The sequence below is a fragment of the [Clostridium] aminophilum DSM 10710 genome (assembly GCF_000711825.1).
Taxonomy (GTDB): Bacteria; Bacillota; Clostridia; order Lachnospirales; family Lachnospiraceae; genus Clostridium_R; species Clostridium_R aminophilum.
The window spans coordinates 115344-173014 of sequence record NZ_JONJ01000002.1 but is presented as its reverse complement, the minus strand read 5'-3'; the positions used below and the strand labels follow the sequence as shown (position 1 = coordinate 173014).

General features: G+C 50.2%; 56 protein-coding genes and 1 pseudogene (2 of these 57 cut by a window edge). 5 read left to right on the top strand and 52 right to left on the bottom strand.

Annotated elements, in window-relative coordinates:
• Positions 1 to 1720, bottom strand: partial view of a nucleotidyl transferase family protein gene (locus BR86_RS0102775; RefSeq protein WP_031471481.1) — the start only. It extends 3191 nt beyond the left edge of the window; only the first 1720 of its 4911 coding nucleotides appear in the window; its start codon is at positions 1718 to 1720; its stop codon lies beyond the left edge, outside the window.
• A gap of 555 nt (positions 1721 to 2275) precedes the next feature.
• Between BR86_RS0102775 and BR86_RS0102765 the strand changes: the two genes are divergently transcribed.
• From BR86_RS0102765 to BR86_RS16260, 3 genes are all read left to right on the top strand, one after another.
• A complete protein-coding gene (locus BR86_RS0102765) occupies positions 2276 to 3364 on the top strand; it encodes a PTS sugar transporter subunit IIC (protein WP_051684541.1) in 1089 nt (362 codons plus the stop codon).
• Positions 3365 to 3902: 538 nt separating this feature from the next.
• Complete coding sequence (locus tag BR86_RS15020; RefSeq protein WP_051684540.1) at positions 3903 to 5213, top strand: HD-GYP domain-containing protein; 1311 nt, start codon at positions 3903 to 3905, stop codon at positions 5211 to 5213.
• A 216-nt stretch (positions 5214 to 5429) separates the two neighbouring features.
• Positions 5430 to 6194 carry a CAP domain-containing protein gene (locus BR86_RS16260; protein WP_051684539.1) on the top strand — a complete coding sequence of 255 codons (765 nt, stop codon included), beginning with the start codon at positions 5430 to 5432 and terminating at the stop codon, positions 6192 to 6194.
• A gap of 305 nt (positions 6195 to 6499) precedes the next feature.
• On the opposite strand, the gene BR86_RS0102750 is transcribed toward BR86_RS16260, so the two are convergent.
• From BR86_RS0102750 to BR86_RS16255, 15 genes are all read right to left on the bottom strand, one after another.
• On the bottom strand, positions 6500 to 7189 hold the full coding sequence (locus tag BR86_RS0102750) for a hypothetical protein (protein WP_143099298.1): 690 nt from the start codon (positions 7187 to 7189) through the stop codon (positions 6500 to 6502).
• A gap of 38 nt (positions 7190 to 7227) precedes the next feature.
• Positions 7228 to 7890, bottom strand: a complete 663-nt coding sequence (locus tag BR86_RS15015; protein ID WP_051684538.1) for a hypothetical protein — start codon at positions 7888 to 7890, stop codon at positions 7228 to 7230.
• A gap of 55 nt (positions 7891 to 7945) precedes the next feature.
• Positions 7946 to 8596 carry a TFIIB-type zinc ribbon-containing protein gene (locus tag BR86_RS0102740; RefSeq protein WP_031471475.1) on the bottom strand — a complete coding sequence of 217 codons (651 nt, stop codon included), beginning with the start codon at positions 8594 to 8596 and terminating at the stop codon, positions 7946 to 7948.
• Between the two features lies 1 nt (position 8597).
• Complete coding sequence (locus tag BR86_RS14485) at positions 8598 to 8918, bottom strand: helix-turn-helix domain-containing protein (protein WP_081843973.1); 321 nt, start codon at positions 8916 to 8918, stop codon at positions 8598 to 8600.
• A gap of 306 nt (positions 8919 to 9224) precedes the next feature.
• Entirely contained in the window at positions 9225 to 9683 is a 459-nt protein-coding gene (locus BR86_RS0102730) for a hypothetical protein (protein ID WP_031471473.1), read from the bottom strand.
• Entirely contained in the window at positions 9680 to 10666 is a 987-nt protein-coding gene (locus tag BR86_RS15010) for a serine/threonine protein kinase (protein ID WP_161767263.1), read from the bottom strand. Before BR86_RS15010 ends, BR86_RS0102730 begins: the two co-directional genes overlap by 4 nt.
• A gap of 131 nt (positions 10667 to 10797) precedes the next feature.
• Positions 10798 to 11295 (bottom strand): CinA family protein, encoded by a 498-nt coding sequence (locus BR86_RS0102720; RefSeq protein WP_031471471.1) that lies wholly within the window; start codon positions 11293 to 11295, stop codon positions 10798 to 10800.
• A 162-nt stretch (positions 11296 to 11457) separates the two neighbouring features.
• Positions 11458 to 12321: a nitrilase-related carbon-nitrogen hydrolase gene (locus BR86_RS0102715; RefSeq protein ID WP_031471470.1), complete on the bottom strand. Its 864-nt coding sequence runs from the start codon at positions 12319 to 12321 to the stop codon at positions 11458 to 11460.
• 149 nt (positions 12322 to 12470) lie between these two features.
• On the bottom strand, positions 12471 to 13592 hold the full coding sequence (gene aguA, locus BR86_RS0102710; protein WP_031471469.1) for an agmatine deiminase: 1122 nt from the start codon (positions 13590 to 13592) through the stop codon (positions 12471 to 12473).
• Positions 13593 to 13823: 231 nt separating this feature from the next.
• Positions 13824 to 14987: a carboxynorspermidine decarboxylase gene (nspC, locus tag BR86_RS0102705; RefSeq protein ID WP_031471468.1), complete on the bottom strand. Its 1164-nt coding sequence runs from the start codon at positions 14985 to 14987 to the stop codon at positions 13824 to 13826.
• 132 nt (positions 14988 to 15119) lie between these two features.
• On the bottom strand, positions 15120 to 16382 hold the full coding sequence (locus BR86_RS0102700; protein WP_031471467.1) for a saccharopine dehydrogenase family protein: 1263 nt from the start codon (positions 16380 to 16382) through the stop codon (positions 15120 to 15122).
• Entirely contained in the window at positions 16379 to 17239 is an 861-nt protein-coding gene (gene speE, locus BR86_RS0102695) for a polyamine aminopropyltransferase (RefSeq protein WP_031471466.1), read from the bottom strand. Before speE ends, BR86_RS0102700 begins: the two co-directional genes overlap by 4 nt.
• 30 nt (positions 17240 to 17269) lie before the next feature.
• On the bottom strand, positions 17270 to 18718 hold the full coding sequence (locus BR86_RS0102690; protein ID WP_031471465.1) for an aminotransferase class I/II-fold pyridoxal phosphate-dependent enzyme: 1449 nt from the start codon (positions 18716 to 18718) through the stop codon (positions 17270 to 17272).
• A gap of 385 nt (positions 18719 to 19103) precedes the next feature.
• The gene (locus tag BR86_RS0102685) at positions 19104 to 20666 is read right to left on the bottom strand and encodes an ABC-F family ATP-binding cassette domain-containing protein (protein ID WP_031471464.1); all 1563 of its coding nucleotides are present in this window, start codon (positions 20664 to 20666) and stop codon (positions 19104 to 19106) included.
• A 306-nt stretch (positions 20667 to 20972) separates the two neighbouring features.
• Complete coding sequence (locus tag BR86_RS16255) at positions 20973 to 21392, bottom strand: LysM peptidoglycan-binding domain-containing protein (RefSeq protein ID WP_242841550.1); 420 nt, start codon at positions 21390 to 21392, stop codon at positions 20973 to 20975.
• Positions 21393 to 21745: 353 nt separating this feature from the next.
• Between BR86_RS16255 and lexA the strand changes: the two genes are divergently transcribed.
• Both lexA and purF read left to right on the top strand, forming a co-directional pair.
• Positions 21746 to 22363: a transcriptional repressor LexA gene (lexA, locus tag BR86_RS0102670; protein ID WP_031471462.1), complete on the top strand. Its 618-nt coding sequence runs from the start codon at positions 21746 to 21748 to the stop codon at positions 22361 to 22363.
• Positions 22364 to 22543: 180 nt separating this feature from the next.
• Entirely contained in the window at positions 22544 to 23971 is a 1428-nt protein-coding gene (purF, locus tag BR86_RS0102665; protein ID WP_031471461.1) for an amidophosphoribosyltransferase, read from the top strand.
• Here purF and rsfS read toward each other — a convergent pair whose 3' ends face one another.
• The 36 genes and pseudogenes from rsfS to nifJ form a co-directional block, all read right to left on the bottom strand.
• A complete protein-coding gene (gene rsfS, locus BR86_RS0102660) occupies positions 23972 to 24331 on the bottom strand; it encodes a ribosome silencing factor (RefSeq protein WP_330372079.1) in 360 nt (119 codons plus the stop codon).
• Complete coding sequence (gene yqeK, locus BR86_RS0102655; RefSeq protein ID WP_031471459.1) at positions 24324 to 24914, bottom strand: bis(5'-nucleosyl)-tetraphosphatase (symmetrical) YqeK; 591 nt, start codon at positions 24912 to 24914, stop codon at positions 24324 to 24326. The genes rsfS and yqeK overlap by 8 nt, the downstream gene beginning before the upstream one ends.
• A 175-nt stretch (positions 24915 to 25089) precedes the next feature.
• On the bottom strand, positions 25090 to 25728 hold the full coding sequence (nadD, locus tag BR86_RS0102650; protein WP_031471458.1) for a nicotinate-nucleotide adenylyltransferase: 639 nt from the start codon (positions 25726 to 25728) through the stop codon (positions 25090 to 25092).
• A 5-nt stretch (positions 25729 to 25733) separates the two neighbouring features.
• On the bottom strand, positions 25734 to 26030 hold the full coding sequence (yhbY, locus tag BR86_RS0102645; protein WP_031471457.1) for a ribosome assembly RNA-binding protein YhbY: 297 nt from the start codon (positions 26028 to 26030) through the stop codon (positions 25734 to 25736).
• Positions 26031 to 26045: 15 nt separating this feature from the next.
• A complete protein-coding gene (obgE, locus tag BR86_RS0102640; RefSeq protein ID WP_031471456.1) occupies positions 26046 to 27335 on the bottom strand; it encodes a GTPase ObgE in 1290 nt (429 codons plus the stop codon).
• Between the two features lie 146 nt (positions 27336 to 27481).
• Positions 27482 to 27772, bottom strand: coding sequence for a 50S ribosomal protein L27 (gene rpmA / locus BR86_RS0102635; RefSeq protein WP_031471455.1), 291 nt, complete (start codon positions 27770 to 27772; stop codon positions 27482 to 27484).
• Positions 27773 to 27775: 3 nt separating this feature from the next.
• A complete protein-coding gene (locus BR86_RS0102630; protein ID WP_031471454.1) occupies positions 27776 to 28099 on the bottom strand; it encodes a ribosomal-processing cysteine protease Prp in 324 nt (107 codons plus the stop codon).
• A gap of 6 nt (positions 28100 to 28105) precedes the next feature.
• A complete protein-coding gene (gene rplU, locus BR86_RS0102625; RefSeq protein WP_031471453.1) occupies positions 28106 to 28417 on the bottom strand; it encodes a 50S ribosomal protein L21 in 312 nt (103 codons plus the stop codon).
• A 302-nt stretch (positions 28418 to 28719) separates the two neighbouring features.
• Positions 28720 to 29898 carry a ribonuclease E/G gene (locus tag BR86_RS0102620; RefSeq protein WP_031471452.1) on the bottom strand — a complete coding sequence of 393 codons (1179 nt, stop codon included), beginning with the start codon at positions 29896 to 29898 and terminating at the stop codon, positions 28720 to 28722.
• A complete protein-coding gene (locus BR86_RS0102615; RefSeq protein WP_334291601.1) occupies positions 29895 to 30698 on the bottom strand; it encodes a TIGR03936 family radical SAM-associated protein in 804 nt (267 codons plus the stop codon). The genes BR86_RS0102620 and BR86_RS0102615 overlap by 4 nt, the downstream gene beginning before the upstream one ends.
• Positions 30673 to 32541 (bottom strand): TIGR03960 family B12-binding radical SAM protein, encoded by a 1869-nt coding sequence (locus BR86_RS0102610; RefSeq protein WP_031471450.1) that lies wholly within the window; start codon positions 32539 to 32541, stop codon positions 30673 to 30675. The genes BR86_RS0102615 and BR86_RS0102610 overlap by 26 nt, the downstream gene beginning before the upstream one ends.
• A gap of 103 nt (positions 32542 to 32644) precedes the next feature.
• Positions 32645 to 33193 carry a Holliday junction resolvase RecU gene (locus tag BR86_RS0102605; RefSeq protein WP_031471449.1) on the bottom strand — a complete coding sequence of 183 codons (549 nt, stop codon included), beginning with the start codon at positions 33191 to 33193 and terminating at the stop codon, positions 32645 to 32647.
• 4 nt (positions 33194 to 33197) lie between these two features.
• Complete coding sequence (locus tag BR86_RS14475) at positions 33198 to 34298, bottom strand: RluA family pseudouridine synthase (protein ID WP_038287620.1); 1101 nt, start codon at positions 34296 to 34298, stop codon at positions 33198 to 33200.
• A 27-nt stretch (positions 34299 to 34325) separates the two neighbouring features.
• Positions 34326 to 34895, bottom strand: coding sequence for a hypothetical protein (locus BR86_RS0102595; protein WP_031471448.1), 570 nt, complete (start codon positions 34893 to 34895; stop codon positions 34326 to 34328).
• A 13-nt stretch (positions 34896 to 34908) separates the two neighbouring features.
• Positions 34909 to 35706, bottom strand: coding sequence for an SDR family NAD(P)-dependent oxidoreductase (locus BR86_RS0102590; RefSeq protein ID WP_051684535.1), 798 nt, complete (start codon positions 35704 to 35706; stop codon positions 34909 to 34911).
• A gap of 460 nt (positions 35707 to 36166) precedes the next feature.
• Positions 36167 to 36760: an SPFH domain-containing protein gene (locus BR86_RS0102585; protein ID WP_031471446.1), complete on the bottom strand. Its 594-nt coding sequence runs from the start codon at positions 36758 to 36760 to the stop codon at positions 36167 to 36169.
• A gap of 18 nt (positions 36761 to 36778) precedes the next feature.
• Complete coding sequence (gene coaD / locus BR86_RS0102580; RefSeq protein ID WP_031471445.1) at positions 36779 to 37285, bottom strand: pantetheine-phosphate adenylyltransferase; 507 nt, start codon at positions 37283 to 37285, stop codon at positions 36779 to 36781.
• 97 nt (positions 37286 to 37382) lie between these two features.
• Positions 37383 to 37970: pseudogene (gene rsmD / locus BR86_RS0102575) on the bottom strand (16S rRNA (guanine(966)-N(2))-methyltransferase RsmD); the annotation flags it as partial.
• Between the two features lie 201 nt (positions 37971 to 38171).
• On the bottom strand, positions 38172 to 38540 hold the full coding sequence (locus BR86_RS0102565) for a YraN family protein (protein ID WP_031471603.1): 369 nt from the start codon (positions 38538 to 38540) through the stop codon (positions 38172 to 38174).
• 14 nt (positions 38541 to 38554) lie between these two features.
• Positions 38555 to 39202 (bottom strand): ribonuclease HII, encoded by a 648-nt coding sequence (locus BR86_RS0102560; protein WP_031471443.1) that lies wholly within the window; start codon positions 39200 to 39202, stop codon positions 38555 to 38557.
• A 2-nt stretch (positions 39203 to 39204) separates the two neighbouring features.
• Entirely contained in the window at positions 39205 to 40059 is an 855-nt protein-coding gene (gene ylqF, locus BR86_RS0102555; protein ID WP_031471442.1) for a ribosome biogenesis GTPase YlqF, read from the bottom strand.
• A gap of 278 nt (positions 40060 to 40337) precedes the next feature.
• Positions 40338 to 40682, bottom strand: a complete 345-nt coding sequence (rplS, locus tag BR86_RS0102550) for a 50S ribosomal protein L19 (protein WP_031471441.1) — start codon at positions 40680 to 40682, stop codon at positions 40338 to 40340.
• A 228-nt stretch (positions 40683 to 40910) separates the two neighbouring features.
• Positions 40911 to 41720 carry a tRNA (guanosine(37)-N1)-methyltransferase TrmD gene (trmD, locus tag BR86_RS0102545; protein WP_031471440.1) on the bottom strand — a complete coding sequence of 270 codons (810 nt, stop codon included), beginning with the start codon at positions 41718 to 41720 and terminating at the stop codon, positions 40911 to 40913.
• Between the two features lie 130 nt (positions 41721 to 41850).
• Positions 41851 to 42363 (bottom strand): ribosome maturation factor RimM, encoded by a 513-nt coding sequence (rimM, locus tag BR86_RS0102535; protein WP_031471439.1) that lies wholly within the window; start codon positions 42361 to 42363, stop codon positions 41851 to 41853.
• Between the two features lie 174 nt (positions 42364 to 42537).
• Positions 42538 to 42768, bottom strand: coding sequence for a KH domain-containing protein (locus tag BR86_RS0102530; RefSeq protein ID WP_031471438.1), 231 nt, complete (start codon positions 42766 to 42768; stop codon positions 42538 to 42540).
• 32 nt (positions 42769 to 42800) lie between these two features.
• The gene (gene rpsP, locus BR86_RS0102525; RefSeq protein ID WP_031471437.1) at positions 42801 to 43043 is read right to left on the bottom strand and encodes a 30S ribosomal protein S16; all 243 of its coding nucleotides are present in this window, start codon (positions 43041 to 43043) and stop codon (positions 42801 to 42803) included.
• A gap of 78 nt (positions 43044 to 43121) precedes the next feature.
• A complete protein-coding gene (gene ffh / locus BR86_RS0102520) occupies positions 43122 to 44507 on the bottom strand; it encodes a signal recognition particle protein (protein WP_031471436.1) in 1386 nt (461 codons plus the stop codon).
• A gap of 15 nt (positions 44508 to 44522) precedes the next feature.
• Positions 44523 to 44867 (bottom strand): YlxM family DNA-binding protein, encoded by a 345-nt coding sequence (gene ylxM, locus BR86_RS0102515; RefSeq protein ID WP_031471435.1) that lies wholly within the window; start codon positions 44865 to 44867, stop codon positions 44523 to 44525.
• A 373-nt stretch (positions 44868 to 45240) separates the two neighbouring features.
• Positions 45241 to 46143 (bottom strand): MetQ/NlpA family ABC transporter substrate-binding protein, encoded by a 903-nt coding sequence (locus tag BR86_RS0102510; protein WP_031471434.1) that lies wholly within the window; start codon positions 46141 to 46143, stop codon positions 45241 to 45243.
• 31 nt (positions 46144 to 46174) lie between these two features.
• Positions 46175 to 46834 (bottom strand): methionine ABC transporter permease, encoded by a 660-nt coding sequence (locus BR86_RS0102505; RefSeq protein ID WP_031471433.1) that lies wholly within the window; start codon positions 46832 to 46834, stop codon positions 46175 to 46177.
• A 1-nt stretch (position 46835) separates the two neighbouring features.
• Entirely contained in the window at positions 46836 to 47873 is a 1038-nt protein-coding gene (locus tag BR86_RS0102500) for a methionine ABC transporter ATP-binding protein (protein ID WP_031471432.1), read from the bottom strand.
• A gap of 469 nt (positions 47874 to 48342) precedes the next feature.
• Positions 48343 to 49122 (bottom strand): GTP-sensing pleiotropic transcriptional regulator CodY, encoded by a 780-nt coding sequence (codY, locus tag BR86_RS0102495; protein WP_031471431.1) that lies wholly within the window; start codon positions 49120 to 49122, stop codon positions 48343 to 48345.
• Positions 49123 to 49338: 216 nt separating this feature from the next.
• A complete protein-coding gene (topA, locus tag BR86_RS0102490; RefSeq protein WP_031471430.1) occupies positions 49339 to 51423 on the bottom strand; it encodes a type I DNA topoisomerase in 2085 nt (694 codons plus the stop codon).
• Positions 51424 to 51431: 8 nt separating this feature from the next.
• Positions 51432 to 52547: a DNA-processing protein DprA gene (dprA, locus tag BR86_RS0102485; protein WP_038287612.1), complete on the bottom strand. Its 1116-nt coding sequence runs from the start codon at positions 52545 to 52547 to the stop codon at positions 51432 to 51434.
• A 17-nt stretch (positions 52548 to 52564) separates the two neighbouring features.
• Positions 52565 to 54103: a YifB family Mg chelatase-like AAA ATPase gene (locus BR86_RS0102480; protein ID WP_031471428.1), complete on the bottom strand. Its 1539-nt coding sequence runs from the start codon at positions 54101 to 54103 to the stop codon at positions 52565 to 52567.
• A 467-nt stretch (positions 54104 to 54570) separates the two neighbouring features.
• Positions 54571 to 57671: the 3' portion of a pyruvate:ferredoxin (flavodoxin) oxidoreductase gene (gene nifJ / locus BR86_RS0102475; RefSeq protein ID WP_031471427.1), read on the bottom strand. Its footprint extends 442 nt past the window's final position; 3101 of the gene's 3543 nt are visible here — the last part of the coding sequence; its start codon lies off the right edge, out of view; the stop codon is at positions 54571 to 54573.

Below are 57671 nucleotides of genomic sequence, written 5' to 3'. Positions count from 1 at the left end.
CATTCAGAATGACAAACTGTGCCGCCGGCTTCCACCTCCCCGGATCCTTAAACAGTTCCAGAAACGTTCCGAGAAGGATCTCACGGTCCTCTTCCACCGCATTCTGCAGAATACCGATCAGAACATTCTTCAGGTTATACCGGATACGGTACTTCTGAACATGTGTCAGTTTCAGATCCGGCTCAAGAATTTTCAGGAAATATTCCCGGCTGAGGGCAACCGCCTGCATGGTATTGAGATCCGCCATTCCGCTTGGGAAACGCTTCCGGTATCCGAAGTTGAACTGCGCCAGAATCTTTCCGATAAGCGTCGCAGCCTCCGCGCGGATTTCTCCTTCCTGGTGCATGAGCAGCTCATACAGGAACGCCAGCGTCTGCTTCTTCTGCTCATCATTGGTATACGCGGTATACTGATTAAAAATACTCAGATAAACGCGGAGGTTTTTCCATTTCTTAATACTTCTTGCCGACTCCAGAAAGATTCCGAACTGCCGTTCCGCACTCATCCGGTGCATCACGATAATATTATGTTCCACGCCCATGAATACAAGTGACCGGATCGTATCCTGCACATTGCGGAGGGTGATCTCAGGCATCCGTTCCGGAAGCGGCGTTTCCCCGTCCAAATCCGTGTCTACGCCAAGATACTGCATATATTCGCCGAAATCGTGCAGTCTGGAGTAAACAAAACGGTATCGCTCCAGTTTCTCCGGCGTCATATTCTGAAGCTTTGCCAAAATGACGTCGAATGCTTCTTTGAGCGTCGAAATGTGGGTTACCGTTTCATTGCCCTCCCGATGCTGCTTGACACGGAAATCCGCATAAATCAGGAGAAGCGCTTCCACCGAAAGTGCCTCCGGCTCCAGGTCCCAGGTCGAGTGGTTGGCCGCAATGTGACCGATATAAGGCATACGGAATTTGTTAAACCATACATTCGTATAGTAATAATGCATATACGGAACGGCTTCGCCCGGCTTACAGCCGAATTTTCCCAGATCATGTCCTGCTGCCGCACCGCTGACAAGCGTCAGATCAACCGGCACACCGGCTGCCTTGAGCCCCCTCGCACAGTGCATCGCCACAAAATGAACGCCGGCAATATGCTCAAGCGTTTTGAAGGAAGTCGCCTCCATGTTGATTCGCATCATTTCATAGATAAACTGGTCATGCCATTCCTTTCGGAAGGTACGATACTCCTCATAGGACTCACACACTTTGGCCTCGTCTTCCGTGAGGAAATCAAAATCGACAAAATGATCATACGGAAGCGTTTCCCGCTCCGCGTCGAGAAAGAACTGCAGAACGGTCAGGTAAAACAGCACGGCGGAATGATATACCGAATTCTGCTCTGAAAATTCGTTATCTGGATACACAATATGGCAGGCATACTGATAGATAAAGGAAAGCCAGCCTTCCTTCGGTGTAAGCTCGGTCCCCCGAACCTCCGTCCGGGAATCTTCCTTTCCGGTGTTCTCGCCCTTCTGACGAATGAACGAATCCTCCACCAATTCATTCATAATCGGCAGACACATATTCAAAACTTCCGCACACGTAAAGCGCCGCTTTACCGGCCATACATCGGAAATAAAGTTTTCAAGATAGTTTCCGCTGATCAGGGAGCGAACCTTTTTGGCGGTAAGCCCCGCACGATTGAGAAATTTTCTTCCGGTAAGTATCGAGGCCAGTTCACTGACTGCCTGCTTAATCTGTCTTGAACTCATGATGTCCCGTCCCTTTCTGCAGCCTGCCCGGTTCCGCAGCAACGTCCCGGAACCGTTTCCGGATCATTGTTCCGCCCTCAGTACGCCGCCGAAGAACTGTCTTGTCACCTGTTATACATTTGTTAAACAAATAGTTGAAAATCAAATGGCTCTCTGATATACTGACCCCGTTGGTCTAACGGGTCAAAATCATTGACCGTACGATATCGGAATACTTTCTGTCATGGTTTCATGATAGCACAAATTGCTCATAAATCTTACTGAATTTTATCCGGTTATGTCACATTTCAGTATCCGGCAGCAGAATCGTCCCACAGAATACGGATGACTTCACGCCGAACAACATGGTCTGGATCGATGATTCAATCGATGACGGGTACGCTTTTTGCTGCTGAATCATCGTTGCAAAGCCGGCATGAGACAACGATCATGTCCGAACATCATGGCTGAACTACCATGACCGGATCATCATGACTGAACGATCATAGCCAGGTCAGTATGACAGAATTATCATGACAGACCACATTCATGATCATCAAAGTGAGGGAAAGCAGTATGAATACGCAGAACACAGGAAACGAGACGTCCTCTTTTGGACGTTTTCTTGAAAGAAAGAACATTAAATTCAGCCCGCAGCGGTATGGAATCGATGCGCTCTCTGCCATGGCGCAGGGTCTTTTCGCGTCACTCCTGATCGGAACCATCATCTCGACACTCGGAAAACAGCTCGGAATCCCGATTCTGGCGGAGATCGGCGGGTACGCATCACAGGCGACCGGACCGGCAATGGCCGTATCCATCGGATATGCACTTCAGGCACCGCCGCTTGTCCTCTTTACGCTTGCCGGAGTCGGAATCGCAGCCAATTCTCTTGGCGGTGCCGGCGGCCCGCTTGCGGTTCTTCTGATCACCATTGTCGCAGCCGAATTCGGAAAGGCCGTTTCCAAAGAGACCCCGATTGACATCATTGTGACTCCTGCCGTCACAATTTTAGTCGGTGCCGTTCTCTCCATCTTTTTTGCTCCGGCCATCGGCTTTGCAGCTTCCAGCGTCGGCAATGCCATTATGTGGGCAACCGAACTTCAGCCCTTCTTTATGGGAATTCTCGTGTCGGTGATCGTCGGAATCGCCCTCACACTTCCGATTTCTTCCGCAGCAATCTGTGCGGCGCTCAGCCTGACCGGTCTCGCCGGCGGTGCTGCGGTTGCCGGCTGCTGTGCGCAGATGATCGGTTTCGCGGTAATGAGTTTTAAAGAAAACCGCTGGGGTGGTCTTTTCGCCCAGGGACTTGGAACCTCCATGCTTCAGATGGGGAATATTGTCCGCAATCCGCGGATCTGGCTTCCGCCGATCCTTGCAAGTGCCATCACCGGTCCGATTGCGACCTGCATCTTTGATTTTCGAATGAACGGCGCTGCAGTTTCTTCCGGAATGGGGACCTGCGGTCTGGTTGGACAGATCGGTGTCTATACCGGTTGGCTCACCGACATCGCAGCGGGAACCAAGACGGCCATCACCTCCTTCGACTGGCTCGGAATGATGCTGATCTGCTTCATCCTTCCCGCAATCCTCTCTTATGTCTTCTGTGGAATGATGCGTAAGATTGGATGGATCCGGGAAGGCGATCTGAAGCTGGACCTCTGAGAAAACGCAAATTATCCCCGTCTTCCCTCAGATCCCACGGTAAATGGTACGATTTTTTCCAAAAATCCTCCGGTAAATGTCATGATTTTTCCCAAAATCCTCCGGCAATGCCACGGTTTTTCAAAGGAAATGGCGCAGTCATAATCCATCGGATTTTTGACTGCGCCATTTCCTGTTTCTGTTATTCGTCAACCAATTCTTTCTGACCAAATTCATTTTTTTCATACGGTTATTATTTTCTTGTTTTTCCCGCTCTGTACTTCATTTCGTCTTTTTATCCGGGTATGCCATCCGGTCCTGTCTTTCTCTTTTGCCTTTTTATCCGGCAATGTTCTTATCTTTTTTCTTCCGCTTCCTTCAATTCTGTCATATCCTCTCCAATGACGTATAATCTCGCTTTTTTATTCAATTAATTGCAAAAGATCATTTTTCATTTTTTCATTTTCAATGTATAATTAATACAGTATATCTCACTGTTCCAACGAAAAATCATTCATTAAAGTAGAAACAGCGCCATTATACCGAAGGAGTACTCATTATGCATCCACCGATAGTAGATCATCTGATCTCAACGATATTCATATCCATCTGGTTCGCTGTGGCGAATTCACATGTTATCTATAAATATCATCCCGAACATGAACGCCTCAGCTGGAAATCCCTGGCATTGCTGTTCGTTTCTCCCTCCATCCTGACCCTGATTTCCTATCAGGTCGGGTTCGGCACCTTCCATCAAATCACCGGCTGGACAGCGGAAGAACACTTGATTTCCATCCTCTCACAGATTTCCATCACGCTGGAAATCCTTGCACTGAGCCTTCCGATTTTTCTGTACCGAAAAGTAATCAAAAGTTCCAATTACTGGCTGGCCCTTGTGCTCTGTCTGGAGTTTTCCTGTGCCGACTCCATGTCCACGATCCTTTCGGTTGATCTGCCCACGAAACTCCTCGCATTCACGATACTTCAGCTCATCGTGTATGTTGATTACAAGGGCTGTTTCTCCTACATTATGGCATCCGATAACGCCATCAACCGGAAGGTAATCGCCGGTTACATGGTTGCACTCAAAGTCGTCCTCTCGGAAATGCTGTCTGCCAGTATGATTTTTACGGTAAGACAGTCTCAGTTCACTTTCCGGATGCTCTGGATTGATTTTATCGCCCTGATCGTCGCAGCATTTTTCTCCGCCTTTTTCAAAATGGGCATCAGCAGTGCGCGGGAATCGGATATCAAACTGGATTATATGAATAAATTCCTCCATGCGCAGGAGAACATTATCCAGACCTTCGCGGAGATCATGGAAGCCAAGTCCGGTGAAACCGGCAAACACGTGCGCCGTGTTGCCGAGTATTCTCAGCTCCTTGCAAAAAAACTCGGGCAGGATACGGAAAATGCCGCTTACATTCGCGTTGCATCCATGATGCACGATGTAGGAAAACTGATGATCCCTCTGGAGATTTTGGAAAAACAAGGTTCTCTGGATGAAAAAGAGTTTGAAATTATGAAGACACACACGACATACGGCGATCAGCTGCTCTCCCATTCGGACGGAACGGTCATGAATATTGCGAGAGATATCGCATATGAGCATCATGAGAAGTGGGACGGCTCCGGATATCCCCGCGGTCTTCACGGAGATCAGATCTCCCTTACTGCACAGATCGTCGCCGTGGCCGACGTGTATGACGCCCTGACCAGTAAACGCGCCTACAAAGACGCCTGGCCCCCGGAGACAGCGAAAGCAGAGATCATGAATCAGACGGGAAAGCACTTTTCTCCGGCTGTTGTCGATGCGTTCTGTTCATGCTTTAACGACATCGAAATTGTCCGAAAAGCATATCCCGATTAAGCCGGGATGGATTTGAGATATAATCTTTCAGAACGAATACTTTCAGCAAAAATATCAAGTATGGAGTCACCAATGCACAAAAGAACCCTTCGCAAAAAAATGACACGGATTGCCGTTTTCGGCCTGTTGCTTTCTTCCCTCACCCCATTGACTGCATTTGCACACAGCACCGGCCCGGTTCACGACAAGGCGCCTTCGTCCCGGGAAGCAGGAAAAATGCAGACTGGCTGGGTTCAGGACGGCAGCGTCTGGTATTACACCGGCACAGACGGCGCCATGATGACCGGCTGGCAGAAGATTGACGGAACGTGGTACTATCTCGCTTCCTCCGGCGCCATGATGACCGGTTGGCAGAAACTTGACGGAACATGGTACTATCTCGCCCCCTCCGGCGCCATGATGACCGGTTGGCAGAAACTTGGCAATGAATGGTATTTTCTCTATGACAGCGGCGCGATGGCAGCCGACACGCTCCTTCCGGACGGCTGTTATGTCGATGGTTCCGGCAAATGGCTTCCTTCCGCTGCTTCTTCCGCTTATGACAAACAGGCAGCTGGAGCTGCATCCGATCAATCCGCAGGCTCCACCGTTTCGGTCGGAAATCAGCTTGCAGATCAGGTATTTCAGCTCGTCAACCAGGAACGGGCAAAGGAAGGACTCCGATCTCTGAAACGAGACGACACTCTGGATGCGGTTGCCGGTGTCCGTGCGCAGGAAATCCCGATCTTTATGGATCAAACCCATAACCGCCCGGACGGCAGTTCTTTCAGTACCGCCTTTGAAGAGAACGGATACGATAACTATCGTATCATCGCCGAAAACCTTGCCAGCGGCTTTTCAACGGCGGACAGCGTCATGAGCGGTTGGATGGGGTCCTCCGGCCACCGGAAAAACATCCTGAATTCAAAAATCACCGAAATTGGCATTAGCGTCAATTATGCAGACGGGGTATATTACTGGGTTCAGGAATTCGGCGGATGATGGTACATAGGAGGGCCGTTTGTAAATAGCACGATTTTTTCTGCATCATAAAAATACTAATCGTGATATATCAGATCCAGCCTTCCGTTAGCACGAATGCTGATTTCCCTGATGGTAGAAAAAACTATGAGCCGATGAGACCCTTCGTCCTCACCGGCTCATTTTGTTCAGCAACCAAGCCTCAATGCTCAAGGAATAACCTGATTATGTCCTTTTCCCCCAACTTTTATTCGAACTCTACCTCAAGTCTTCATCATTCTCATTCCTCCGAAATCAAATATTCACTGATAAAAACGTTTTCTTTCTCAATGATAGAAAATCAGATTGAATTTGACAGGTGTATAATCATATCCATCGTCACCGATTTTGTATTTTACCTGAAAAGTTGCATTTGCAATCTGATCAAATTCCTCATCCGGATAATCGGTGCGGCAGTATTTCTCCGAGGAAGAATTCGGGAAAGAAGTTACCGAAAAAATATTCTTACGCATCTGATTGTTGATAGACAGTAAATCGCCGTACATATGAAGTGTATCTGATGTTTTATTGACTACGTCAAAACATAACCCCATTTTCTTTGTTCCATTCAGACCGCTTGCAGCGGAACTGATGCTCTGATAGAAAATATCCACATTGGAATCCGTGTATACCAACGTATGCTTTCCTTCCGGATGACTCTTTACCGATGCTGGAACCACGATATTTCCGGGCTGATAGGTTAATGACTGAATCTTTGATGCTACCTCATCCGAAAAAGGCTTCCATCCCTGACACTGACCATACCGAAGATAATGCTGATAATTGATTGTCGGATCAGTCCCGATGGATGCGATCAGTTCAGGGTACATCTGTTGAAAGAAATCAGGATCAAAATATCCGCCATCACTCATCTTCTCCAGAGACTGCGGAACATTTTCATCTGCAATTGCGGAAAACGAACAAAAAACCGAAACAATCATTGCACACAACCAAACAATAATATTTTTAGCAGTCAATCTTATTCCTCCTTCTCAATCTAATCATTCATTCAGTTTCAAAACCTCTTCTTTGCCTCTTTTTCATAGACGGCATATAACTTCATGGCCCAGTCTTCATATACTTTATATTTTCCTCCGTTTTTCAGCCAAACATCCGCCATCTTCTCTGTTCCTTCAACCTGGATCTCCGCTAAATCCTCAATGCTCCCATCGCATTCCTGAAGTTTTTTCTTGTATTTCTTATAGATCGATTCGTATTTAGATTCCGCTTTCTCTTCTGCGTTCTTCTCTTTTTCTTCCGTCCTTTTTTTCGTTGACTTATAACTCTTCTTTTTTAAGGTAGCATTTGATTGATACGAACTCTTTTGACTGGTTGAATTCAGTCTCCTGTACTCGGAAGCATTTCCCGGATTGATCTGTCCGTTCCCCGCCGGACCGGACACTGCATTTTGTCCAATCACCACAGATTCCACCCATGCCCCGTCTGATCCGACCCAAAACCCGTCCGGCGTCGATGTATCATGGAGCATATATCCGCTTCCGTCAAAGTAATACCATTTTCCGCCGATCAGCTCCCAGTTATTGGTCGTATATGTGCCATTCGGATGAGAATACCACCAGCCCACATTGTTTTGTTCCCAACCGGCCGATGCGGTCATCGGAAGAGCCATCGATAACACCACACTCGGAATCAGCAGTTTCTGAAACATTTTTTTCATAACCTTCCTCCTCACTTTTCACGATCTTCCTTATTTCTATCGTGAATTGTCACTTTCATTTGCAATGATATGTAATCATTACTTTCGCGTCCTTAGAGAAAATGTCTCCTTCATCAAAATCATCTTCCCCATTGATCATGACCTCTTCGATCTGTCCATTCTTCATCTGATTAAACATATTCAGATCATGAAGCGGAACCTCCGTCACATTTACAAAGCCCGCTGTCCGAAACAGCATCGAAATCGTATTGTAATTCTTATCCTGCCATCTCGACATTTTATCGGAAATCTGAACTTGATGGTCGTTCGAGAGAATTCTTCTTTTCTTTTTCTGACTAAATGGTATCGTATATGCTGCAATCATCATAGCAATCAGAATCCCGAACATACCGGCGGTTTCATTGAAAATTGCTATGAATGCCCCTCCAAGAAGGAACGCAAATGCAATTCCAAACGCGACATATCTTGTTTTCCTTTCCCGCTCTTTATCCTTCTCTTCAATTTCCAGTTCACGCAGCCTAAGAAGCTGTTCGCTCTCCACTTCCTTAATCCGTGCTTCATCGATGCTGCGATAAACGTGTTCCCGATCATTTTGAATCAAAATTTTGGTTCCGCAATAATTACAGTATGTGATTCCGCGCCCATGTTCAACAGACAGATCGGCACCGCAACTCGGACACTTTACAGAAATAAATTCCACTGCCATCTTACCTCTCTCCTTCCCCATCCGGACTGATTACTATATATCCGTGCGCCTCCAGCACAGCGATCACCTCCGGCGTAATATTTACACTCAAATCAAACGATTTTGGGGGTTCCTTCTTAATCACACGGTGGAGATCATCCACAGAAACATTCATCACTTCTGCAATTTTCTTCAGATTATCCCGATCCGGCAGGCCGCCATCGGTCTCCCACTTTGCAACCGCGGATTTGGATACATTGACTTTGTCCGCCAATTCTTCCTGTGTGAGTCGCATTTTTTTCCTTCTTGCTGAAATAAACCTTCCCAAGCTTTGTTCCTTCATACTTCTTCCCCTCACCATGTTGATTACGGCTGAACGTTGTAATGAAATCATCATCCGATACCGTACACACACGTTCTTCATTGCAGAATTGTCACACGACCATTCAAAACGCCTGTCTTGATCGCATGTGGTAAGTAAATTTATCAAAATAATTCTGCAATTTTCTATATTTAGATTAGTCTGTCTGTCGACAGTTATCAAATTACTTCTTGTTTACTCTACGTAAACATGTCATTACTTCATTTATAGATTACCTTTTTCAACAAAAAAGATTCCCACCGAATCGGTGAGAATCTCTTAAAATTATTATTCCATATCACAGGAAATCTTTTTTTGGTTACGATCCGTCAATACCTCATCAATCGCCGCAAAATCAAAAATGCGGTTGCTGATTGCGACAATGATGCAGGCATCCCGCACATCTTTCGAGTACAATTCACGAAAACCATATAATTTTAAAGCCCGGTTCGTCTCCTTCAAGTCAAATTTGCCGGCAAGACAGAAACGCAGAATCAGATCCCGGTTTTCGGTATGTTTTTCCATTCTCAGAATCTGTCCGCCATAGGATTCCGAAACACCGGACGCAATGTATATGTCTTTCAAGGAAATCTTTCTCTCATCGAAAACGTCTTTCATAAAATAATAAAATGCTTTCTTCTCATCAAACATATCTCTTTGATGAATTGTCAGATAGTTCTCCAATTGTTCCGGTCTCACATTCTCCAAAAGCCGGTTTAATTCATCCGTGGATTTATATTTCTTCAAGTCGCTTCCCCTATTGCTCCCATTTCATCCAATGACTCAAGTGCATCAATTACTTCCCTTGCCGTATATCGCTGGTCCGCATCCAATCGGATGCACCGCTCGATCACATCCCATATTTTCCCGGAAGCTTTCTTTTCTTTTGGAAATGTGCCCGTAAGCATCACATTTAACAACATGCCCACTGCATAGATATCCGATTTTACGCAGGAGCCGGTCATTCCGTATCCAACCTGTTCCGGTGCAGCGTAGTTCTCGGTTCCAAGATAACGCGTATCCTCTGACTGATCCGGTTTATACCATTTTGCCACATTCATATCCAAAAGATAAGTTTCCGCATCGACTGAAATAATGATGTTTGAAGGTTTCACATCGCGATGCACAATTGGAGTAGGCAGATGATGCAGTGAATCCAAAACCTCACAAATTCTCTTTGCGATATATACAGCGTGTTTTGGAAGTATCAGCTTATCCTTCAGAAGTTCTTCCAAAGTCAAACCATGAATATACTCCTCAATAACGATTAATCCATTATCTCCTTCATATAGTTCCACAATCCGCGGCATATGTGCTACCGGATGCTCTTTCAGGTACTGATACACGCTTTTATCATAAATCCGAAGGAACTTCTTAACATAGATGATACCCTGCTCCCTGTTATATACAAGAGAAATGTCATCTCTTCCGGCAATAGGTTCCTCATCGGTATAAACCGACAGCATCAAAACTTCTTCATCGGTCATTCCCTTATATGGATTGTTTTTTTCTGCCCAAAACTCTTCCTCCGTAGTGTATATCTCTCCCGGATCGAGCCTGTTTTCATATCCACAGAATTCGCATTTCCACCGGCCGTATTTTTCATCAAAACCCGGCTGATCATTCATGGGTTCACCGCATTGATCGCAGCACCAGACAATATTTGATTCAGTGTCAATTTCCGGATTGATCAACATCTGTCCGCATCCCCTGCAAACCCAGTACTTCATGCTGGGATCGAATCCCTTCTGAAGCAAAAGCGAGGCAAAACAGCGTGTGCAATAATCAAAGGATCCCTCTTCTTTTTCCGAAGAAAAAGCAGACGGATCCACATATTTTATCTTTTGAGTCGACGCAGAATTCATTTTTTTATCTTTCGTATCAGTTCATCCGCAATGATATCCGCCATATACAGCTTATACGCCAGTCTTGTCGGCTGCGGCGGAACCTTGCAATCATAGCCTTCCGTCTGCTCTCCTGTTGCAATCGCAAAATACACTTTCCCCGGAACACTGTCCGGGTTGTTCGGATCCGTGTTCCCGAAGCTTCCCGTCACGCCGATCCCGATATCGGTTCCATAGAAGTCGCGGCATACCCTGGCCATTTCCGACGCGGTCTCCTTTGAATAGACACCATATCGGTCAATGACCTCCGCTGGAACACCCTGACGGATTTTCGCCTCATTGCTGTATGTGACAAATGCGCCCTTCATAATCGCGGAGGCCCCTTCCGTGTCCGTAAGCAGAGACGCAATCTGCCCGGAAGTACAGCTTTCCATTGTTGTGATCGTAATTTGTTTTTCAATCAGCTCACGGACAAGAATGTCATATTTTTTTCGAACCTTATCATAATCGAGCATTTGATCCTCTTCTTTTCCTGCCGTTTCCGCTGGGGTCTGCCTGGCTGCGGTCCCGCAACCGACAGCACAAATACATCCTGCCGCAAACACAGCAAACATGCATTTCCTATTCACCGAAAAAAACATCCTCTCTGCCTCTTGATTTTCGCGTCTTGCTCCGTATTATCCGTCATATTCCGGCCGGCGGTCGCGGAATACGCCCCAGGACATACGAAAGTCTTCCAACTCATCCAGATCATAGGAGGCGGTCAAAACTTCTTCCTTATCCCGGCTGCCGTCCCGAACGATCGCACCGGTCTGATCCGTAATAAAGGATGAACCGTAGAATTGGAGAGAAGAATCCTGCATATTGTTCTCCGGACACGGAGTTACACGCTCCAGTCCGATGCGGTTTGCTGCCGCCACCGGCATCAGATTGCTGCCGGAATGTCCCTGCATACATCTTCTCCAGTGCGGCATGCTGTCCGTTTCGAGAACCGGCTCCGAACCGATTGCCGTCGGATACAGTAGCACTTCTGCGCCAAGGAGCGCCATCTTCCTTGCCGGCTCCGGGAACCACTGATCCCAGCAGATTCCGACACCGATGGTGCCGAACTCTGTCTTCCAGACTCTGTAACCGGTGTCGCCCGGCGTAAAATAGAACTTCTCCTGATAGAAATGGTCATCCGGAATATGCGTTTTCCGGTAGACACCCATAATTTCACCGTCGGTCCCGATCATTGCAATGCTGTTGTAGAGCACCGTTCCGTCCTTTTCGTAGAAACTGATCGGCATCGCCACATGGAGGTCTTTGCATACTTTTTGAAAATGCCTCACAGCGGCATTATCCTGAACAGGAGACGCAAACGCATAATATTCGTATCGTCTTTCCTGGCAGAAATACGGGCGTTCAAAGAGTTCCGGCAGCAGGATGACCTGCGCGCCGGAAGAAACCGCCTTTCTGGTCATCTGATCCGCTTTTTCAATGTTTTCCTCCGGAGAAGCGGTCATCGACATCTGAACCGTTCCGATTGTTATATTTCTCATCTTCGTTTCTCCCACCGTTTTCACAGATCTGCACGGCTTCCGGCATAGCCGCCGCCAGCCAAAATCCGCCGCATCCATCTTATTCGAACTTCGCAGTATCCGTCTCATGTACGCCGTAATTTATATGGGATACATGAGACGGTCCGGAATCAGGCGCCCTGTCCGGGAGTTCCCGGAATCTGCTGGGTGATGCAGTGAATATTGCCGCCTCCGACGATAATTGCTCTCGCCGGAACCGGAATCACTTCCCGTCCCGGAAAAAGCTGCTTCAAAAGTTCACATGCGCTGACGTCATTCTCATCCCCAAACTGCGGAACAAGAACACAGCCGTTTCCTACATAAAAATTTACATAGCTTGCCGCAAGACGTTCTCCAACTTCCCGCTCGTCTTCTCCCGGTTCCGCCTGAAGTCCTCTCAGGTCTTCTTCGCCGATACGAACCGGCTCTTTGGGAATGTAAAGCTTATGGACGCGGATTTTTCTTCCCTTCGCATCCGTTTCTCTTTGCAGTACATCCAGATCTCTTTTGCTCAGTTCGTACTGCGGATCTTCCGTATCGTCGGTCCAGGCAAGGACAGCCTCACCAGGCGAGGTGAATGCAAAAATGTTATCCACATGCCCATCCGTCTCGTCATGATAGATTCCGCACGGAAGCCAGATGACCTTTTCCGCATTCAGCATCTTCTTCAGACGGTCCTCAATCTGCTCCCGGGTCATTTCCGGATTTCTCCCCGGACTGAGGAGACATTCTTCCGTCACAACGACCGTTCCCTCGCCGTCAGTGTGAATGGAGCCCCCCTCCAGAACAAAGTCCTGAGCGTCATAGCAGTCGATATTCAGCGCTTCGCAGATCGAACGGGCCGCTGCATTATCCTTCTCCCATGAAGGATAAAGTCCATTGTATTCGCCGCCCCACGCATTGAACTGCCAATCGATTCCACGAACCGTTCCTTTGTCGTTCACAACACAGGTCGGCCCGACATCCCGCGCCCAGCTGTCGTCGGTAGGAATCGTCAGTACATGAATCGGATAGCAAACCGGATCCAGAAAATTCTCTGCCTGTTCACGATGCGACGTATCCGCCAGAACCCATACTTCCTCGAAACGGGAGAGCTCATGTGCAATCTCCGCAAAGACCTTCTGCGCGTCCTTTCCGTCATACGGCCAGGACCCCGGACGAATCGGCCAGATCAGAACGGTGCCGCGATGATTCTCGTATTCCGCCGGCATACGGAATCCTTCTTCCGCCGGCATCATTTTTTTGATAAACATATCTGTGTTTTCCTTTTTACCATTTCAGGCATTGATTCCGGCGGATCATGCATCCGGCGAAACTCATCGCCCATCCGCAGAATACTTCAAACGTTTGCTGTTACTGCAAACGTTTGAAATAAACCGGTCCATATACCTGTCAAAACGCCATCCAGCACTTTTCACGGGATTCAAAGAGATTATCACGAAAAGAGACTTCCGTTCAGTCTGCTGACAATGAAGAAAGCTTTCTCAGGAAAGCCGGTTCTTAAAATCCTCATATCCGAAGCTTCGGATAAGACGGCAATCTCCATGTTCATCCATCGCCCAGATGGACGGAAGGCCAATGCCGTTAAACGTATTGTTTTTCACCATCGAGTAAATCGCCATGTCTTCGAAATAGAGCCGTTCTCCCTCCTGAACTTCATGATCGAAGGAGTAATCTCCGATGATATCGCCGGAAAGGCACGTACAGGAAGACAGGCGGTAGGTATACTCTTTTTCGCCTGGCTGACCGGAATCCCGCAGCGGCGGCCGGTACGGCATCTCAATCACATCCGGCATATGGCAGGCGGCGGATGCATCCAAAATCAGCGTCGTGATCCCGTTTTCCACCTGATCCATCACCTCGGTAACAAGATATCCTGCATTCAGCGCAATCGCTTCTCCCGGTTCGAGATAAACTTCGACACGGTATGTTTCTTTCATATGACGAACCAGCCGGATCAGACGCTCCCGGTCATAATCCGGCCGCGTAATGTGATGACCGCCGCCCATATTGAGCCAGCGGATCTGCGGCTGTGAAAGAATATCACCGAACTTGTCTTCGACCGCCTGAAGCGTTGTCTCCAGATCATCGGAATTCTGCTCACACAACGTGTGAAAATGAATTCCTTCCACATACTTCCAGACTTTCGGCTTACGTCGAATCGCCGCTTTCAGACGTTCCGACGTCACTCCAAACCGGGATCCCGGCGCACACGGATCATAAATTGCATGGTCCGTCTGCGTGGAACACTCCGGATTGATCCGGAGACCGATGCCGGTGTGTCCTGCCGGATGAAGAGATGCTATAGTCTCTCCGTATTTCTCAAGCTGCGAATAGGAATTTACCACAATATGATCGCAGATTTCCGCAATCTCCCGGATTTCGTCCGGCCGGTATGCGCAGGAAAAGATATGGTTTTCTTTTCCCATCTCCTCATGCCCGAGCTTCGCCTCGTGAAGACTGCTGGCGGTCGCACCGGCAAGATACCGGGCGATCAGCGGATACTCGCAGAAACCGGAAAACGCCTTCTGGGCAAGCAGAATTTTACAGCCGGCCTGATCGGCGGTATCCCGCAGAATCTCGAGATTCTCCTTCATTTTCTTCTCGTCGATTACATAGGCCGGTGTCGGAATCTTACTAATTTCCATTCTTCTGCCTCCTCAAATGTTCATACTGAACCGTTTCATTCTATAAAACTGATAAGACGGTCCGCGGAATATGCAGCAGGACGGCTTTGTAGCCGTAAACCTGTGCATGTGTCTGTAATATTGTTCTCCGGATCAGTCTACCAGAGTCGGATTCTCGACAACCTTCCACGGAAGCCCCCATTTGTTCAGTGCCTCCATGTACGGATCCGGATCAAACTCATCGGTAGTAAAGACGCCCGGTTTTTTCCACTGACCGTTTGCCACCAGCATGGTTCCGATCATCGCCGGAACACCGGTGGTATAGGAGATCGCCTGAGAGCCGACTTCGCGGTAGCACTCCTGATGATCACATACATTGTAGATATAAATGCTGCGCTCTTTTCCATCCTTCTTTCCGGTAAAAATGCAGCCGATGTTGGTCTTTCCCTTTGTACGCGGGCCGAGAGACGCCGGATCCGGAAGAAGTGCCTTCAGGAACTGAATCGGGACAATCTCGGTGCCGTTAAAGTTCACCGGTTCGGTGGAAAGCATACCCACATCTTCGAGGCAGCGCATATGATCCAGATAACTCTGACCAAAGGTCATGAAGAAACGGATGCGTTTTACCTCCGGCATATTCCTTCCAAGTGCCTCAATCTCCTCATGGTGAAGAAGATACATATCTTTCTTTCCGACACCTTCGAAATCATACTCGCGGTGAATGCTCATTGCCGGGATCTCAATCCACTTTCCGTTTTCCATATAGGAACCCGGTGCGGATACTTCGCGAAGATTGATTTCCGGATTGAAGTTGGTAGCAAAAGCGTATCCGTGATCGCCGCCGTTGCAGTCCAGAATATCAATGGTATCAATCGTATCAAAATAGTGCTTCTTTGCGTATGCCGCAAACACAGAAGTTACACCCGGATCAAAACCAGTTCCGAGAAGCGCGGTGAGTCCTGCCTTTTTAAAGCGCTCCTCATATGCCCACTGCCAGGAATAGTCAAAATATGCGGAGAAACCCTTTTCCTTGCATCTCTTCTCATAGATCGGACGCCAGGTCGGATCTTCCGTATCTTCCGGCTCATAATTGGCGGTATCAATGTAGTGAACACCGGTCTCCAGGCAGGCATCCATAATGGTCAGATCCTGGTACGGAAGCGCAACATTGAGAACAGCCTCCGGCTGATAGGAACGGATAAGTTTTACCAGTTCCTCTGTGTTGTCCGCATCCACCTTCGCCGTCGTAACTTTCGTTCTGGAACCGCTCTTTTCAATCTTTTCTTTTAATTCGTCACACTTGGATAATGTCCGGCTTGCAATCATCAGTTCCGTGAATACCTCATCGTTCTGACACGCTTTCTGAATTGCCACCTGCGCTACTCCGCCGCATCCGATCACTAAAATTCTGCTCATCCTCTATGTTCCTCCTCTGACAAAATGTCCTCTACGTATTTGGGAAGCATAAATGCTCCCTGATGAAGATTTGTTGTATAATACCAGGTTTTTAACCCGCGTGAATTCCAACGCTTCGGATCGAAATCGCGAAGCGGATGATATTTTTTCGATGCAAAACCGAACATCCAGTATCCGGCCGGGCATGTCGGAATGCTCGCCTGATAGACTCTGCTGATCGGAAAACTCCGGAATGCTTTCCGGTGCATCGCACGAAATGCCGCCTCGTCCTCGTCATAGAACGGGCTTCCATGCTGATAGACCATCACGCCGTCGGCGTGGAGTGCACGGCTGCAGTTTCCGTAAAATTCCCTGGTAAACAGACCTTCGGTGTGGCCGAACGGATCCGTCGAGTCATTGATGATCAGATCGTACTTATCCGCGCACCGGCGAAGATAGCGGAGACCGTCCATGTTGATGATATTCACACGGCTGTCGTCAAAACCCTTGGCGGTTTCCGGAAAGAATTCTCTGGAAACCGAGATGAACATTTCATCCGGTTCCACCACATCGATGGATTCAATCTCCGGGTACTGTGTCAGTACCTTTGCGACACCGCCATCGCCGCCGCCGATGATCAGCACATTCTTTACATTCGGATGGACCGCCATCGGTACATGGACAACCATCTCATTATAGATAAACTCGTCTGCTTCCGAGAAAACGATATCTCCGTCCAAAACAATCATTTTTCCGTACTCATCGGACTGAAATACATCAATCCGCTGATAATCACTCTGACCGGAAAACAGCTGTTTTTCAACCCGGACCGTTGTCTTGACATTCTCGGTGTCAAGCTGTGAAAACCAGAATTCCATTTGTCCCTCTTCCTCCTGTCTGATCCGGTCTTATCGAATCACGTTGAGTCTCCGGCAGTCCGGATCCATGGTTCCCTGCAGAGAACAGCCCCGTTCTCTGGAGAACTCAATATATTCCACGATCTCCGGAGTGATCCGCTCACCCGGTGTCAGAATCGGAATGCCCGGCGGATAGCACATGACAATCTCGGCGCAGATCCGGCCGATGGATTCCTGAAGCGGCAGCTGAACCTTATCCGCATAAAACGCTTCTTTCGGATTCACAACGAGCTCCGGACTGATGAAATCACCACAATAAAGATCCGAAGAGTCTTTTCCGTAACGCTCCTTGATATCTTCCATTGCACCGACAAGACGTTCGATATCCTGAAGCCGGTCGCCGATGGAAATATATGCAAGAATGTTTCCGATATCGCCGAATTCGATCTGGATATCATATTCGTCGCGGAGCAGGTCGTAGACCTCAATACCGGTCAGACCGATTCCCTGCGTGTAGACCGAGAGCTTTGTCACATCGAAATCATGGACATCCTTCCCGTTTACAAGCTCCCGTCCGTAGGCGTAATATCCGCCGATCTCATTAATCTCGGAACGGGCATATTCTGCCATGCCAAATACTTTGCCGAAGGACTCACGGCCGTGCAGTGCAAGATTTCTTCGGGAGATATCCAGCGAAACCATGAGAAGATACGATGCGCTCGTCGTCTGTGTCAGATTGATAATCTGGCGCACATACTCGGGATCAATGTCCGACCCGGTCAGAAGTACGGAACTCTGAGTCAGACTTCCGCCGGATTTATGCATGGATACCGCTGCCATATCGGCACCGGCCGCCATGCCGGAGATCGGAAGATTCTCTCCAAAATACAGATGTGTGCCGTGAGCCTCATCCGCCAGTACCTTTATCCCCCTTGCATGGGCAAGTTCAACGATTCCCTTCAGGTCGGATGTGATTCCGTAATAGGTCGGATTATTGACCAGAATCGCCTTGGCATTCGGATGACTATCCATCGCTTTTCGAACTTCGTCAAGCTCCATTCCGGTCGCAATGCCAATCTTCGGATTGACCTGAACCGGAACGTAAACCGGAATGCCTCCGCACAACACCAGCGCATTGATCACACTCTTATGTACGTTTCTTGGAAGGAGGACTTCCTCGCCTTCCCGGATGTTGGTAAAGATCATTGCCTGAACGGCACTGGTCGTTCCGCCAACCATCAGGAATGCGTGATTTGCACCAAACGCATCCGCGAGAAGATCTTCCGCTTCCCGGATAACAGAGATCGGATGGCCAAGATTGTCCAGCATTTTCATCGAATTGACATCGATTCCAACGCATTTTTCTCCCAAAAACTCGAGAAGTTCGGGATTCCCGCGGCCCCTCTTATGTCCCGGTACATCAAACGGAACAACTCTTCTTTTTCTGAGTTCTGTCATGGCATCGAGAATCGGTGCCGAGCGCTGAGCGATAAGATCCATTTCCTTTTTCCCCACAAATGCAAAGCGGACGAGTCCACTTTAAATAACATAAAAAGAGCAGACCGAAACTCGCGGTCTGCTCGTGCTTTCTTCTGTAATAGTAAACAGATATCGCATTCTGAGTGTCCTGCATGCGATGGTGCCGACTGCTCTTATTGACCGTTCTATAGGATTCCTATCCTTATAAAATTTGAGTCCTCCTGAAACGCTTATCCCGTCCAGGGTTGGCCGGAATTTGTCATCAGCCAACAACTTAATCAATAAAAACTTCGACGTGGGCAATCCCACATCATTGTTTACTGCTACAAGAGAAATACTATCATTTCTGTGCTGTATCGTCAACCGAATAGTGTCCGTTATCCGGCAGCCCATTATCCTTCTGCCATCAGACAAGCTTCGTGGTCCATTCCGAACAGTCGATCACTCTGGTCGCCAGTCCCTCATAGAATTCCGGTTCATGGCAAACCATCAGGATACTTCCGTTATACTCTTTCAGTGCTCTTTTCAGTTCGTCTTTCGCATCAACATCCAGATGATTGGTCGGCTCATCCAGAACAAGAATATTGGAAGGACGGTTCATCAGCTTACACAGGCGAACCTTTGCCTGCTCACCGCCGGAAAGAACTTTAACCCGACTCTCGATATGTTTGGTCGTCAGACCGCACTTTGCAAGAGCTGCGCGAATCTCGGCCTGATTCCAGGACGGAAATTCATTCCAAATCTCCTCCAGACAGGTCGTCTCAATATCCTGAGACATCTCCTGTTCAAAATAGCCGATCTCCATATAGGGATCCTTCTCAATCTCCCCGTTCAGCGGACGGATCAGCCCGAGAAGACTCTTCAGAAGCGTCGTCTTACCGATACCGTTCGCACCGGTGAGAACCAGTTTCTCCTTGCGCTCCATTGTAAAATCAATCGGCTTTGAGAGAGGTGATTCATAGCCGATCACAAGCCCCCTGGTCTCAAAGAGAATCCTTCCCGGCGTACGGGATGTCTGGAAATGGAACTCCGGCTTCGGTTTCTCCGCTGCAAGTTCAATCAGCTCCATCTTGTCCAGCTTTTTCTGGCGGGACATGGCCATATTCCGGGTCGCAACTCTCGCCTTGTTCCTTGCCACAAAGTCTTTCAGATCAGCGATTTCCTGCTGCTGACGGTTGTAGGCCGCCTCCATCTGCGCCTGCTGGACAGCGAAAACCTCCTTAAAATGATCGTAATCTCCCACATAGCGGTTCAGTTCGCAGTTGTTCATGTGATAAATGATATTGACGACACTGTTCAGGAACGGAATATCATGGGATATCAGGATAAAAGCGTTCTCATAATCCTGAAGATATCTCTGAAGCCAGGCAATATGTTCCTGATCCAGATAGTTGGTCGGCTCGTCCAAAAGGAGAATATCCGGTTTCTCCAAAAGAAGCTTGGCAAGAAGAACTTTCGTTCTCTGTCCTCCGGAGAGTTCCGTAACATCCCGGTCCAGACCGAGATCGAGAAGACCGAGGGCTCTTGCAACTTCCTCTATCTTGACATCGATCATATAAAAATCGTGTGCCGAGAGAAGATCCTGAAGAAGCCCGGCCTCCTCCATCATCGCGTTCATCTCATTCTCGGAAACTTCCGGATCCGCCATCTTCTCATAAAGTCCGTTCATCTCCCGCTCCATATCGAACAGAGAATCAAAAGCCTTGCGGAGAATATCCCGGACCGTGTTCCCCTGCTCGAGAACGGCATGCTGATCCAGATAACCGGCTTTCACGTGCTTGGACCACTCGACCTTTCCTTCCTCGGGCTGCATTTTTCCGGTCACAACACTCATGAAGGTCGATTTTCCCTCTCCGTTTGCGCCAACAAGTCCGATATGTTCCCCTTTTAACAGGCGGAAGGAGACATCATTAAAAATCTGCCGGTCTCCGAACCCATGCGTCAGATGTTCCACATTTAATATGCTCATTCATTCTTCTCCCTGCTTACAATCTATGCGGTAAACAGCCGTATCCAAACCGGATGTCTCACCGCTTAGCCTGCCGGACCGCACATATCCCAAAAATCATCGATAAAAATGTCATCCCGTCCGGCGGCAATCACTCAGTTCCGCAACGGTCCATTCAAAACGGCCGCCATGGCATTATACAGGATAGAACGAGAACCGCGCAACCAAAACCGAAAACAAAGACAACAGGTCGGCTGTCCGAATCACGGATAAGAAGATTTGTTATGATGAGAAGAATCGCTGTGAACGGAAAAACTCACTTGTGAGTTACTTGTAATAGAACACCGTGAGAAAATGTCCACGGTGAACCGTCGTCCCCTCCATCTGGTTCATCCTGCGAATCTCATCGATATAGTCATGATGACTGATGTTCGTGTTGACATTATACTTTCGGGCAAGAGACCACAGAGTATCACCGTCCTGCAGCTGAACACTGGTATAATACTTCTTCAGGTCCGAAGTATTATGATATGCTTCTGTCTCAAGCCGTCCGATCCCGATCACAAAGGATGCGACTGCAGTCAGAATCATCAGGGCAAAAAACTGGACACGGCGTCTCTTTTGTCTGCGGATTCTGCTCGTCTTACGGATACGGATGTTCCTCCGGATATAGTGGCGGAACTTTGAATCTTTTACCTCTTCTCTATCCAAATCCCTGTCTGTCGTAAGAAGAACCGATGCTTCCATAACCTGCCCCCTGTTCTGCCGCTCTTCCATCCGGCTGCAAATCATTCCAAACAACTCTCTCGAACATTTGTTCCTCATGGCATCATTATAGTTTTCGAACAGATGTTTGTCAATAGATTTTTCGAACATTCGTTCCCGGTTTATTCATCCAGCCATTCCGGGAGCTCTGTCTGCGATCTGTCTGTGTTTTTTCCGACAGCATTTCCGACCGGTACCTTTCACCGGAGCAGGCGGAAAAATTACCGAACAGCCGTTTGTAAAATATGAGAAACTGTGATAGGATAGAAACGAACAAAATTTCGATCACAGGATCTGAAACGATCGGTTCCTATGCCGAAAGTGAGGTATTACATATGAGCAGAGGAAAAGCTCTTCTGAAACAGGAAGAAATATTGGAATATATCAAAGATAATCTTCTCAGCAAAGGTTATCCGCCGACAGTCCGTGAGATCGGTGAACGAGTCGGTCTCCGATCCACTTCTTCCGTTCACTCGCATCTTGAGCAGCTCGAGAAGCAGGGCCGTATCCGACGGGACCCGTCAAAACCGCGCGCAATTGAGATTGTCGATGATGATTTCAATCTGACCCGCCGTGAGGTTGTCAATGTGCCGATCGTCGGAACGGTGGCAGCCGGAGCTCCGATCCTGGCAGAGGAGAACATCGAGAATTATTTTCCGATTCCGGCCGAGTTCCTGCCGAACGAGAAAACCTTCATGCTGACCGTGAAAGGCGAAAGCATGATCGACGCCGGAATCTACAACGGCGACCGTGTGATTGTCGAACAGACCGGCACCGCCTCCAACGGCGAGATTGTCGTCGCACTGATTGACGACGGCGCAACCGTAAAACGTTTTTATAAAGAAAACGGTCATATCCGTCTCCAGCCGGAGAATTCAACCATGGATCCCATCATTGTCAAGGATGTCAGGATCCTCGGCAAAGTCATCGGACTCTTCCGGATGATGAAGTAATTCTCTGCTTGACCGCTTTCGTATCGATGTTTATACTTGAATACGAAAAAAGGGCAGCGTGGTCCGATCTCGGTCGGATTATTCTGCCCTTTTCTGTATTATTTTTTATGTCACAGAATTGTTTTCATACATGCTTTGTGACGTGAAACCCGTTGTTTTCTTTTTAAAGGAGATCCTATTATGTCATTTTCATTCACGGGCGTACACGAAGAATGCGGAGTATTCGGCATCTATGACCCGACCGGGCGTTCCGTAGCCTCTGACATCTATTACGGACTGTCTGCACTCCAGCACCGCGGTCAGGAATCGTGCGGAATCGCAGTCACGGACACCTCGGGGCCTGCCGGCAATGTCAGCTACGACCGAGGTCTCGGCTTAGTCAATGAAGTATTCCATGAGGCCAGCCTGAATGCGCTGGAAGGCAATCTCGGAATCGGACACGTCCGCTATTCCACCACCGGTTCTTCCGTCCTTGCAAACACCCAGCCGCTCGTAATGAAATATCTGAAGGGGACGCTGTGCCTTGCACACAACGGCAATCTGATCAATGCCGCCGAACTCCGTCACGAGCTGGAGCTCGGTGGAACTCTGTTCCGAACCACAATCGACTCGGAAGTCATTGCCTGTCTGGTGGCCAAAAACCGCGTTACCTCATCTTCCGCAGAAGAGGCCGTCAAGAAAGCCTGTGCTTCCATCCGCGGTGCTTATGCCCTCACCGTAACCAGTTCACGGAAACTGATCGGAGTCCGCGATCCTTATGGTTTAAAACCGCTCTGTCTCGGAAAAAAGGGAGACAGTTGGATCCTCACTTCCGAGAGCTGTGCGATCACTTCCGTCGGCGGTGAATTTATCCGGGATATCGAGCCGGGTGAGATCGTCATCATTTCGCATGACGGGATCCGCTCGGACTATCTGGAAGAGAAACCGGCCCGGCGTGCCCACTGTATCTTTGAATACATCTATTTTGCACGCCTTGACAGCACCATTGACGGAATCAGCGTTTATGATGCGAGACTTCGCGGCGGACGCTTCCTTGCCAGAGAATATCCGGTGGACGCGGATCTGATCGCCGGCGTTCCGGATTCGGGACTGATCTCTGCCTACGGCTATGCGCAGGAATCCGGAATTCCGTTCGGTTTTATTTTTCACAAGAACAGCTATGTGGGAAGAACCTTTATCAAGCCCACTCAGAAAGAGCGTGAGAATGCCGTCAAGATCAAACTCAGTGTCATTCCGGCAGCCGTCCGGGGCAAGAGAATCGTCCTGGTCGATGACTCCATTGTGCGCGGAACCACCATCAAGAATCTGATCCGGGATCTAAAAAAAGCCGGTGCTCTGGAGGTTCACGTCAGAATCTCCTCACCGCCTTTTCTTCACCCGTGTTTCTTCGGAACCGATGTACCGGGAACCTCGTCCCTGATCGCGCATGAACACTCCGTAGAGGATATCCGCCGCGAGATCGGTGCAGACAGTCTTGGTTATATGACGGTCGATGCACTTTCCGAAATCTCGGGCGGACTGCCGATTTGCAGAGCCTGCTTCACAGGGTCTTATCCGATGACGGTTCCGGATCACGATATCAGTATGGATCTGGAACAAACAAACTGATCAGAGGGATTTTACATCCTCAATTATTTTTCCATCCATCCACATTCTCTCCAGATCGTAGAATTCACGTTCTTCGGTCTGGAAAATGTGGACGATAATATCCCCGTAATCTTCGAGGATCCATGTTCCCTGTCCATAGCCCTCTGTCTTATGAGCGCCTTTTCCCGCCTTCGCGAGTTTCTCTTCCAGATTGTCCGCAAGTGCATGAACCTGACTGGCCGATGCGCCGTCGCAGATGATAAAATAATCCGCGATCACGGAGATCTCATGAATATCAATGATGCGAATATCATTTGCCTTTTTGTCTTCCAGTGCATCCACCGCGATTTTTACATATTCCTTCGTTGTCATTTCAGCCATGCAGTGCGTTCTCCTTTTCTTTTCTGCAGTATTCAAATGATGCCAGTGAGTTTGAATCGATGAAACTTCCGGTGCTTCTCAGATAATCGAGAATGCTCTCCTGAATCTCATAAAACGCTTCATCCAGGTCCGTAAATGCCATCACCCGGAATTCTTCCATCCGTGGCAGCATTTTTCGTCCCGGCTCAATGTAATCGGCAATATAGACGATCTTGTCAAGAAGCGACATGCCGGGCTTTCCGGTCGTGTGATTGGCAATCGCGGAGAGGACTTCCGGATCCTGAATCCCGTATTCATGCTCCGCCTTCCATGCCCCGAGTTTGGCATGGATGACCGCCGGTGCGGCGAGTTCATCCGCAGTCAGTTCAATCCCGAGTCTTCGGCATTCCGCGACGATCGCAACATTATCATAGCATTTCGCGCAATCATGGAGAAGTCCCGCCGTCTCCGCCTTTTTCAGATCCGCGCCCCAGCGCATCGCGAGCGCACTGGCGGTATAGCAGACGCCAAGTGTATGCTCAAACCGCGAGGGCTTCAGAATCTTTTTTAATTGTTCCCGAATTTCTATATTCCGATCATTCATCTTATTCTGTCCTGATTTTACATTGCGATCCGCCCGGTTACGAAAGTCCTGCTTCTTTCTTCCGGCCGGTCTGCCGGTTACGGAAGATCCGATTCTTTCCTCTGCCCGATCCGCCCGGTTACGGAAAAAAATCGATTCTTTCTTCCACATGAATTGCCGGCGATTCCTCTTCATCTCACATACCGTGTTCTCCCGCGCGGTACAACCGGTGCCGTTCGATGTATTCCCGGGTCTTCTCCGGAACCATTCCGGTGATGTCCAGCCCTTCTTCCACCCGTTTGCGGATCTCAGCCGAAGACACATCAATCTCGCGGCAGTGAAGGACGGAAATCCTCGCGCCGTATTTTTCCTCGAGATACCGGATATGCGGCGTCAGTTCATCCGTCTCCGGTCCGTGTGTCTCATCATCTTCGCGCTGGGCGGCCAAAAACGGAATATGGTTCAGAATATACTCGGGATGGTACCAGGTTTCAATATGCCGGACCGAATCCTCCCCGACGATAAAGTAGAATTCATCCGTGGGATAGTCTTCCGCGAGAAGCCGGAGTGTATCCGCCGTGTATGTATATTCTGCATCCCGGCGCAGCTCATAGTCGGAACACCGGAAATACGGCCGATCGGCGATGGCTGCGCGAATCATGGCAGTCCTGTCCTCCTCATCCGTAATCCGATGATCTGTTTTGTGCGGCGGAATCTTCGACGGCATGAACCAGATCTGATCCAGACCGTACTCGCGGTAGGCCTGTTCCGCCAGAACCAGATGACCGATGTGAATCGGATCAAAGGTTCCCCCCATTATGCCGATTTTTGCCATGTGATTTACTCCGGAAGTACGATTTTTCTCTTCTTCTCGTCTTTCGCCGGTTTATAGAGCACAATCTTTCTTCCGATTACCTGAACCACTTCGGAACGGGTGCGCTCGGACAGCATCCGGGCGAGAACATTACCGTCGTCCGCACAATTCTTCAGAATATTGATCTTAATGAGCTCTCTCTTTTCCAGAATCTCCGCGATGGCCTCGGTAAACTCCGGGGTCAGGCTGGATTTGCCGATCTGGAATGACGGCTCAATGTTCATTGCAAGTCCCTTCAGATAGGATCTCTGTTTGCTTGTCATGGAAAAACCTCCGCTTTACTCTCTGTAATAATCAAATGCATGTCCGTACATACGAACCGTGTCACCTTCATTGATGCCCATTTCTTCCAGTTTATCCAGAATTCCGGCCTTCTTGAGGAATTTCTGGAAGAACTGGAAGCCCTTCTCCGACTCGAGGTTGGTATATCCGAGCATCTTCTCAATCTTCGGACCTTCGACAACAAAATTGCCCTTGTCGTCAATCACAACCGTATACGGAAGATCCTCCACCTGAGGCACGTATTCATACTCGGATTCATAGAACATGGCTTCCTTCGGAACGGTCTTCAGAACATCATTGACGTACCACAGCAGTTCTTTCACACCCTCACCGGATACCGCCGAGATCGGATACACTTTGAAGCCCTCCGGCTCAAATGTCTCACGGATGCGGCGGATCGGGTCTTCTTCCCCTTCTTCCGCCACAATCGAATCCACCTTGTTGGCAGCGATAATCTGCGGTTTTCTGGAGACATCCACGCTGTATTTTTCCAGTTCATGCTGAATTGCCCGGATATCTTCGATCGGATCTCTTCCCTCCGTCGATGCGGCATCCACCACGTGAATCAGTACACGGGTTCTCTCGATATGGCGAAGGAAGTCGAGGCCGAGGCCGGCGCCTTCCGCCGCGCCCTCGATGATCCCCGGAATATCGGCCATCACAAAACCTTCTCCCTGCGCAAGATCCACCACACCGAGATGCGGCTGAAGCGTCGTAAAGTGGTAGTTGGCAATTTCCGGTCTTGCATTGGAGCATCGGGAAAGAAGCGTGGATTTTCCGACATTCGGGAAGCCCACCAGACCGACATCCGCGATCATCTTCAGTTCCAGAACAACATAGAGCTCCTGCGCCGGTTTTCCCGGCTGCGCGTACTGCGGCACCTGCATGGTCGGAGTTGCAAAATGATGGTTCCCGAGGCCACCCTTTCCGCCCTTGAGAACAACCACTCTCTGATTTTCTCCGGACATATCGACAATTACCTGACCGGACTCCGCGTCTCTTACTACCGTTCCCTCCGGCACTTTCAGGATAATGTCATCGCCGTCGGCACCGTGACGTTTCCGCTTTTCACCTGCGCCGCCGTCGCCTGCCTTGTATTTCCGGACATGGCGGAAATCATTCAGCGTATTTAAACCCTTATCGACCTCAAAGATAACGTCGCCGCCCTTTCCTCCGTCACCGCCATCCGGGCCTCCTGCAGCCACGAATTTCTCACGGCGAAAGCTGACATGGCCGTCGCCGCCTTTTCCGGATCTGATATATATTTTTGCATTGTCAGCAAACATGTCTTCTCCTCCGTATGTTTCGATTAGTACAACCTTTTTGTTTCATTTTGCGCGCAATGGCTTTTTTCTGTTATAGAAAATTTCATGTAATTTCCCATAACAGAAAAAAGCCCCGTACGCGCGAGACGTACGGGACTTCGGTTTGATTACTCGTTGATTGCTCTCGGGTAAACAGAAACCTGCTTCTTGTCTCTGCCTTTACGCTCGAACTTAACAACACCGTCAACCTTAGCGAATAATGTATCGTCCTTTCCAAGACCTACATTAACTCCCGGATGGATATGTGTTCCACGCTGTCTGTACAGGATGTTGCCTGCCAGAACGAACTGTCCGTCTGCTCTCTTGGCGCCAAGTCTCTTGGACTCGGAATCACGGCCGTTCTTTGTAGAGCCGACACCCTTTTTATGAGCGAACAGCTGAAGGTTCATGTTGAACATTGTTTACACCTCCCTGTCAATTATCCTGATATACTCATCTCCGTACTGCTTTTCAATGCTCTCGAGACCGAGAACAAAGGAACGCGCAAGGAGAGCTGACTCCTTACTGATCTCACCGGTGAAAGAAAAATGGAACACTCCGGAATCCTGATCCGCTGTGAACGAATCCTCTGTGAACTTTTCCACCGAATTGGCAAAGTTCAGAGCGAGAACCGACACGGCAGCGCATACGATATCTCGGCCGTATTCGTCGAAACCGGCATGACCGTTCATCTCGACTTTTCTTACCTGACCCACAGAGTCATAATACAACTTTGCTTCGACCATTTAGTCTCAAGCGTTGATCTTTTCGATCTTAACTTCTGTGAAGAGCTGTCTGTGACCGTTCTTCTTGTGGTAGCTCTTCTTCGGCTTGTACTTGTAGACAATAACCTTCTTAGCCTTGCCTTCCTTGACAACGGAAGCGGATACGCTTGCACCGTCAACAACCGGCGTACCGATCTTCAGATCTCCGTCATTTCCGACAACCAGAACCTGATCAAAAGTTACAGTCTCGCCAGCATTTGCACCGAGCTTCTCAACGCGGATAACGTCGCCCTCGGCAACCTTGTACTGCTTACCACCGGTAGCTATAATCGCATACATCTGATGGCACCTCCTATTATAATTACTCGCCAGCTTTGGCGTCACCCCCAATGGATGCACTTACAGCCTCGCTGTGCGGCATACTTTAGTAATATAACAATCGTAAAAATCTTTGTCAATCGTTATTTTTGTTTTCCCTGAAATTTTCCGTGAAAAATTCCGGATATTTTTCTGAAATACCGCGGTGAATCCCGATCGTACTTGCGTTACACCATTCTGCAATTCATTTTTTATTGTTTGAAGCAGAATCTCCGTGACCTTTTAAGCGAAGTCCGAAGACAGATTTTGGTCTCCCCATCCACTCATTCCTGAGGTGCGACCGCACACTTTGCGCGCCGGAACACTTCGGCAATCGGCCTTCTCTGTTTCTGACGGGTAACTTCCACGAGTCCGAGCGCCGTCATATCGACCACCACGGTTCGGACGTGATCCTTCTGGACCGCATTCCGAAGGCAGCTCAGGACTTCTTCCGTGTCCTCTTTTTCTTTCATATTGATGAAATCAATGAGGATCATTCCGGTCAGATTCCGCAGCGACATCTGCCGCGCTGCCTCCTCTGCCGCTTCGAGATTGATCTTCCGGACTGCGTCACGCATCTTCTTTCCGGTGATAAATTTTCCGGTATTCACGTCAATGACCGTCAGCGCCTCCGTGCGCTCAATGACAAGATTGGCGCCGGACTTCATCCATACAAGGCTTCGAAGCGCCCCGTCCAGTTCTTTTTCGAGCCCGCGCAGCTTTACCAGCGGAATCATGGGATCATCGTAAAATCGAAGTTTTCCGAGTTCATCCGGCGCCTCCTGCCGGAAATGCTCTGTGATCCGGTCCCTCACCTCCGGCAGATCCGTCACCACTTCTTCCAGAAAGGAAGCGGTATCGCGAAGCTGCCGGATGTATTCCGGATCCCCTTCCCGGAGTCTTGTAAACGGCGTGCGCATTCCTGCTTTCCGGACGGTTTCTTCCGCAACCATCCGAAGATTCCGCAGTTCCTCCGTGAGTTCCTCTTCCGGAACGGCTTCCGCCGCAGTCCTTATGATTGCCCCGTATTCTCCGTCAAGCAAAGTGCCTGCGATTTCCTTCAGCCGATTCCGTTCCGCGTCGCTCCGGATCCTATGGGAGACACCGATTTCTCCGTCTCCCACCGTGACCACGCAGTACCGCCCCGGAAAGGACAGCTCGCAGGTCAGAACCGGATCCTTTGTCTTTACCGCCTCTTTTGCGATCTGAACCGGAAAGCACGCGCCGTTCCGCATCGGACGCCCGTGCGCTTCCCGGAAACTCAGATAGCCGATTTTTCCCGGAAGATATTCGACAAATGCCGCATTGATGTTCTTCAAAACATTCTGAACCCGCCCGACAAAGATCTCACCGATTTTTCCTTCTCCATCGTTTTCCTCTGGAATCAGGGCCATCAGCCGGCCGTTCTCATATCCGGCCGTGACCGTTCTTCCTTCGAGTTCCGTAATCACAAAACGGTTCAACGGATCTCCTTTCCAAAATCTTCCAGTGATTTCAGAACCGGTGCCTCTTCGGTGCCGACATTGGCATAGAGTTCTTCCCTCTCCACCTGTATATCAAATTTCGGATACTCCATTCCGATGCTTGCGCAGTACGCTTCCAGCACCTGCTCCGGCTTCGTGTTCGCCGCACTTCCGCTGGCCAGTCGCAGAAAATATCCCGACCGCTCGGACGGATCCGAGATCAGAACACGGTCAAAGTCACCGATTTTGGCATCGCCGAACATCACGGCCATAATACCGAGCGGTGTCGTCGGCCGCGCTTCCAGGATTCGTTCCCGGAGATCGAGTTCTTTTTCGCCCTTTTTCGTCTTCTTGACATAGGGGATGTGGTCCTGTTCCACAAATCTTCCGAATCCGGCCCAGAATTCCTCCTCGGATTCCGGAGCCGATCCCTCCTTGAACCAGACCTTGTAATCCGCAAACGCAACCTGACTCATCGCATTTTTGGTATTGTCATCGAGCTGGCGCCAGCTGAGAATATCCATACCTTCCGGCACACAGCTGTTCACCTGCTCCACCATCTCTGCGCTGGTTCCGCAATGTTCCACCTCGATATCCATGTACTCGCCGTTGCTGATCATTCCAACCGACAGCGGCGATGCAAAGCTCATGATCTGATGTGGGCTGAAACCGCCGCTGTATTTGATCGCGACATCGGCGCGCTTCATGGTCTTCTGGTATGTGCGCATCAGATCCAGATGGCCGACAAAACGCACAAATCCCTGCTTACGGAATTTAATTCTGATCTTCAAAGCACACACCTCCTCCCATCTTTCTCATGCCGCAGCCGGAGCAGCGCTCACGGCAGTTCGGCGTAACAATTCCCTTTTTTGCATTTTCCCATTCGCGCTCGAGGAACGATCTGGTCACGCCTGCATCAATGAAATCCCACGGAAGGATCTCATCGACCGGCCGCTCTCTGCGGACATAGAAATCCGGATCCACACCGCATTCCTCGAACGAGGATGTCCAGTTTTCCAGCACAAACCGCTCATTCCACGCATCATAGATGGACCCTTTCCGGTAGGCTTTTTCAATGACGTCCGCCACCCGGCGGTCGCCTCTCGCAAAGATACCCTCCAGAACCGAGACATCGGACTCATGCCAGTGATAGCGAAGACTCTTACGGTTCAGCATTTCCTTCATCGCATGATTGACGATCGCCGCCTTGTGAAGGAATTCATCCGCCGAATCCATCTTTGCCCACTGGAACGGGGTAAACGGCTTCGGAACAAAGAACGAGGTGCTCGCCGTGACGGAACATTTTCCGCTGCGCTCCTCCTTCGGTACCGTGTCGTAATAAAGTTCCGCGATCTTTTCGGACAGTTCCGCAATACCGCGGACATCGTCCTCATTTTCTCCCGGAAGGCCGAGCATAAAATACAGCTTTACCTTATTCCAGCCGCCCTTGAACGCCAGTTCCGCACCGCCGAGAATCGTCTCTTCGGTCAGGCCCTTGTTGATGACATCGCGCATCCGCTGTGAACCGGCCTCCGGCGCAAAGGTGAGGCTCGACTTCTTGATATCCTGCACCTTGCTCATGACATCCAGCGAGAACTGATCGATGCGAAGAGACGGAAGGGAAATGTTGACACCGTTTTTACCGTGCTTCTCAATCAGATAATTCAGCAGTTCGTCGACGCCGCGGTAGTCACTCGTGGAGAGCGAGCTGAGTGTGATCTCCTCATAACCGGTATTGTGCAGAAGGTCGTCCGCCAGTTTTTTCAGATGTTTCGGGTCCTTTTCCCGGACCGGACGGTAGATCATGCCGGCCTGACAGAAACGGCAGCCGCGGATGCAGCCGCGCATGACTTCCAGCGTGACCTTGTCCTGAGTTGCCTTGATGAACGGCACAACCGGCTTATCCGGATAAACCGCTTCCGTCATCTCCATCCAGAGGACGCGCTTTACCGTCTCCGGCACACCCGGTTCATTCGGCTTCATGGACAGGATTGTTCCGTCTTCCCGATAGGCGACATCATAAAACATCGGGACATAGATACCCGGAATCTGAGCCGCGGCCAGAAGGAACTCCCGCCGCGTTTTGTTCTGCGCCCGGCAGAGCTTGTAGGTGTCGAGGAGGCGGTCGTAACAGACCTCGCCCTCACCGATATAAAACATATCGAAGAACGGGGCGATCGGCTCCGGATTCAGCGCACACGGGCCGCCTCCAATGACGATCGGGTCATCCCAGGTTCTGTCTTCTGCGTGGAACGGAATCCCGGAAAGATCGAGAATCTGCAGAATGTTCGTGTAGCACATCTCGTACTGCAGGGTGATTCCGAGGAAATCAAATTCCCCGATCGGATCCTGGCTCTCCAGAGCAAACAGCGGAATCTTTCGCTGACGCATGATTTCATCCAGGTCCGTCCACGGCGAGTATACCCGCTCACACCAGACATCCTCTCTCCGGTTGAGCATATCGTACAGAATCTTGATTCCGAGATGGGACATTCCAATCTCATAGACGTCCGGAAAGCACATGGCAAAGCGGATATCCACCTTGTCCTTCTCCTTCAGGACACTGTTGACTTCACCGCCGATATAGCGTGCCGGTTCCGAGATCGAAAGCAGTATATCGTCCGTCAAAGCAAGTTTTCTCATAGATTAACCTCCAGACTCAGGCGCGGGCCGGATGGAACCGAACCCGTATCCAAGTCAGACAACATCGGAACGTTTTCGTTCAAACGCGTTCAAACGTTATCCTCTACATTTCTTCCGTATCATCCCTTGATTCGAGATCTCGGGCCAGCGGTTCCAGGTAATGCACAAAAATCGCCCCTTTGGATTCGATTTTCCACGACCTGTCAAGTTCCTCAAACGTGAAACTCTTTCGTCCGCCGTCTTTCATCCGATCCCAGAACCAGCTGAGATTTCGGAATGGAAGATAATACATTTCTCTTTTCTGTGTATAGCTGATGATCAGGAATGCCACTCCGCCCTGTTCTTCGAATGCTCTCATGAATTCCACCTGGTGTTCGTGAACATTGGCAAGGGGAAATGTGTCCTTTGCGCACTCCTTTGCATCAAAGCAAACCGGCACCCCCTGAACCGCTCCGATGTAATCGACCGTACTCTGCTGGTCAAAATACGCCAGCGTGATCCGGCCGGATGCGGAATCGAGCTGCACCGGCGTAATCGGAGTCGGAATCTTCTGAATCAGTGCAAGTTTCCGTTCCGCATAGATTTCATTTGTCCGGTTGATCAGTTCCTCCAGCGTGCTGCCGCGAAGTCCTCTTCCGTTCCAGATTCCCATCCGCTCACCTCCGATTCCGGATTTCACGGATAAGCTGTTTCATCTTCACCGGCGGATCCGCCTCAAAGACTTTTCCGCAAAGGGAATCCAGCCCTGCCGGCATCGTCTCCGGAAACTCGAGACGTCTCGCGTGGAGAAGCTGCATACGGACCCCGTAGGCCTCTCTCAGCATCCGGTTGAAGGAGACATCTCCGTATTTTGTGTCACCCCCGACCGGATGTCCCAGCGACGCCAGATGCGCACGGATCTGATGGGTTTTTCCGGTAATCAGGCGGACTTCCATCAGCGTGGCGTACATATCTCCGGCCGGGCCAATCGGCGCAGTCAAAAGAGGCCGGTACGCCGTCTCAATCGGAACGGCCCCCGGTCCTGCAGCCCCTCTGTCCTCCGGTCCGTAAAGCCGGACTGTATTGCTCCTCTCATCCTTCTCGAGAAAGCCGCGGACGGTCATCGCGCGGTCAGTTTTTCCGAGCACAATCGCGTAATAGTATTTCCCGATATTGCGGTTCCGGATGAGTTCCGACATCCCCTGAAGCCCCGGAAGCGTCTTTCCGCAGATCACTATACCGCTGGTGTTGCGGTCGAGACGGTTGGCAACCGAGGGATGAAACGTGCGGAATTCCTCTTCTGTCAACGATCCCTGATCAAAGAGATACCGGATCAGATATTCATTCAGCGACTCGTCGGTATCCTTTGCTTTCTGTGTCAGCATTCCCTGCGGCTTATTAACCAGAAGAATGTGCTCGTCCTCATAGATGACATTCAGCGGATGAGACGGATACCGATCGCGGATTCGTATCCCCTTAGTTCTTCTCCCTTCCGGAGCCTTATCCGGACCGACATTTGAACCGGCTTTCGGATCGGCATTCGACAACGGAAGCGCACTGCTGGAAAACTTCTCCATGGTGTCATCTGAAAAAAACAGTTTGATGACATCACCGGCCAGAACCTTTTCCGTCCCGTCGGCCTTTTTCCCGTTCAGCGTAATATTCTTTTTCCGAAGCATCTTATAGAGAAATCCCCTCGATGCGTTCGGAAGAAGCTTCGCAAGGTATTTGTCGAAGCGCTGGCCGGCGTCATTTTTCCCAATGATACGTTCTGTCATTTCTATATCCTTATTCTTCTTACGGATTCAGACGGAAATCTTTTCGAGAATTTCCACCGCGTAATCGACAGTACCGTCATCCTCGTATTCCGATGCCGGCTTCAGAGAATCAAACCGTTTATCAAAGACTTTCTTATCCTTGATCACATGGAAATTCGGGTCCAGATGCATCGCAGTCAAAGTATTGTTGACATTGTCCTCCGCACGGTCCGTCACCACCTTCGGATTCGTGCACCAGCCATAGATCCCCGTCGGATGAACAACCAGCACATCCATCGCCATCACGTCCTCCTTGGTGGTGATGATCAGATCATACAGAATGCGGAAATCCTTTTCCCGCGCGGAATACTGATCGTAATCTTCCTTCTTCATCGTCTTCCAGGGATAAAGAACCACAAACGGGGACAGAATATTTGCGAGAGGGATCGCCGCCAGCACGGCCGCAATGGATCCGAGAGCCGTATGATAGCTGAAATCCGCAAAAAAACGGACCCCAAGTCCGACCAGAATCAGCGCGCCGAAAAAACTCATATATCCGATCTGTCTCTTTTTATACTGATCTCTGTATCCGTATGTCCCTTTTTCAATTCTGCTCAAGCAATTTCTCCTTTCAAACCGCTTCCGGTCCGGACGGGTCCGCGTCCTTCAGCGGAAATATATCCCATATTTTCAATAACCATTCATGCGGCAAAACCCGGCACAGCAAGCGGAATCCCTTCATGGTAATTCCGTATACCGAGACACTTTTTCCCGCCATGCAGTCGCGGACCGCAGTCCGTGCAACGCGCCCCGGATCAGCCATCACCAGTTTCTTGTAAACCGGGATCACACCGGTTTTCTCGGCAATGTCAAAAAATTCTGTGCGGACCGGCCCCGGACAGACTGCCGTCACTGCGATCTTTCGCTTTTTCAGTTCGGTTCTCAGCGCGCGGCTGTAAGACAGAACGTACGCTTTTGTCGCGGCATAGACGGCAAATCCCGGCTGCGGCAGAAAAGCCGCGGCGGAAGCAAAGTTCAGAATACGGCTGTTCACAGGCATATACGGGAGAACCGTCTCCGTGATCCGCGTGAGGGATTCGCAGTTCACCCGAATCATGGACGCGGACAGGTCCGCGGAAATCTCCCCGGCCTTTCCGATGGCGCCGAACCCGGCCGCATTGACCAGAAAGCGGACACGCGGAGATGTCTTTTTCAGTTCCGCCTGAAGAGTATGGATCGCGCCCTCTGTTCCGAGATCGATAGAGAAAAGTCTCGTTTTCACCGGAAGAGAATCCGACAGTTTCTCCAGCCGGTCTTTTCTGCGGGCGATGAGCCAAATCTCCGAAATACCCGAAAACCGGTCTGCAAGGATCTCTGCGCACTCTTTTCCCATTCCGGAGGATGCGCCCGTGACAATCGCGATATTCATTCCCTTTCTCCTTTCCACCCGTAATCTCTCCCGTAAGAATGCTCGTCTTTTTTCGCCGGGTTATCCTATCGGAACAATGTCCTCAATCGAACTTCGGCTCTCCCATCCCCGCACTCTTGAAGGGCGCTTGCGAACTTTGCGTGCTGCCGCTGATCACCGCAAAGCAATCTCGTCCGCTCATCGCTGTGCACATCCCGCGGGACGTTTTTTGTACCATAGGAAGCGCGTAATACTTTCCTATGGTACAAAGGAAAGCCGGTGGGATAATCCCATCCGGCTTACTGTCGTTAGTGGAGCACTTCGCATGGTCCTTTCGCGCTTCGTGCGTACTATAAAACTACATGGCGATTTAATCTCTAACCCGATAGTTTCGCTTCGTATGCCTGAGAAGGGGCCAGCGGCCAATCTCGGTATGCGCTCTTATGCGGCTGTTTTCTCAGCCTGATTCCCGATTCCCCTGTTAACGGTTATCGTCTGCTCCGGTGAGACTTCCGGCAAGCTCATTGCGGTTGCTCGAAACAATCTCATAGCTGGACTGGAGGGAACCGCGAAGCGAATCAAAGCGGCTTTCCGCGTCCTGAAGAGAATGCTGAATAATGCTCTGAAGTCCGCCCAGCATATCATCCGTATACTTCAGAGACTGCTGTTTCAGCGTATTTGCCTGAAGAACGGCGTTGTCCACGATCTCCTGTGCCTGTGCCTGCGCCTGGCTGATGATCTGAGCCGCTCTCGCCTGCGCCTGCTGTGTGATCTCGCTCTGCTCGACCATCTGTCCGGCCTGTGCCTGCGCTCTCGCAATCATCGTGTCCGCCTCTGTCTTTGCGGCATTTCTCGCCTTGTCGGCCTCCGCTCTGGACTCATTCAGAATCGCATCCTGATTGCTGATAATTTTCTGATACTGTTTAACCTCTTCCGGGGTCCTCATTCGAAGCTCGGTGAGAAGCTCTTCCATCTCCTCACGGTTGACAATGATCTTTTCATTGGAAAACGGCTGTGTTCTGCAGCTTGCAATGTACTCCTCGATTTCTGAAATGATCTGCTCAATCTTGCTCATGACCCTTTTCTCCTCTGTTTATCGTTTTCCCTGGTATCCCAGGATTTTTCCCCTGAATTTATCTCTGACCTTTTCTGCTATTTCCGGATCAAGAAATGCGGAGATGTCTCCGCCGTACATCGCGACTTCCTTCGCCATACTGGAACTGAGATAAGCATATTTGAGATTTGTGGTAAGAAATAATGTATCAAGTTCCGGTGCGATCACGCGGTTCATCTGCGCCAGCTGAAGTTCATACTCAAAATCCGTCACCGCACGAAGCCCGCGGATGATGACATTGGCGCCGTTTAATCTCGCAAAATCGACAAGAAGCCCGTCAAATGACAGAACTTCGACATTCGGAATATCTCTTGTTACGTACTTTATCATATTAACACGTTCTTCTTCGGAAAACAACGGAGATTTTGCGCTGTTGCGCAGAACCCCGACGATCACCTTATCAAAGATCTGAGCGGAACGCTCAATGATATCAACGTGCCCCAGCGTCACCGGATCAAAACTGCCCGGATAAATCGCAGTCTTCATATACTATATATCCCCCAAACTCTGAGAAAATGAGGTTTCATTTTCCCAAGCGATCGCAGCAGTTTTCCGTTCGGACCGGTTCCGCTGTCTGCGTTTTTTACTCGTTATCCGAAGTCTCCGCTGCAGTGCTTTTTCTTCGGAAAAACTCGTGCTTGCTGGATTTGTACACTTTTTCTCTTTCCAGCTGATAGCCGAACTCCTGCGCGTAATCGAATTCAGTCTCCTTGGACGCCTCTACCACAATCAGTGTGGATTCATCGACCAACGGTGAATTTCTGAGCCGTTCGAGAACATTTTTCTCGTACTCATGGTTATACGGCGGATCCATGAAAATAATGTCCGCCTTCACGCCACGGCCTTCCAGTTTCCGGATTCCGGCCATCACATCACAGATCATCAGCTCTCCCTGTTCGGTAAAACGGGTGGTTTCCAGATTCTTCTGAATGCACGCAGCCGCTTTCCGGTTATTCTCAACCAGATATGCCTTCTGTGCGCCGCGGCTCAGGGCCTCGATCGCAATGGCACCGCTCCCGGAATACAGATCCACAAAGACCGCACCCGGAAGTTCAAAATTAAGCATATTAAAAAGCGTCTCTTTGATCTTGTCACCGGTTGGTCTGGTATCGTTTCCGTCGACTGTGACAAGAAGCAGACGCCTTGCAGATCCAGCAATTACTCTCATCCGCTTATTCCCCCGATATGTCTGTAATTATGCGAATACTGAGCCGGAGCTCATGCCATCATGAGTTTCCGGCACCGGCCGCGAAACGGCCGAAACCGCCATACGGCACCCGGTCTGTTCGCATTCTGCGCATAAGTATTTATATTATAAAGGCTGCACTGTCTTTTCTCAAGACTTTTCCATTCGCAGAGTGATATTTCTGTATCAGAAAGAAAACGCATCCCGAATCAGATGAATCCGATTCCCGCAAATGGCCGCGACGTCAAACCGGATCGGGATATCGGGTGAAAACCCGTTTTTGGTCAGATAATACTGCGCAGTCATTTGAATCTTATGCTGTTTGCGCGCATCGACCGCCTCCGCGGGATCTCCGCTGCGGCCGTCTTTCCGGTATTTCACTTCCACAAAGACAAGATAACCGTTCTCCCGGGCAATCAGATCGATCTCTCCGAACCGGCTGCGAAAATTCCGTTCCAGGATCCGGAACCCGATCGACTCCAGAAACCCGGCGCAGGCCTCCTCATATTTGCTGCCCACTTTTCTGTGATTTCTGCTGACTCTTTCCGAAGCAATCGCCTTCTTTCCGATCAGTGAATGGTTTTCAGGAATGTCTTCCGGTGAATCGGACAAAGCCCGTTCTCCCGGATCGCCTCATAATGCTGTTTCGTTCCGTATCCCTTGTGTTTGGCAAAACCGTACGCCGGCCAGACCCGGTCATACTCTTCCATCATCCGGTCCCTTGTCACCTTTGCCATGATGGAAGCGGCCGCAATGGAGACGCTCTTTGCGTCACCCTTGATGATCTTGATCTGCTTTTCCTCCGGAAGCCCCGGCACAATCAGCGCATCGTTCAGAAAAAGATCCGGTGTCACGCCGAGACCGGCCACCGCTCTGCGCATTGCCTCATAGGTTGCCTGCAGAATGTTCCGTTCATCAATCTCCTCGGCAGTCACAATGCCGACAGACCAGGCAACCGCCTTTTCCCGGATCTCATCATAGAGTGCGTCTCTTCTTGCGGGTGAAAGTTTCTTGGAATCATTCAGGTAAAGGATCGTGCAGTCCTTCGGCAGTATAACCGCACCGGCCGCCACCGGTCCCGCCAGCGGTCCTCGCCCCGCCTCGTCCAGACCGCAGATGAATTCACAATCGGGATGAGCCTTTTCATATTCCCTCATACCATTTAACCGCACCAGTTCCTGTTCCAGCTTCTCACCTTTCAGTTCTCGCAATGCCATATTTATTCCTCCGGCGGTATCTCCAGTGTAACATGTCCCATTCTTCCTGCGCGGAAATCTGTGAGAAACAGGGCCGCCGCGCGATCATAGTCCAGCTCCGCTCCGGCCTTAAGGCAGCCTCTTGCCCTCGCCTCCGCAGTGAGCAGCGAAGGAGCATCCATTTCCTCCGTCAGTTCCGTCTTAAGCCACGCCCGGAAAGTATCCGGATATGCCCGCCGCATATACTCGATCAGTTCAAGCACCAGTTCTGCCTGCGGAAGAACGTCATCGCTGATGGCGCCGAGAAAGGCCAGATTGCGGCTGACCAGATTGTCATCGAATTTCGGCCACAGAATTCCCGGCGTATCCAGCAGTTCCAGCGTCTTATCCAGTCGAATCCACTGATCGCTTCTGGTTACGCCCGGCTTGTTTCCGGTCTTCGCCGCGGTTTTTCCGGCGATGGAGTTGATGAAAGTCGACTTTCCGACATTTGGAATCCCGGCCACCATCGCGCGAATCGGCTTATTCAGGATTCCTCTTCTGCGGTTGCGCTCGATCCGTTCTTTGGAAACATCCATAATGACCGCACGCATCCGACGGACATCCTTTGTCACGCGGGAATCCAGCGGAACGGCGCGGATGCCTCGTTTTCCGTACCAATCGATCCACTGTTTCACAAGCTGCTCATCCGCCAGATCCGCCTTGTTCAGAAGAATCAGTCGGTCTTTGTTTGCAGCCATTTTATCAATATCCGGATTACGGCTTCCGAGCGGAAGTCTCGCGTCGGCAATCTCGATGACAAGGGTGACCAGTTTCAGATCCTCCGTCATCGCACGCCTGGCTTTGGTCATGTGACCCGGGTACCACTGTATATTCATAGACTCTCTCTTTCTATTCGTGCTCTCATAAACGGTGCAAAACGTGCTCCGCAGGGTTCCACTCGTTATCGCGGCAGTCGCTTATAACCGCGCCGGTGCAAGGTTTTGATGAGTTAACCGAGCAAACGATGCCAAACGCGCCCTGCAGGGTTCCGCTCGTTATCGCGGCAGTCGCCAGGGCCTCACTGGGGCGTGGGCTTTGGCGAGTATGCCGCGTAAATTTAAAGGAGGGACAATTGCATTGCCCCTCCCCAGTCGTCACAGAAAAGTAAATTCGATTATCGGATAACTTCCTTAACCTTTGCAGCCTTACCGGTTCTCTGTCTAAGGTAGTTCAGCTTCGCTCTGCGAACCTTACCGTGTCTAACAACCTCGATCGCCTCAACGTTCGGGGAGTTAACCGGCCATGTTCTCTCAACGCCTACGCCGTGGGAAGACTTTCTTACGGTGAAAGTCTCTCTTGCGCCGCCGCCCTGTCTCTTCAGAACAGTGCCTTCGAATACCTGAGTTCTGGTGTTGGTACCCTCAACGATTCTTACAGAAACGCGAACAGTATCACCTACTGCAAACTCTGCTACTTCCTTTAACTGTGCTTCTTCGATCTTCTTAATGATCTCGTTCATCGGTATGAACCTCCTCAAAATATTTGATGCTCTTAATACTCATCCGTAACAGCGGAACATCTCTTCATTTCACGATTTAGTATATTATCATAAAACCCGCATAACTGCAAGCATTTTTCTTGTGCCGCAAAAGCGGATGCGAAGGCAGGGTTCCATGCCCTGCCGCAAAAATTTCGGCGTCAAACCTTCGGCTCTGACTCGCCGGACAGCGCTGCAGAATTCTCGGCGTCACGCGTTTGTCTCTGAATCGCCGGCCGGTGCCGGAAAATCTTCGCCGGTTGCCGATGTCTTGCTTTCCTTTCGGAGTTCCGCCAGAAACTTTTTCTCTTTCTTCGAGAGAAATGTCTCGTCCAGCAGATCCGGCCGGTGTTTTAGCGTCCGCTCAATGGATCGCTCTCTTCTCCACTCATCGACCTTCTTGTGATCGCCGGAAAGAAGAATTGCCGGAACCTTCCGTCCCTTGAATTCCTCCGGTCTTGTGTACTGCGGATACTCCAGAAGATTGTCATGGAAAGTCTCGAACTCAGCCGAAACGTCATTGTTGAGGACCCCCGGAACCAGACGGGAAATGCAGTCGATCATTACCATGGCAGGAAGCTCTCCACCTGTCAGGACGTAATCACCGATGGATAGATAATCCGTCACGCACATTTCGAGCGCACGCTCGTCGATCCCCTCATAGTGTCCGCAGAGAAAGACGAGATCTTCTTCCTTCGCCAGCTCTTCCGCAATCTTCTGGCTGAACACACGGCCCTGCGGCGTCATATAGATGACGCGCGGTCTCTTCCGTCCCTCTTCGGTTACACGGCCGCACACATGCTCTACCGCGCTCACAACCGGTGCCGCCTGCATGACCATTCCGGCGCCGCCGCCGTAGGGATAATCGTCCACGTGATGATGTTTTTCATCCTCCGAGAAATCCCGGATGTTGGTTGTGTCAACGGAAATCAGTCCCTTGTCCATTGCACGCCCCGTGATCGAGGTCGATACTCCCTGATCGATCATTTCCGGAAAAAGAGTCAGAACATGAAAATGCATATAAAATCCTCCAATTTAATGATGGACAGCTTTTGTCAGCCTTGCTGCAACGTCCGCCGAATCAATCCCGGATCCCGGGATCCCCGGATTCCCGGATTCGTCCGCGAATCCCGGCACGGCCGGAACCATTTTACAGATCGAGAAGTCCCGGCATCAGGTGAACTTCCACCAGTCCCTCTTCCAGATCAACCCGAAGTACGCAGTCCGGAATCACCGGCAGCAGAACCTCTTTACCGCCTGCCGTCTTGACAATGTAGACGTCGTTGGCACCGGTTTCCATGACATCCTTCAGCGTTCCGAGTTCCTGCCCCTCATCGGTCACTACCTTCAGTCCAATGAGATCCGCTATGAAGTATTCTCCCTCTTCGAGTTTCTGGGCATGCTCGCGGTCGACCATCAGATCACTGCTCTTCATAAGCTCAGCCGCGTTCCGGTCATCGATGCCTTCCAGCTTTAAGATGACCATTTTCTTGAAATATTTGACATTCTCAATCCGGCGCACGGTCTGCTGCGCGCCTTTTTGAACAATGACGCTGTCGAGTTTCTCAAACCGCTCCGGGTCATCGCTGGTCGGAAAAACATTGACCTCACCGCGAATGCCGTGGGCGGACGTAATCACGCCAACACGAAGTAAATCAACCATATTAAGTCCTTTCCCCGTTATTAACCGGGATTCGCCTGACGGGCAATGTGCAGACAGCCGACGCTCTGTCGCGCGGTCGAACATCCCGCGGATGAATTCAAGTTGCGGAACTTACGAAAAATCTCTTATGACATGATAAGACCGCTGCCCCCGAAAAGGGCCGCGGTCTTTCCATTATTCTTCGATCTCTACCGTGACTTTCTTGTCGCTGCCGGAAGAAGCCGCTTTCACAACCGTACGGATCGCTTTTGCGATTCTTCCCTGCCTGCCGATCACTTTTCCCATATCGGAAGGTGCTACATGCAGCTGTACCACGATCTCATTATCCTGTTCGGATTCTGTGACAACAACCTCAGACGGGCTGTCTACAAGAGCCTTGGCGATGACCTCCACAAGTTCCTTCATGCGCACCACCTTTTCGTCAAGTCAGCAGTTGATTACTGAAGACCAGCTGTCTTGAGAAGACGTGCAACAGTCTCTGTCGGCTGAGCGCCGTTGGAGATCCAGGTCTTAACTTTCTCCTCGTCGAACTTTACAGTAGCCGGCTCGGTGTTCGGATCGTAGGAACCGATCTCCTCGATGAAGCGGCCGTTTCTCGGATATCTGGAATCAGCAACTACGATTCTGTAGTACGGTGCCTTCTTCATACCAATTCTCTTCAGTCTCATCTTTACCATGATAATTTCCTCCTGATCATATCGATCTGTAATTTTCTATATGTACAACGGCACAAAATGCCGATCATACGCTTATCTGTGTCAGAACGGGAATTTGTTTCTCCCGAACATTCCTCCCATGCCGTTCATTCCGCCAAAACCGCCGAATCCGCCATGCTTTTTTCCTTTTCCCATCATGCCCGGAAGCTGCTTCATCATTTTCCGCATATCCGCAAACTGTTTTACCAGGCGGTTCACTTCCGCAATATCAACTCCCGCGCCTTTCGCGATTCGTTTTTTTCGGGACGGGTTCATCAGATCCGGATGACTTCTCTCTTCCGCGGTCATGGAGTGAATGATTGCCTCGATGCGGTGCATCTGTTTCTCGCCGCTCTCAAGATCAATATCCTTCAGTTTTCCCATTCCCGGGAGCATTCCGAGAATTCCGCCAAGTCCGCCGAGTTTGCGGAGCTGCTGCATCTGCTTCAGGAAATCGTCGTAATCAAATTCCGCCTTGCGGATCTTCTGGGACAGTTTCTTTGCCTCATCCTCATCGACAATCGCCGAAGCCTTGTCAATCAGAGAGAGAACATCGCCCATTCCGAGGATTCTGGATGCCATGCGGTCCGGATAGAACTGCTGAAGGTCTTCCAGTTTCTCGCCCATGCCGACGTAGAGAATCGGCTTTCCGGTTACGGCACGAATCGAAAGTGCCGCGCCGCCTCGGGTGTCGCCGTCCAGCTTCGTCAGAACCACGCCGTCCACGCCGATCTTCTCATCGAAGGTCGAAGCGACATTGACCGCTTCCTGTCCGGTCATGGAGTCAACCACAAGGATCGTCTCGTCAACCGAAACCTGCGCTTTGATGTTCTGAAGTTCTTCCATCAGCCTGTCGTCAATCTGAAGACGGCCGGCCGTATCCAGAATCACCAGATTGTTTCCGGCGTTCTTCGCATGTTCGATGGCCGCTTTCGCAATGTTGACCGGGTCCGCCTTTCCCATGGCAAAGACCGGAACTCCGACCTTTTCTCCATTTCGCTGGAGCTGTTCGATCGCCGCCGGGCGGTAGACATCCTCCGCAACCAGAAGCGGCTTCCGGCCGGCCTGTTTGAATTTTCCGGCGAGTTTTGCCGCCGTTGTCGTCTTACCGGCACCCTGAAGACCGATCATCATCAGAACTGTGATCTCGTTTGACGGCCGGAACTTAATCTCCGTCGTCTCCGAGCCCATCAGAGAAATCATCTCTTCATTGACGATCTTGATAACCATCTGTCCCGGGTTCAGGCCTTCCAGCACATCGGTGCCGACGGACCGTTCCTGAACTTTCTTTATAAAATCTTTGACAACCTTGAAGTTTACATCCGCCTCTAACAGCGCAAGCTTTACTTCCCGGAGACCTGCTTTCACATCTGCTTCCGACAATCTTCCCTTACCGGTCAGATTCCGGAAAATGTTCTGCAGTTTGTCTGAAAGACTCTCAAATGCCATATGTCCTCCTGCGGCTCACACGATATCAAGTATTTTTTCCGACAGTTCTTCAATCTTCGGAACAAGGGAAAGATCTCCGCTCCTGCGGCATTTCTCCGCCATCTCACGGATCTCACCGGTCAGCTCCCGGGTTTTCCGGAACTTTTCATATAGACCGAGTTTTTCCTCATATCCCTCCAAGAGCTTGTCGCATCTGCGGAGCAGATCATGGACTGCCTGTCTCGTCACGCCCTGCTCTTCGGCAATCTCGGCCAGAGACATATCATTCAGGACCAGATCCTCATATACTTCCCGCTGATGTTTCGTGAGAAGCTCGCCATAAAAATCATACAGGATTCCCTGCTTCACAATTTTTTCCAACTGCATCACCTGTGCTATCTTACACAATCCTCAAATGAGTGTCAAGCATTTTTTCTTTACATCCTTTTTGCTAAACGCAATCGATCGGGTGGAATCCGGCAAACCAGCCGCTCAAATAGCAAGCACCGGTAAAGCAGCCGTTCAAATGGCAAATGCCGGTAAATGATCGGTGTAAATGGCGGATGCCGGTAAATCAACCGCACAAACGGCTGTCTCCGGAAAATGATCGGTGTCAATGACGGATGCCGGCAAGCAGTCGTGAAAATAATATAAAAAGCGGACAGTACCAGCAGTGATATGCCCGCTGCCGCTTTCCTGTCCGCTTCTTTTTGGTATCGTGTCTTCTTCTGTATCCGTTTTACTGCTTCCGCAATCAGCCCTTAAACGGAATTACCGCGCCGTTGTAGTTCTTGTTGATAAAGTCTGTAATCTGTTCGGAAGTCAGAACCTCGATCAGAGCCTTGATCTTGTCGGAGGACTCATTGCCTTCCTTAACCGCAATGACATTTACATAGGTCTTTGCAGCCTCGGAATCGCTCTTTTCATACGCGATGGCATCCTTGGATACGGTAAAGCCCGCTTCCATCGCATAGTTTCCGTTCAGAACAACAAATGCGCACTCATTGACAACACGGGCAACCTGAGCGGCCTCAAGCGGCTGAATCTTAACGTTCTTCGGGTTCTCGACGATGTCGTTCTCCGTTGCGGTAAGACCGCTTCCTTCCTTCATCTTGATGATACCGTTGTCCTGAAGAAGCAGAAGTGCTCTTGCCATGTTGGTGGTATCGTTCGGGATTGCAATGGTATCGCCCTCTGCGACTTCATCCAGGCTCTTCTTGGTTCCCGGATAGATGCCGAACGGCTCATAGTGGATACCGCCTGCATTGACCAGATGGGTTCCCTTTTCCTGGTTAAAGGAGTCAAGATACGGAATATGCTGGAAATAGTTTGCGTCAAACTCACCGCTCTCTACAACCATATTCGGCTGAACGTAGTCTTCAAACTCGGTGACCTCCAGATCGTATCCTTTTTCCGCCAGGATCGGCTTCGCTTCCGCAAGAATCTCCGCATGCGGGGTTGTGCTTGCCGCTACCGTGATCTTCTCCAGTTCACCGGCCGCCTTGGTGGTCTCTGCCTCCGCAGCCGCTGCTGTCGTCTCCGTCTTGGTTTCCTTTGCGGCTGCTGTTGTGGAAGCCGCACCGGATGCACCGCATCCTGCCAGTGCTGCAGCTGTGATGATCGCTGCTCCGACTGCTGCAAAAAGTCTCTTCTTCATAGTGGTTCTCCTCTCTTTTTAAAAAACTCTTTTATTTTCTCTTATCCAGCGATGCCGCCAGCGTCGTACCGATCAGCTGAAAAATCTGCATGAGCAGGATAAGCAAAATAACCGTGACAACCATGATATCTCCCTGATACCGGTAATATCCGTAGCGGATTGCAATGTCGCCGAGACCGCCTCCTCCCACGGTTCCGGCCATCGCCGAGTATCCAAGGATGGTTCCGAGGGTAATGGTCGCGCCCGAAATCAGGGAAACGCGGGCCTCTCCCAGAAGAACGGTTCGGATGATGGTCATGTCATCCGCCCCCATCGCCTGTGCCGCCTCAATCACGCCGTGATCGACTTCCTTCAGTGACGTCTCAACCATTCTCGCGATCAGCGGAGCCGCCGATACGGTCAGCGGGACAATGGTTGCAGTGGATCCGTAACTTTTTCCGACGATAAAAATCGTGAGCGGAATGATCAGGATCAGAAGAATCAGAAACGGGATACTGCGGAGAATATTGGCTGCCGCATCCAGCACCCGGTACAGCGCCCGGTTCGGCCGGATTCCGTCCTCATCCGAAACAGCGAGGGCAATTCCCCACGGAAGGCCGAGCACATAGCCGGCAAGGGTCGCGGCCCCGGTCATATAAAGGGATTCTAAGATACCTCTGATCAGCATATTGGTTGTTTCGCTGCTCCACATATCAGTTCACCTCCTCGACCGCAAGGCCTCTCGCATTCAGATAATCGATCATTTTCTGCTGAAGTTCCGGTTCATCCGGGAGTCCGAGAATCATCTCGCCGCGGGCGACGCCGTTCACATCTTTGGTGTCCGCCTTCAGAATATTGACGGGCGTTCCGAATTTCAGAACCATGTTTCCGATTACCGGTTCAAACGAAGAATTGCTGGTGAAAACAATGCGGATGCGCCGATTCTCCCGAAGTTCCTTTAGCGTCCGGTCCGCGGCATTTCGTCCCGCAAATGTCTCCGAGGTCTCACTTCCCTCAAATACCAGTTCTCTCGCCGCCCGTGACTTCGGATGCGTAAAGATCTCCTCTACAGATCCGTCCTCGACGATGCTGCCGTGTTCCACAATGGCAACGTTGTGACAGATTTCACGCACCACCGACATCTGATGTGTAATGATGACGATCGTGATCCCCATCTCCTGATTGATTTTCTTCAGAAGCTGCAGAATCGAGTTCGTTGTCTGCGGGTCCAGTGCACTGGTCGCCTCGTCACAGAGAAGAATCTTCGGATCGCTGGCAATCGCTCTCGCGATGGCAACTCTCTGACGCTGTCCCCCGGAAAGCTGCGACGGATACGCTTTTTCCTTATCCGCAAGTCCGACGGTCTTGAGAAGGTCTCTTGCCCGTTCAAGGCTTTCCGCTTTTCCTCTTCCCTGAATCTTCAGTGGAAAGAGAACATTCTCCAGCACGGTTTTCTGCATCAGAAGATTAAAACTCTGGAAAATCATTCCGATACTGCCGCGGATCCGGCGAAGTTCGCGATCCGAAAGCGTACCGAGTTCCTGTCCGTCCACAATCACCGATCCTTCGGTCGGAACTTCCAGAAAATTCAAACATCGAACCAGTGTGCTTTTCCCGGCACCGGACATTCCGATGATTCCGTATATATCGCCTTCTTCAATACAGATATTGATATGATTCAGTGCCTGCACGGTTCTGTCCTTGTCCTGAAATGTCTTGGAAACATCCCGGACTTCGATCATACACCCCATACTCTTCCTCCCTAATTCCAAAGCAATCTATGAACAACGTCCGCAAGCCAAAAACGGCAGAGGCCTCTTTCCGTGCCTCTGCCGCAAAAAACTCTTCGAGCGATAACGGTTGTTTCCAGCAAACCGTCTTTCAGATGCACACTTAAAAGGCTGTAAAACACATGTTGCACATGCACATGGTCTCACAGCAGCACATCATCATATTCATGGATGTAAATCCCGGATGGCTAAGTGTGTTCATACCGCTTCCTCATTTCATAGGTATTATGTAGGTGATTATATCACCTGCTCGACAGATGTCAATACTTTCTGAAAACTTTCATACATAATCAGAATCGACCGCACGTTCCCCCGGCGGTATGCGCATCCTCGCGGAGCTCTTTTTATGTCATAGGAAAGTGCAAAGCACTTTCCTATGACATAAAAAGAGGGACTGCTGTGCGCAGTCCCCCGAAAAACTTCTGAAACCTTATTTATTTTCTGCCTTCATGTCTTTTAATTCATCAAAGACAGCGTCATTCAGTACTTTGATGTAAGTACCTTTCATGCCGGATGAGCGTGACTCAATTACTCCAGCACTCTCGAATTTACGGAGAGCATTCACGATGACGGAACGCGTAATTCCGACACGGTCGGCGATTTTGCTCGCAACCAGGATACCCTCTGTGCCATCCAGCTCACCAAAGATGTGCGTAATGGCTTCGAGCTCAGAGAACGAAAGTGTGCTGATTGCGGATTTCACAATCTGAACTTTGCGTGTCTCTTCGGCATTTTCTTCATTGACAGACCGCATCATTTCCAATCCGACAACGGTAGTACCATACTCACTGAGGATGATATCATCAATATCATACTGCGCATCCGATTTGTAGATGAACAGTGTACCGAGTCTTTCACTCGAAATATCAATCGGCGTGATGATCGCCTGATATTTTTTTACATAATCCTCGTCAAATCCAAGGGTTGCCAAATTGACATTCTCCTTGGTTGAGAGAACGCTCAGAAGTCTTTCGTTGAGCATATGATCAATCATATTGCCCACCTGATCCACAATCAGTTCGTGGATCTCATCGATGCCGTCGTGATTTGCAACACCCAGCACCTTTCCTTTGCGGCTGATCACAAGAATATTAGATTCAAGAATATCACTGAGAACTTCGCAGATATCATTGAACACCACTTTGTGCGAGTGGTTATTGTGCAGCAGCTTATTGATCTTACGTGTCTTGTCTAATAGCTGAACGCCCACTGCTATACCTCCTTTTTTACTCAGCTGTCAGCGTGTAAACCGCAGAATGTTGTTTTGCATTTATGTACGTTGAAAAGACATTTCCAGAATATTCTTCTTTTGTCCTTCAAATCGTCAATTCTGCAATATTCGGGAATGAGCATACCATTCCTTTTGATTGAATATTAACACTAATCGACCTGAGTTGCAAGAGTTTTTGGCAATTTACGTGCATTTTTAATTTTTTTCGTCTCCTACGAGATTTTTCACAAATCCGCAGTTTTTATTGGCGCACATCAGTTTATTTCCCTTTTCAACCATATAAGTGCCGCAATTCGGACATTTTTCAGAGGAAGGTTTCTGCCAGCTCATAAACTCACAATCCGGATAAGAGGAACAGCCGTAGTAGACTCTTCCCTTTTTGGACTTGCGGATCACAAGATCTTTGCCGCATTTCGGGCACGCAACACCGATCTTCTCCAGATATGGTCTCGTGTTCCGGCAGTCCGGGAATCCCGGGCAGGCCAGGAATTTTCCGTGCGGACCATACTTGATGACCATATTGCGTCCGCATACTTCACAGATCTCATCGGTCACTTCGTCCGCAATCTTGACGGACTCCAGCTCTTTCTTCGCCTTGGCAACCGAATCATCCAGATCCGGATAGAAATTCTCGATTACGGTCTTCCACTTGACGGATCCGTCTCCGATACGGTCAAGAAGATACTCCATATTCGCGGTAAACGCGGTGTCCACGATCGTCGGAAAAGCCTTTTTCATGATACGGTTTACCACATCACCCAGCTCGGTCACATAGAGATTCTTTTTCTCCTTTGTGATATAGCGTCGGTTCAAAATCGTGGAAATCGTCGGCGCATATGTACTCGGACGGCCAATCCCGTCTTCTTCCAGTGCCCGCACAAGACTTGCCTCAGTGTAGTGAGCCGGCGGCTGGGTGAAATGCTGCTCACCGGTCACAGCGGAAGCCGTCAGCTTCTGTCCCATCTCCAGGGATTCTGTCAGCGCGTTCTTTTCTTCCTTTTCACTGTCGATCGAATAAACAGACAGGAAACCGTCAAACAGGATCCGGCTTGCCGACAGCGAGAAGATGTGGCGGCCTGCGGCAATCTTCACCGAAGTTGTCTCATAGGACGCCGGTGTCATGCGGCTCGCCACAAATCTTGTCCAGATCAGATGGTAGAGACGGAACAGATCCCGCGGAAGGGAATCCTTCACTTCTGTCGGAGTCAGTTCCACATTGACCGGACGAATTGCCTCGTGCGCATCCTGAATTTTTGCGTCATTTTTCCCGCCGGCCGCATTTCCGTCTCCGGCATATTTTTCTCCGTAGTTTTCGGAAATGTATCTTCTTCCGGCCGCATCCGCCTCTGCCGAAATACGGGTGGAATCGGTACGGAGATAGGTGATCAGCGCGATGGTCCCGAGCCCCTTGACTTCAACGCCCTCATAGAGCTGCTGGGCAAGACGCATGGTCTTGGAGGTCGAGAAGTTCAGATTGGACGCCGCGACCTGCTGAAGCGTACTGGTGGTAAACGGAAGCGGCGGCTTCTTGCTCCGAACGCCGTTCTTGACTTCCGAAACCGTAAAGTCGGCATGCTCCAGTTCCTTTTTGATCCCGTCAACTTCCTCTTTGCTTGCGGGAACGTATTTTTTTCCGTCTCTTCCGTAATAATGAGCGGTAAGCTTCTTCCTGCCCTCGGCAAGTTCTGCATCCACCGTCCAGTACTCTTCCGGAATGAAGGAATTGATCTCATCTTCACGATCACAGATCATGCGAAGCGCAACCGACTGAACACGGCCGGCAGAAAGGCCCCTCTTCACCTTTTCCCAGAGAAGAGGGCTGATCATATAGCCGACAAGACGATCCAGCACGCGGCGGGCCTGCTGTGCGTCCACGAGATCCATATCGATCTTTCTCGGGGCCTTCAGGGAGGCCTTCACCGCATTTTTGGTAATCTCATTGAAGGTAATGCGGGAAACCTTTTTATCCACAGCCTCGTCCAGTTTCAGCGCTTTGGACAGATGCCAGGAAATCGCTTCACCCTCGCGATCCGGGTCGGTCGCAAGATAAATATGATCCGCTTTTTTTACTTCTTTTCGCAGGCGCGCAAGTGTATCACCTTTTCCGCGGATTGTGATATACCGCGGTTCGTATTCCTGAGTCACATCAATTCCGAGCTGACTCTTCGGAAGGTCCCTGACATGGCCGCCGGAAGCATCAACGGTATAATTGGAGCCAAGGAACTTCTTAATGGTTTTTACCTTGGCCGGAGACTCCACAATAACAAGATTTTTTGACATATAAGCACCTACTTATCAAGTTTCTTCATATAATATTGGTTATCCGGCTGGACTGCCAGCCCGCAGATTTCCAGTTTCATCAGCGCCACAAGACATTCTCCCCAGGAGAGACCGCTTCGGTTCATGATCTCCTCGATGTGTCTCGGGTGCGAATCAATGGCACTATACACCTTTTTTTCATTCTTGACAAGTCCGCTGTCACACACTCTGCTCTGTTTTCTGCCTTTTTCTCCCCTGATTCCGAAATATTCAAGCACATCTTCCGGCCCCGTCACAATCCCCGCACCGACGCGGATCAGGCGGTTTGTTCCTTCACTGAGCGGGTCCGTCCGCCTCCCCGGAAGAGCAAAAATATCTTTTCCCTGATCCAGTGCCAGATCCGCCGTGATCAGACTTCCGCTCTTCCGTTTCGCCTCCACAATCAGCACCATATCCGCCAGTCCGCTGATGATCCGGTTTCGAACCGGAAAATGCTGTGAAAGCGCCGGACCGTCCAGCGGATATTCCGACAGAATCCCGCCCTTTTCCGGTATTCTTGAAAAAATGTCTCCGGCCTCCCGCGGATAACAGACGTTCACCCCGCAGCCGAGAACCGCATAACAGTCTCCGCCTTTTTCCAGCGCCCCCCGAAGCGCAAACGAATCGATTCCGCGCGCCATACCGCTGATGACCGGTATCCCGTAATCTCCCAGAAGACCGCCGAAGTATTCTGCCTCTTCTTTGCCGTATTCCGTACAGTTTCTCGCGCCGATCAGCGCGCAGGACTTTTGATCCGGATCCGGAAGGCTTCCTCTCACATACAGCCACATCGGCGGATCCGGAATCCGCCGGAGTTTTTCCGGAAACACATCCTCCTCCGGCAGAAGAATCCGTATTCCGTGCTGTTTCATTCGATCCAGATCACGCCTTGCGTCTTCCTTTGTTTGTCCGTCGTTCAAAGCTTCTGACAATACCTTCCGCTGTTTATCTGTCAGAAAGCCGGCATTTTCCATCTCCCTCTCGCTCAGGCAAAGCACATTCCGGTAGCCTCCTGCAAAGGTGATCAGTTTTTGCGCGCTCACAGCACCGATTTCCCGCCGACGGCTCATCCACACTGCCGCCAGCCGGTCTTTCTCCTCATACATTTCCTGTCACCTCCTCCTTATCCTCTCCCCCAGTACTTTTTCTGAAAGGACCGGTAGGACAATGCCTCCGAGAGAACCAGTTCGTCAATTTTCTCCTTCCCATCCAGATCCGCCAGCGTTCGCGCCACGCGGCAGATCTTACCATACCCGCGAAGACTCGTATTGTCACCGGCACTGTAGCGGTCCAGAAGCTGAACTGCCTCCGGCGTCAGCTGACAATACGCCCGGATCTGGGCAGAATTCATCTCACTGTTGTATCGGATTGGTTCGGAAGAAAACCTTTTCTTCTGAATCTCCAGCGCCTGCATTACCTTTTCCCGCATGGACGCCGTGCTCCACGATTCCTTCCCGGCCAGTTGCTCCGTGGACCGGACCTTCTGCCTCGGCACTTCAACCCCGATATCGATCCGATCCAGAAACGGGCCGGAGATCTTTCCCAGATAACGGTTTCGATCATTGTCCGAGCACTGGCATCGTCTGTCCGGATATAAGCCGCATTTACAGCCATTCAATGCCGCCGCAATCATGCAGTCCGCCGGATACACCATTGTCCCCTTCATCCTCGATATCACCACTTTGTGTTCCTCCATCGGCTGGCGCAGAAGATCGATCGTTCGGGGAGAAAACTCTGCCAGTTCATCGAGAAACAGAACCCCGTGGGTGGCGAGCGTGATTTCTCCCGGCCTCGGATTCGCCCCTCCTCCGACCAGAGCCGACTGCGTCACACTGTGGTGCGGTGCCCGAAACGGTCTCTTTCTCGAAAACGGAACACTCGGATCCAGCAAACCGCAGATACTGCGGATTTTCGCCAGTTCGATGGTCTCTTCCATCGTCAGCGGCGGCAGAATGCCCGGAAGTCTGGAAGCCGCCATACTCTTTCCGGTACCGGCCGGACCGATAAACAGAATACTGTGCCGACCCGCAGCGGCAGCCATACAGGCAAATTTTACCGATTTCAGGCCGATCATATCCGCATAATCCTCCGCAAACGGATGGTCTTCCTCCTCAAACATATGGGAGTCAAAGTATTCACCCTGTATCGCCGCTCTCCGACTCAGCATCCGGCATAATTCCTTCAGATCAGTCACGCCGATCAGCTCCGCTCCCATCACCGCCCGTCCTTCCCGGACATTGTCTTTTGGCAGAAAAATCCGTCGGACGCCGTCCTTCACCGAGGCGATCACCATCGGAAGAATTCCCCGGATCGGGCGTACCGTTCCATCCAGGCCAAGTTCCCCAAGAAACGTGAATTCTTCCATACCGTCCGGATCGATCACACCCAAACAGCAGAGAACCGCGACCGCGATTGCCAGATCAAAGGCAGTTCCCTCTTTCCGGATCCCAGCCGGAGACAGATTGACGGTTATTCTTCTTGGAGGCAGTGTGATCCCGGAATTCCGGATTGCCGTTCGAACCCGTTCTTCCGCCTCACTGACTTCGCGCGACAGATGACCGACCAGATGAAACATCGGAAGTCCAGGGCTCACGTCCGCTTCCACCGCGATCGCAATACCGTCAATGCCGCTGATTCCGTAACTTCGGATTCTTGAGAACATTTTCATCCCCCTTTGACAGATAATTTTCCGCATACCATATACACTGCGGGAACATATGAGATTTTTCCTTTTCAAAAATGAATCATAAAAATGAGAACAGTATTTAAGAAACGCATCCGAATTTCGTCATTGGAATAATCAGAGACAAGATCAGAGATGTAAAAAAGAATGATAAGATGAGTTTCTACATATTATTAAAGTTAAGTGTTTCTATTCTTCGAGGGAATAATAGTTCATTTTCTATCAAATCTCAAGCATTATCTTATATTCTGTATAGAATAATCCCATATAGAATTATTCTATCAAAATCACGAAATCTTTCTTTTAACATAGAATAAAGCCGCGGAATGTTTTTTTATTTCGCCGAAAATTCGGAGAAATTTCCTATGAAATAAAAAATTCCCCCGGGGAAATCCCCGGGGGAACCGTTCCGGAACAAGTCCGGTTATCTGTTATTTTCGCTCAGATTATTTGTTGTAAAGAGCATCCAGCTTGCTCAGATATTCGAATCTATCCTTTGCAGCCTGCTCGTTTGCAGCATCGAGCTGAGCAGCTCTTTCCTTATTCTTGAGAGCCAGGGAAGCGTAACGAACCTCACCCTTCAGGAATTCCTGATAGTCACCTGTCGGTGCCTTGGAATCGAGAGTGAACTTCTTGTCGCCGCCAGCCGGGTTGAAGCGGAAGTTGTTCCAGTAACCGCACTCAAGAGCAAGCTTCTCCTCGGTCATAGCCTTAGCCATGCCCTTCTTGATTCCGTGGTTGATACACGGAGCGTAAGCCATGATCAGGGACGGACCCGGATATGCCTCAGCCTCTGCAAGAGCTCTAACTGCCTGAGCGTAGTCACCACCCATGTCGATCTGAGCTACATATACATAGCCGTAGGACATAGCGATGGTAGCAAGATCCTTCTTACCGGTCTCCTTACCGCCTGCAGCGAACTGAGCTACAGCACCCATCTTGGTAGCCTTGGAAGCCTGACCACCTGTGTTGGAGTAAACCTCGGTATCGTAAACCATGATGTTGACATCCTTGTTGGATGCAAGTACGTGGTCAAGACCGCCGAAGCCGATATCGTAACCCCAACCGTCGCCGCCGAAGATCCACTGGGACTTCTTAGCGAGGAAGTCTTTCTGGTTTACAACTTCCTTAGCAGTCTCATCGTCCATAGACTCAAGAGCCTCAACGAGAGCGTCAGTTGCAACGCCGTTCAGAGCGCCGATGCCGAAGGTATCGATCCACTCCTGAGCTGCCTTCTGGAATGCAGCATTTTCCGGATGAGCAACAACGAGAGCCTCAACTCTCTTCTTCAGGTTGTCACGCATAGCGTTCTGAGCAAGAAGCATACCGTAACCAAACTCTGCAGCATCCTCGAACAGAGAGTTGTTCCATGCCGGACCGTGACCCTCATCGTTTACAGTGTACGGAGTGGACGGTGAGGAGTTACCCCAAATGGAAGTACATCCTGTTGCGTTCGCAATGTACATTCTGTCACCGAAGAGCTGTGTGATCAGCTTCGCATACGGAGTCTCACCACAACCTGCGCAGGCGCCGGAGAACTCAAGAAGCGGCTTCTTGAACTGGGAACCCTTTACAGTATTGATCTTAAACTTCTCTACAACGTCTCTCTTCTCCGGGAAGGTAACAGCGAGATCGAATGCCTTCTGCTGCTCCATAGCCTGATCGATCGGAACCATGGTCAGAGCCTTGTCGCCTCTCATGCCCGGGCATACGTTCTGGCAGGAACCACAGCCTGTGCAGTCGAGAGTGGAAGTAACGATGGTGAACTGATACTCGTCCTTCATACCGGTCAGCGGAAGTGTTGCAGTGCCTTCCGGAAGCTTTGCAGCCTCATCAGCTGTCAGAGCGATCGGACGGATTGCAGCGTGCGGGCAAACAAGGGAGCAGAACTCACACTGAATGCACTTGGAAGAATCCCAAACCGGAACGTTTACAGCGATTCCTCTCTTCTCGTATGCTGCTGCGCCGGACGGTGTAGAACCATCTACATAGTCAAGGAGTGCAGATACCGGGAGGTTGTTACCTTCCTGAGAAGATACAGCAGCCTGAATGTTGTTTACGAAGTCAACAACATCCTTGCGGCCTGTCTCAGCGTGGCTGGACTCAAGACCTTCGTCAGCGCCGTTAGCCCAGGACTCCGGAATCTCGATCTTAACAAGGTTCTGAGCAGATGCACCTGCATCGATAGCAGCCCAGTTCTTCTTAACGACATCCTCACCCTTACGGCCGTATGTCTTCTGAGCAGCGTCCTTCATCAGCTTAACTGCCTCATCCTCCGGAATGATCTTCGCAAGAACGAAGAATGCAGCCTGAAGGATTGTGTTGATACGTGTCGGGCCCATGCCTGTCTCAATACCAAGCTTTACACCGTCGATGGTGTAGAAGTTGATCTTGTGATCATACATGAACTTCTTAACCTGACCCGGGATGTGCTGCTCGAGCTCTTCGCCGGTCCACTTGCAGTTGAGAAGGAATGTACCGCCGTCAACCAGCTCCTGAACCATGTTGAACTTTGTGATGTAAGCCGGGTTGTGGCATGCTACAAAGTTAGCCTTGTGGATCAGGTATGTGGACTTGATCGGCTTCTTTCCGAAACGAAGGTGAGACATGGTAACACCGCCGGACTTCTTGGAATCATAGTCAAAGTAAGCCTGAGCATACATGTCTGTGTTGTCGCCGATGATCTTGATGGAGTTCTTGTTTGCACCTACGGTACCATCTGCGCCGAGACCCCAGAACTTGCAGTTTACGGTGCCTTCCGGAGTGGTAACCAGAGCCGGGCCAAGATCAAGAGAAAGGTTGGTTACATCATCTTTGATACCGATGGTGAATCTCTTCTTCTCTTCGTTCTTATATACAGCAACAATCTGGTTCGGAGTTGTATCCTTGGAACCAAGACCGTAACGGCCGGAGAATACCGGAACCTGATCGAACTTGGAACCCTTCAGAGCAGCTACAACATCAAGGTAAAGCGGCTCGCCGAGGGAACCCTTCTCCTTTGTTCTGTCAAGAACAGAGATCTTCTTAACAGTATCCGGGATTGCATTGATGAGAGCCTCTGCGACGAACGGTCTGTAAAGACGAACCTTTACAACGCCGACCTTCATGCCCTGAGCATTGAGGTAGTCGATGGTCTCCTCGATGGTGTCGTTTACGGAACCCATCGCGATGATAACCTGATCCGCATCCGCTGCACCGTAGTAGTTGAACAGCTTGTAGTCTGTACCAAGCTTTTCATTTACCTTATTCATATACTCTTCAACGATAGCCGGAAGAGCATCATAATACTTATTGGAAGCCTCTGTAGCCTGGAAGAAGATATCCGGGTTCTGAGCAGAACCTCTCTCGTTCGGGTGATTCGGGTTCATTGCGCTCTTTCTGAACGCATCAATTGCCTCGAAATCAGCCATATCCTTCAGATCCTCGTAATCCCATGCCTGGATCTTCTGAATCTCGTGGGATGTACGGAAACCGTCGAAGAAGTTGATGAACGGAACTCTGCCCTTGATTGCTGCAAGGTGAGCAACCGGTGTCAGATCCATAACCT

Coding starts and splice junctions, on each gene's coding strand:
- rimM (WP_031471439.1), bottom strand. CDS start 42,363: ATGGTTGATTTACTTCGTGTTGGCGTGATTACGTCCGCCCACGGCATT.
- topA (WP_031471430.1), bottom strand. CDS start 51,423: ATGTCAAAAAATCTTGTTATTGTGGAGTCTCCGGCCAAGGTAAAAACC.
- BR86_RS0102715 (WP_031471470.1), bottom strand. CDS start 12,321: ATGAGAAATATAACAATCGGAACGGTTCAGATGTCGATGACCGCTTCT.
- BR86_RS0102500 (WP_031471432.1), bottom strand. CDS start 47,873: ATGGGGTGTATGATCGAAGTCCGGGATGTTTCCAAGACATTTCAGGAC.
- BR86_RS0102505 (WP_031471433.1), bottom strand. CDS start 46,834: ATGTGGAGCAGCGAAACAACCAATATGCTGATCAGAGGTATCTTAGAA.
- BR86_RS0102530 (WP_031471438.1), bottom strand. CDS start 42,768: ATGAAGGAACTTGTGGAGGTCATCGCCAAGGCTCTTGTAGACAGCCCG.
- dprA (WP_038287612.1), bottom strand. CDS start 52,547: ATGTATGAGGAGAAAGACCGGCTGGCGGCAGTGTGGATGAGCCGTCGG.
- BR86_RS16255 (WP_242841550.1), bottom strand. CDS start 21,392: ATGGAAGCATCGGTTCTTCTTACGACAGACAGGGATTTGGATAGAGAA.
- purF (WP_031471461.1), top strand. CDS start 22,544: ATGTCATTTTCATTCACGGGCGTACACGAAGAATGCGGAGTATTCGGC.
- yqeK (WP_031471459.1), bottom strand. CDS start 24,914: ATGAATGATCGGAATATAGAAATTCGGGAACAATTAAAAAAGATTCTG.
- nspC (WP_031471468.1), bottom strand. CDS start 14,987: ATGGAAATTAGTAAGATTCCGACACCGGCCTATGTAATCGACGAGAAG.
- nadD (WP_031471458.1), bottom strand. CDS start 25,728: ATGGCAAAAATCGGCATAATGGGGGGAACCTTTGATCCGATTCACATC.
- ylqF (WP_031471442.1), bottom strand. CDS start 40,059: ATGAATATACAGTGGTACCCGGGTCACATGACCAAAGCCAGGCGTGCG.
- BR86_RS0102605 (WP_031471449.1), bottom strand. CDS start 33,193: ATGGGAATCTGGAACGGAAGAGGACTTCGCGGCAGCACGCTGGAGGAA.
- BR86_RS14475 (WP_038287620.1), bottom strand. CDS start 34,298: ATGACAGAACGTATCATTGGGAAAAATGACGCCGGCCAGCGCTTCGAC.
- BR86_RS15010 (WP_161767263.1), bottom strand. CDS start 10,666: ATGAAGTACTGGGTTTGCAGGGGATGCGGACAGATGTTGATCAATCCG.
- BR86_RS0102480 (WP_031471428.1), bottom strand. CDS start 54,103: ATGTTCTCAAGAATCCGAAGTTACGGAATCAGCGGCATTGACGGTATT.
- rsfS (WP_330372079.1), bottom strand. CDS start 24,331: ATGGCTGAAATGACAACGAAGGAATATGTAAAAATCGCGGTGGATGCA.
- BR86_RS0102690 (WP_031471465.1), bottom strand. CDS start 18,718: ATGGATCTTATCGCTCAGCGCTCGGCACCGATTCTCGATGCCATGACA.
- rpmA (WP_031471455.1), bottom strand. CDS start 27,772: ATGTTCAACATGAACCTTCAGCTGTTCGCTCATAAAAAGGGTGTCGGC.
- speE (WP_031471466.1), bottom strand. CDS start 17,239: ATGGAATTCTGGTTTTCACAGCTTGACACCGAGAATGTCAAGACAACG.
- rplS (WP_031471441.1), bottom strand. CDS start 40,682: ATGAACGAGATCATTAAGAAGATCGAAGAAGCACAGTTAAAGGAAGTA.
- obgE (WP_031471456.1), bottom strand. CDS start 27,335: ATGTTTGCTGACAATGCAAAAATATATATCAGATCCGGAAAAGGCGGC.
- BR86_RS0102585 (WP_031471446.1), bottom strand. CDS start 36,760: ATGAGCAAGATTGAGCAGATCATTTCAGAAATCGAGGAGTACATTGCA.
- BR86_RS15020 (WP_051684540.1), top strand. CDS start 3,903: ATGCATCCACCGATAGTAGATCATCTGATCTCAACGATATTCATATCC.
- BR86_RS14485 (WP_081843973.1), bottom strand. CDS start 8,918: ATGAAGGAACAAAGCTTGGGAAGGTTTATTTCAGCAAGAAGGAAAAAA.
- rplU (WP_031471453.1), bottom strand. CDS start 28,417: ATGTATGCGATTATAGCTACCGGTGGTAAGCAGTACAAGGTTGCCGAG.
- coaD (WP_031471445.1), bottom strand. CDS start 37,285: ATGAAGACTGCGATTTATCCGGGCAGTTTTGATCCGGTGACGCTGGGG.
- BR86_RS0102560 (WP_031471443.1), bottom strand. CDS start 39,202: ATGGCATTGCGAGAACTGAAAGGTGAGAAGCTGGAACAGGAACTGGTG.
- BR86_RS0102700 (WP_031471467.1), bottom strand. CDS start 16,382: ATGAGCAGAATTTTAGTGATCGGATGCGGCGGAGTAGCGCAGGTGGCA.
- BR86_RS0102510 (WP_031471434.1), bottom strand. CDS start 46,143: ATGAAGAAGAGACTTTTTGCAGCAGTCGGAGCAGCGATCATCACAGCT.
- BR86_RS0102610 (WP_031471450.1), bottom strand. CDS start 32,541: ATGAGAAAACTTGCTTTGACGGACGATATACTGCTTTCGATCTCGGAA.
- trmD (WP_031471440.1), bottom strand. CDS start 41,720: ATGCATTTTCATGTTCTGACTCTTTTTCCGGAAATGATCGATCAGGGA.
- BR86_RS0102630 (WP_031471454.1), bottom strand. CDS start 28,099: ATGGTCGAAGCAAAGTTGTATTATGACTCTGTGGGTCAGGTAAGAAAA.
- BR86_RS15015 (WP_051684538.1), bottom strand. CDS start 7,890: ATGAAAAAAATGTTTCAGAAACTGCTGATTCCGAGTGTGGTGTTATCG.
- BR86_RS0102740 (WP_031471475.1), bottom strand. CDS start 8,596: ATGGCAGTGGAATTTATTTCTGTAAAGTGTCCGAGTTGCGGTGCCGAT.
- BR86_RS0102685 (WP_031471464.1), bottom strand. CDS start 20,666: ATGAGCATATTAAATGTGGAACATCTGACGCATGGGTTCGGAGACCGG.
- BR86_RS0102590 (WP_051684535.1), bottom strand. CDS start 35,706: ATGAATATCGCGATTGTCACGGGCGCATCCTCCGGAATGGGAAAAGAG.
- yhbY (WP_031471457.1), bottom strand. CDS start 26,030: ATGACAAGCAAACAGAGATCCTATCTGAAGGGACTTGCAATGAACATT.
- BR86_RS16260 (WP_051684539.1), top strand. CDS start 5,430: ATGCAGACTGGCTGGGTTCAGGACGGCAGCGTCTGGTATTACACCGGC.
- ffh (WP_031471436.1), bottom strand. CDS start 44,507: ATGGCATTTGAGAGTCTTTCAGACAAACTGCAGAACATTTTCCGGAAT.
- aguA (WP_031471469.1), bottom strand. CDS start 13,592: ATGTTTATCAAAAAAATGATGCCGGCGGAAGAAGGATTCCGTATGCCG.
- BR86_RS0102765 (WP_051684541.1), top strand. CDS start 2,276: ATGAATACGCAGAACACAGGAAACGAGACGTCCTCTTTTGGACGTTTT.
- lexA (WP_031471462.1), top strand. CDS start 21,746: ATGAGCAGAGGAAAAGCTCTTCTGAAACAGGAAGAAATATTGGAATAT.
- BR86_RS0102720 (WP_031471471.1), bottom strand. CDS start 11,295: ATGCTCGATTATGATAAGGTTCGAAAAAAATATGACATTCTTGTCCGT.